The organism is uncultured Nostoc sp. (assembly GCF_964245575.1).
Classification (GTDB): Bacteria; Cyanobacteriota; Cyanobacteriia; order Cyanobacteriales; family Nostocaceae; genus Nostoc.
The window spans coordinates 1-55064 of record NZ_CAXTNP010000013.1 but is presented as its reverse complement, the minus strand read 5'-3'; the positions used below and the strand labels follow the sequence as shown (position 1 = coordinate 55064).

At 41.8% G+C, this 55064-nt stretch carries 59 protein-coding genes, 1 tRNA gene, 1 pseudogene and 1 riboswitch; of the genes and pseudogenes, 21 read left to right on the top strand and 40 right to left on the bottom strand.

The features are described from left to right. Positions 1-49: 49 nt before the first annotated feature. Positions 50-244 (bottom strand): heavy-metal-associated domain-containing protein, encoded by a 195-nt coding sequence (locus tag ACFFAP_RS03750; protein ID WP_375509960.1) that lies wholly within the window; start codon positions 242-244, stop codon positions 50-52. A gap of 389 nt (positions 245-633) precedes the next feature. On the opposite strand from ACFFAP_RS03750, the gene ACFFAP_RS03745 reads away from it, so the two are divergent. Next, a complete protein-coding gene (locus ACFFAP_RS03745) occupies positions 634-2073 on the top strand; it encodes an RtcB family protein (protein ID WP_375509959.1) in 1440 nt (479 codons plus the stop codon). Between the two features lie 683 nt (positions 2074-2756). Here ACFFAP_RS03745 and ACFFAP_RS03740 read toward each other — a convergent pair. The 5 genes and pseudogenes from ACFFAP_RS03740 to ACFFAP_RS03720 form a co-directional block, all read right to left on the bottom strand. Continuing rightward, positions 2757-3881 carry a response regulator gene (locus tag ACFFAP_RS03740; protein ID WP_375509958.1) on the bottom strand — a complete coding sequence of 375 codons (1125 nt, stop codon included), beginning with the start codon at positions 3879-3881 and terminating at the stop codon, positions 2757-2759. Positions 3882-3917: 36 nt separating this feature from the next. Then, positions 3918-5252: a hybrid sensor histidine kinase/response regulator gene (locus ACFFAP_RS03735; protein WP_375509957.1), complete on the bottom strand. Its 1335-nt coding sequence runs from the start codon at positions 5250-5252 to the stop codon at positions 3918-3920. Positions 5253-5400: 148 nt separating this feature from the next. Continuing rightward, positions 5401-5496 (bottom strand): annotated as a pseudogene (locus tag ACFFAP_RS03730) (response regulator); the annotation flags it as partial. Between the two features lie 219 nt (positions 5497-5715). After that, positions 5716-5883, bottom strand: a complete 168-nt coding sequence (locus ACFFAP_RS03725) for a hypothetical protein (RefSeq protein WP_375509956.1) — start codon at positions 5881-5883, stop codon at positions 5716-5718. A 99-nt stretch (positions 5884-5982) separates the two neighbouring features. Continuing rightward, positions 5983-6402 carry a hypothetical protein gene (locus tag ACFFAP_RS03720; protein WP_375509955.1) on the bottom strand — a complete coding sequence of 140 codons (420 nt, stop codon included), beginning with the start codon at positions 6400-6402 and terminating at the stop codon, positions 5983-5985. 308 nt (positions 6403-6710) lie between these two features. Here ACFFAP_RS03720 and ACFFAP_RS03715 point away from each other — a divergent pair, with 308 nt between their 5' ends. Beyond that, the gene (locus tag ACFFAP_RS03715; protein WP_334993553.1) at positions 6711-7436 is read left to right on the top strand and encodes a response regulator transcription factor; all 726 of its coding nucleotides are present in this window, start codon (positions 6711-6713) and stop codon (positions 7434-7436) included. A 177-nt stretch (positions 7437-7613) separates the two neighbouring features. On the opposite strand, the gene ACFFAP_RS03710 is transcribed toward ACFFAP_RS03715, so the two are convergent. Then, positions 7614-8975 (bottom strand): lipid-A-disaccharide synthase-related protein, encoded by a 1362-nt coding sequence (locus ACFFAP_RS03710; RefSeq protein ID WP_375509954.1) that lies wholly within the window; start codon positions 8973-8975, stop codon positions 7614-7616. A 139-nt stretch (positions 8976-9114) separates the two neighbouring features. Between ACFFAP_RS03710 and ACFFAP_RS03705 the strand changes: the two genes are divergently transcribed. Continuing rightward, entirely contained in the window at positions 9115-11214 is a 2100-nt protein-coding gene (locus ACFFAP_RS03705) for a BamA/TamA family outer membrane protein (RefSeq protein WP_375509953.1), read from the top strand. 23 nt (positions 11215-11237) lie between these two features. Here ACFFAP_RS03705 and ACFFAP_RS03700 read toward each other — a convergent pair whose 3' ends face one another. Continuing rightward, positions 11238-11975, bottom strand: a complete 738-nt coding sequence (locus tag ACFFAP_RS03700; RefSeq protein WP_375509952.1) for a DUF3598 family protein — start codon at positions 11973-11975, stop codon at positions 11238-11240. Between the two features lie 510 nt (positions 11976-12485). Here ACFFAP_RS03700 and ACFFAP_RS03695 point away from each other — a divergent pair. After that, positions 12486-14111, top strand: coding sequence for a serine/threonine protein kinase (locus ACFFAP_RS03695; RefSeq protein WP_375509965.1), 1626 nt, complete (start codon positions 12486-12488; stop codon positions 14109-14111). A gap of 418 nt (positions 14112-14529) precedes the next feature. Here the strand turns inward: ACFFAP_RS03695 and ACFFAP_RS03690 are convergent, their stop codons facing one another. After that, a complete protein-coding gene (locus ACFFAP_RS03690) occupies positions 14530-15822 on the bottom strand; it encodes a CapA family protein (protein WP_375509951.1) in 1293 nt (430 codons plus the stop codon). A gap of 244 nt (positions 15823-16066) precedes the next feature. Further along, positions 16067-16151, bottom strand: a tRNA-Ser gene (locus tag ACFFAP_RS03685). A 239-nt stretch (positions 16152-16390) separates the two neighbouring features. Continuing rightward, a riboswitch (cobalamin riboswitch) is annotated at positions 16391-16534 on the top strand. Positions 16535-17066: 532 nt separating this feature from the next. Between ACFFAP_RS03685 and ACFFAP_RS03680 the strand changes: the two genes are divergently transcribed. The 4 genes from ACFFAP_RS03680 (at position 17067) to ACFFAP_RS03665 (ending at position 20889) form a co-directional block, all read left to right on the top strand. After that, positions 17067-17486 (top strand): DUF1636 domain-containing protein, encoded by a 420-nt coding sequence (locus ACFFAP_RS03680; protein WP_375509950.1) that lies wholly within the window; start codon positions 17067-17069, stop codon positions 17484-17486. Positions 17487-17496: 10 nt separating this feature from the next. Continuing rightward, positions 17497-18249 (top strand): hypothetical protein, encoded by a 753-nt coding sequence (locus ACFFAP_RS03675; RefSeq protein ID WP_375509949.1) that lies wholly within the window; start codon positions 17497-17499, stop codon positions 18247-18249. A 427-nt stretch (positions 18250-18676) separates the two neighbouring features. After that, entirely contained in the window at positions 18677-19699 is a 1023-nt protein-coding gene (locus ACFFAP_RS03670) for a serine hydrolase (protein WP_375509948.1), read from the top strand. 185 nt (positions 19700-19884) lie between these two features. Then, complete coding sequence (locus ACFFAP_RS03665) at positions 19885-20889, top strand: 2-hydroxyacid dehydrogenase (RefSeq protein WP_375509947.1); 1005 nt, start codon at positions 19885-19887, stop codon at positions 20887-20889. 43 nt (positions 20890-20932) lie between these two features. Here ACFFAP_RS03665 and ACFFAP_RS03660 read toward each other — a convergent pair whose 3' ends face one another. The 7 genes from ACFFAP_RS03660 to ACFFAP_RS03630 form a co-directional block, all read right to left on the bottom strand. Next, positions 20933-21187, bottom strand: a complete 255-nt coding sequence (locus tag ACFFAP_RS03660) for a hypothetical protein (protein ID WP_375509946.1) — start codon at positions 21185-21187, stop codon at positions 20933-20935. A 2-nt stretch (positions 21188-21189) separates the two neighbouring features. Beyond that, positions 21190-21375 (bottom strand): hypothetical protein, encoded by a 186-nt coding sequence (locus tag ACFFAP_RS03655; protein WP_196524939.1) that lies wholly within the window; start codon positions 21373-21375, stop codon positions 21190-21192. Continuing rightward, positions 21375-22118, bottom strand: a complete 744-nt coding sequence (locus ACFFAP_RS03650) for a M50 family metallopeptidase (protein ID WP_375509945.1) — start codon at positions 22116-22118, stop codon at positions 21375-21377. Before ACFFAP_RS03650 ends, ACFFAP_RS03655 begins: the two co-directional genes overlap by 1 nt. Positions 22119-22403: 285 nt before the next feature. Further along, on the bottom strand, positions 22404-23279 hold the full coding sequence (locus ACFFAP_RS03645) for an FHA domain-containing protein (protein WP_375509944.1): 876 nt from the start codon (positions 23277-23279) through the stop codon (positions 22404-22406). Positions 23280-23626: 347 nt separating this feature from the next. Further along, on the bottom strand, positions 23627-24349 hold the full coding sequence (gene pgl, locus ACFFAP_RS03640) for a 6-phosphogluconolactonase (RefSeq protein ID WP_375509943.1): 723 nt from the start codon (positions 24347-24349) through the stop codon (positions 23627-23629). Between the two features lie 410 nt (positions 24350-24759). Beyond that, the gene (gene rph, locus ACFFAP_RS03635; RefSeq protein WP_375509942.1) at positions 24760-25503 is read right to left on the bottom strand and encodes a ribonuclease PH; all 744 of its coding nucleotides are present in this window, start codon (positions 25501-25503) and stop codon (positions 24760-24762) included. 211 nt (positions 25504-25714) lie between these two features. Continuing rightward, the gene (locus tag ACFFAP_RS03630; RefSeq protein WP_375509941.1) at positions 25715-26338 is read right to left on the bottom strand and encodes an adenylate kinase family protein; all 624 of its coding nucleotides are present in this window, start codon (positions 26336-26338) and stop codon (positions 25715-25717) included. A gap of 343 nt (positions 26339-26681) precedes the next feature. Between ACFFAP_RS03630 and ACFFAP_RS03625 the strand changes: the two genes are divergently transcribed. Both ACFFAP_RS03625 and dcd read left to right on the top strand, forming a co-directional pair. Then, the gene (locus ACFFAP_RS03625) at positions 26682-27218 is read left to right on the top strand and encodes a P-loop NTPase family protein (RefSeq protein ID WP_375509940.1); all 537 of its coding nucleotides are present in this window, start codon (positions 26682-26684) and stop codon (positions 27216-27218) included. An 86-nt stretch (positions 27219-27304) separates the two neighbouring features. Next, positions 27305-27874: a dCTP deaminase gene (dcd, locus tag ACFFAP_RS03620; RefSeq protein ID WP_375509964.1), complete on the top strand. Its 570-nt coding sequence runs from the start codon at positions 27305-27307 to the stop codon at positions 27872-27874. Between the two features lie 23 nt (positions 27875-27897). Here dcd and ACFFAP_RS03615 read toward each other — a convergent pair whose 3' ends face one another. The 5 genes from ACFFAP_RS03615 to thyX form a co-directional block, all read right to left on the bottom strand. Beyond that, entirely contained in the window at positions 27898-28272 is a 375-nt protein-coding gene (locus tag ACFFAP_RS03615) for a hypothetical protein (RefSeq protein WP_375509939.1), read from the bottom strand. Positions 28273-28526: 254 nt separating this feature from the next. Further along, the gene (locus ACFFAP_RS03610; RefSeq protein ID WP_375509938.1) at positions 28527-28772 is read right to left on the bottom strand and encodes a hypothetical protein; all 246 of its coding nucleotides are present in this window, start codon (positions 28770-28772) and stop codon (positions 28527-28529) included. Beyond that, positions 28769-28894 carry a hypothetical protein gene (locus ACFFAP_RS03605; RefSeq protein WP_375509937.1) on the bottom strand — a complete coding sequence of 42 codons (126 nt, stop codon included), beginning with the start codon at positions 28892-28894 and terminating at the stop codon, positions 28769-28771. Before ACFFAP_RS03605 ends, ACFFAP_RS03610 begins: the two co-directional genes overlap by 4 nt. Next, entirely contained in the window at positions 28878-29129 is a 252-nt protein-coding gene (locus ACFFAP_RS03600) for a DUF433 domain-containing protein (protein ID WP_375509936.1), read from the bottom strand. Before ACFFAP_RS03600 ends, ACFFAP_RS03605 begins: the two co-directional genes overlap by 17 nt. A 162-nt stretch (positions 29130-29291) precedes the next feature. Beyond that, positions 29292-30014, bottom strand: coding sequence for an FAD-dependent thymidylate synthase (gene thyX, locus ACFFAP_RS03595; RefSeq protein ID WP_375509935.1), 723 nt, complete (start codon positions 30012-30014; stop codon positions 29292-29294). Between the two features lie 195 nt (positions 30015-30209). Between thyX and ACFFAP_RS03590 the strand changes: the two genes are divergently transcribed. Both ACFFAP_RS03590 and ACFFAP_RS03585 read left to right on the top strand, forming a co-directional pair. Further along, positions 30210-30425 carry a high light inducible protein gene (locus tag ACFFAP_RS03590; RefSeq protein ID WP_375509934.1) on the top strand — a complete coding sequence of 72 codons (216 nt, stop codon included), beginning with the start codon at positions 30210-30212 and terminating at the stop codon, positions 30423-30425. A 145-nt stretch (positions 30426-30570) separates the two neighbouring features. Continuing rightward, on the top strand, positions 30571-31152 hold the full coding sequence (locus ACFFAP_RS03585) for a thioredoxin family protein (RefSeq protein ID WP_375509933.1): 582 nt from the start codon (positions 30571-30573) through the stop codon (positions 31150-31152). A gap of 132 nt (positions 31153-31284) precedes the next feature. Here ACFFAP_RS03585 and ACFFAP_RS03580 read toward each other — a convergent pair whose 3' ends face one another. From ACFFAP_RS03580 to ACFFAP_RS03560, 5 genes are all read right to left on the bottom strand, one after another. After that, complete coding sequence (locus ACFFAP_RS03580) at positions 31285-31797, bottom strand: hypothetical protein (protein WP_375509932.1); 513 nt, start codon at positions 31795-31797, stop codon at positions 31285-31287. Positions 31798-32631: 834 nt separating this feature from the next. Beyond that, positions 32632-33600 carry a glutathione S-transferase family protein gene (locus ACFFAP_RS03575; RefSeq protein WP_375509931.1) on the bottom strand — a complete coding sequence of 323 codons (969 nt, stop codon included), beginning with the start codon at positions 33598-33600 and terminating at the stop codon, positions 32632-32634. Positions 33601-33655: 55 nt separating this feature from the next. After that, a complete protein-coding gene (gene gatC, locus ACFFAP_RS03570; RefSeq protein ID WP_109010682.1) occupies positions 33656-33946 on the bottom strand; it encodes an Asp-tRNA(Asn)/Glu-tRNA(Gln) amidotransferase subunit GatC in 291 nt (96 codons plus the stop codon). Positions 33947-34080: 134 nt separating this feature from the next. Beyond that, positions 34081-34602: a photosystem I assembly protein Ycf3 gene (locus tag ACFFAP_RS03565; RefSeq protein WP_375509930.1), complete on the bottom strand. Its 522-nt coding sequence runs from the start codon at positions 34600-34602 to the stop codon at positions 34081-34083. A gap of 90 nt (positions 34603-34692) precedes the next feature. After that, complete coding sequence (locus ACFFAP_RS03560) at positions 34693-35394, bottom strand: SOS response-associated peptidase (protein ID WP_375509929.1); 702 nt, start codon at positions 35392-35394, stop codon at positions 34693-34695. A gap of 196 nt (positions 35395-35590) precedes the next feature. On the opposite strand from ACFFAP_RS03560, the gene ACFFAP_RS03555 reads away from it, so the two are divergent. Then, the gene (locus ACFFAP_RS03555) at positions 35591-36202 is read left to right on the top strand and encodes a glutathione S-transferase family protein (protein WP_375509928.1); all 612 of its coding nucleotides are present in this window, start codon (positions 35591-35593) and stop codon (positions 36200-36202) included. A 382-nt stretch (positions 36203-36584) separates the two neighbouring features. Here the strand turns inward: ACFFAP_RS03555 and ACFFAP_RS03550 are convergent, their stop codons facing one another. The 6 genes from ACFFAP_RS03550 to ACFFAP_RS03525 all read right to left on the bottom strand — a co-directional run bounded on the left by ACFFAP_RS03550 (position 36585) and on the right by ACFFAP_RS03525 (position 39986). Beyond that, positions 36585-36812, bottom strand: coding sequence for a DUF167 domain-containing protein (locus ACFFAP_RS03550; RefSeq protein WP_375509927.1), 228 nt, complete (start codon positions 36810-36812; stop codon positions 36585-36587). Beyond that, positions 36790-37206, bottom strand: a complete 417-nt coding sequence (locus ACFFAP_RS03545) for a DUF2809 domain-containing protein (RefSeq protein ID WP_229500952.1) — start codon at positions 37204-37206, stop codon at positions 36790-36792. Before ACFFAP_RS03545 ends, ACFFAP_RS03550 begins: the two co-directional genes overlap by 23 nt. Before the next feature lie 442 nt (positions 37207-37648). Then, positions 37649-38200 carry a DUF2231 domain-containing protein gene (locus tag ACFFAP_RS03540; protein WP_375509926.1) on the bottom strand — a complete coding sequence of 184 codons (552 nt, stop codon included), beginning with the start codon at positions 38198-38200 and terminating at the stop codon, positions 37649-37651. A gap of 33 nt (positions 38201-38233) precedes the next feature. Further along, positions 38234-38974, bottom strand: coding sequence for a DUF2993 domain-containing protein (locus ACFFAP_RS03535; protein ID WP_375509925.1), 741 nt, complete (start codon positions 38972-38974; stop codon positions 38234-38236). A gap of 572 nt (positions 38975-39546) precedes the next feature. Continuing rightward, the gene (locus tag ACFFAP_RS03530) at positions 39547-39726 is read right to left on the bottom strand and encodes a Uma2 family endonuclease (protein ID WP_375509924.1); all 180 of its coding nucleotides are present in this window, start codon (positions 39724-39726) and stop codon (positions 39547-39549) included. Then, complete coding sequence (locus ACFFAP_RS03525) at positions 39648-39986, bottom strand: Uma2 family endonuclease (RefSeq protein WP_375509923.1); 339 nt, start codon at positions 39984-39986, stop codon at positions 39648-39650. Before ACFFAP_RS03525 ends, ACFFAP_RS03530 begins: the two co-directional genes overlap by 79 nt. 168 nt (positions 39987-40154) lie before the next feature. Here ACFFAP_RS03525 and ACFFAP_RS03520 point away from each other — a divergent pair, with 168 nt between their 5' ends. From ACFFAP_RS03520 to ACFFAP_RS03505, 4 genes are all read left to right on the top strand, one after another. Continuing rightward, positions 40155-40721 carry an HD domain-containing protein gene (locus ACFFAP_RS03520; RefSeq protein WP_375509963.1) on the top strand — a complete coding sequence of 189 codons (567 nt, stop codon included), beginning with the start codon at positions 40155-40157 and terminating at the stop codon, positions 40719-40721. A gap of 250 nt (positions 40722-40971) precedes the next feature. Continuing rightward, positions 40972-41502: a hypothetical protein gene (locus ACFFAP_RS03515; protein ID WP_375509922.1), complete on the top strand. Its 531-nt coding sequence runs from the start codon at positions 40972-40974 to the stop codon at positions 41500-41502. Positions 41503-41734: 232 nt separating this feature from the next. Then, a complete protein-coding gene (locus ACFFAP_RS03510) occupies positions 41735-42571 on the top strand; it encodes a CheR family methyltransferase (RefSeq protein ID WP_375509962.1) in 837 nt (278 codons plus the stop codon). 311 nt (positions 42572-42882) lie between these two features. After that, complete coding sequence (locus ACFFAP_RS03505) at positions 42883-43662, top strand: hypothetical protein (protein ID WP_375509921.1); 780 nt, start codon at positions 42883-42885, stop codon at positions 43660-43662. 150 nt (positions 43663-43812) lie between these two features. On the opposite strand, the gene ACFFAP_RS03500 is transcribed toward ACFFAP_RS03505, so the two are convergent. The 6 genes from ACFFAP_RS03500 to ACFFAP_RS03475 all read right to left on the bottom strand — a co-directional run bounded on the left by ACFFAP_RS03500 (position 43813) and on the right by ACFFAP_RS03475 (position 49697). Continuing rightward, entirely contained in the window at positions 43813-44736 is a 924-nt protein-coding gene (locus ACFFAP_RS03500) for an FTR1 family protein (RefSeq protein ID WP_375509920.1), read from the bottom strand. A gap of 309 nt (positions 44737-45045) precedes the next feature. After that, positions 45046-45648 carry a heme-copper oxidase subunit III gene (locus tag ACFFAP_RS03495; RefSeq protein ID WP_375509919.1) on the bottom strand — a complete coding sequence of 201 codons (603 nt, stop codon included), beginning with the start codon at positions 45646-45648 and terminating at the stop codon, positions 45046-45048. Positions 45649-45838: 190 nt separating this feature from the next. Beyond that, a complete protein-coding gene (ctaD, locus tag ACFFAP_RS03490; RefSeq protein ID WP_375509918.1) occupies positions 45839-47530 on the bottom strand; it encodes a cytochrome c oxidase subunit I in 1692 nt (563 codons plus the stop codon). Positions 47531-47544: 14 nt separating this feature from the next. Continuing rightward, the gene (locus tag ACFFAP_RS03485) at positions 47545-48459 is read right to left on the bottom strand and encodes a cytochrome c oxidase subunit II (RefSeq protein ID WP_375509961.1); all 915 of its coding nucleotides are present in this window, start codon (positions 48457-48459) and stop codon (positions 47545-47547) included. 123 nt (positions 48460-48582) lie between these two features. Then, positions 48583-49200: a DUF2231 domain-containing protein gene (locus ACFFAP_RS03480; protein WP_375509917.1), complete on the bottom strand. Its 618-nt coding sequence runs from the start codon at positions 49198-49200 to the stop codon at positions 48583-48585. Beyond that, the gene (locus ACFFAP_RS03475) at positions 49197-49697 is read right to left on the bottom strand and encodes a DUF2231 domain-containing protein (RefSeq protein ID WP_375509916.1); all 501 of its coding nucleotides are present in this window, start codon (positions 49695-49697) and stop codon (positions 49197-49199) included. The genes ACFFAP_RS03480 and ACFFAP_RS03475 overlap by 4 nt, the downstream gene beginning before the upstream one ends. Before the next feature lie 721 nt (positions 49698-50418). On the opposite strand from ACFFAP_RS03475, the gene ACFFAP_RS03470 reads away from it, so the two are divergent. Beyond that, positions 50419-50979: a chemotaxis protein CheB gene (locus ACFFAP_RS03470; protein ID WP_375509915.1), complete on the top strand. Its 561-nt coding sequence runs from the start codon at positions 50419-50421 to the stop codon at positions 50977-50979. Between the two features lie 16 nt (positions 50980-50995). Further along, complete coding sequence (locus ACFFAP_RS03465) at positions 50996-53041, top strand: response regulator (RefSeq protein WP_375509914.1); 2046 nt, start codon at positions 50996-50998, stop codon at positions 53039-53041. Between the two features lie 132 nt (positions 53042-53173). Here the strand turns inward: ACFFAP_RS03465 and ACFFAP_RS03460 are convergent, their stop codons facing one another. Continuing rightward, positions 53174-53545, bottom strand: a complete 372-nt coding sequence (locus ACFFAP_RS03460) for a DUF2237 family protein (RefSeq protein WP_375509913.1) — start codon at positions 53543-53545, stop codon at positions 53174-53176. A 359-nt stretch (positions 53546-53904) separates the two neighbouring features. Here ACFFAP_RS03460 and ACFFAP_RS03455 point away from each other — a divergent pair, with 359 nt between their 5' ends. Both ACFFAP_RS03455 and ACFFAP_RS03450 read left to right on the top strand, forming a co-directional pair. Beyond that, positions 53905-54207 (top strand): type II toxin-antitoxin system HigB family toxin, encoded by a 303-nt coding sequence (locus ACFFAP_RS03455; RefSeq protein ID WP_375509912.1) that lies wholly within the window; start codon positions 53905-53907, stop codon positions 54205-54207. Further along, positions 54188-54547, top strand: coding sequence for a type II toxin-antitoxin system HigA family antitoxin (locus tag ACFFAP_RS03450; RefSeq protein ID WP_375509911.1), 360 nt, complete (start codon positions 54188-54190; stop codon positions 54545-54547). The genes ACFFAP_RS03455 and ACFFAP_RS03450 overlap by 20 nt, the downstream gene beginning before the upstream one ends. Positions 54548-55064 lie beyond the last annotated feature (517 nt).

Here is a 55064-nt window from a genome sequence, read left to right as displayed (position 1 = left end):
CCCCTACCCCTCTGCCTGCCATCTGTAGCAATCTTCAAGAGAAACGCAATTAAGCAGCTGGATAGCCAGCAGCAGTTAACGCTTCCTTAATTGCTGTTTCTGATGCTTGAGTTTCTACACTGACAAGCTTGGTTGTTGGATCAGCCTGAACGTTAGCATTGGCATCAACTGCCTGAAGTGCTTTGGTGATGGTGCTTGCACAAGCAGAACAAGCCATGTTGGGAACTGTGAGTTGGAGAGTCATAGATTTACGGGATAGAGTGGAAAAGCTAGCCAAACCAAAGTGGATGACTGGGGGAAATCCTTCAACAGTCAGAAATAACTGGAAAGAGAGTCGCCTTGAATTTATCCTAGACTCTCTAGCCGGCTGGAGAGTCTAGAGAATTTTAAAAGTTTTTCGCTTAACTTTAAATTTCTTGACAAACGTAGTACAAAAACTGCTAAAAATACAAAATACTACAAACAACTTGTTTTCTGATGCAAGTGTGTGTTATCAAGGCTATATAACGTCTTGTTTTCCCCACAATTCTGGGAAAACGACCCTCCGCACCACTTGAGACGCGGCTGCTGAACCCAAGTCTCCTAATCTCTTCACAACAAAAGGTCTTTTTTAAGACTTTATTTGGAGTTTTCATGCAGCCAAAAAATTTGAAACGTCTCCTGCGTGCTTTAGAGCGGCAGGGTTTGGATGTAACTTATAACAATCGCACTTATTCAGTTCGTTTAGTAAATTCTCCTGATGCCCCTGTAGCAGAAGTGCTACTGCCAGAAGGCTTCCCCGTAGAAGCTAAGGCACTAAAGCAGTTAGCGAATTTGGCAAGCGTCCGCCACCCATCAGGTGGGTGCGTGTGCCGTGCCTGTGCTACGCCTGACTTTCACCCAGGTGATGCGGGTGTTGCCATTGGTTCAGTCGTAGAAACTGTAGGTCAAATTATCCCTGGCGCTGTCGGTTCTGACATCAATTGTGGAATGCGCTTGCATGTTGCTGATTTGACAATCGAGGAATTTCTGGCAAAGCGCGACCAATTCGTAGAACGGATGAAGGGGGATTACTTCTTCGGTACGCGTGATGTGACGATGACTGCTGACGCAATGCGATCGCTCTTTCAGTACGGAGTTCCCGGTTGGCTGGATGCCATGTTAGATCAGCCTACAGGGAGTGTAATCAAGTCTGATTTGCAACAACTTGCCCAAGAGAGCGAACGCATCTTCTTAGGTGGTTCAATGGATGGTGACTGGAAACTTGCACCTGAAGAATTAGTTCCCGATGCTGGACTAGTACGCGATGGCGGACTGGCAACTATTGGCGGCGGTAATCATTTTGTAGAAGTGCAACGAGTTGATAAAGTCGAAAATCGCCCACTTGCTCACGCCTGGGGAGTGCGCGAGGGACAGCTAGCTTTTATGATTCACTCTGGTTCTCGAAACGTGGGTAAGTATATTGGGGGAATGTGGCGAGATAAAGCTAAGGCGACTTGGGAAAAAGGTCTGAAGTACCCTGATTCTCATATATTTCCTCTCTCTACCCATTCTCACCCCGAACTCGTCGCCAGTTACCTGCAAGCTGAGGCCACTGCTGCTAACTATGCCTTTGTCAATCGCCTGCTGTTAGCGGAACTGCTACGTCTGCGTTTGCGAGAAGTATATAAAGATGTGGAAGCACCTCTAGTTTATGACTTGCCGCATAACATCACCTTGCCATTCGGTCAGGGATGGGTAACACGCAAGGGTGCAAGTCCAGCCCATGTAGGGCAACCAGTGATTATCCCTGGTTCAATGGGTGCTTATTCTTATCTGATGGTGGGTAGAGGCAATCCAGCATTTTGTAATTCTGCCTCACATGGGGCGGGAAGAATTCATTCTCGCTTCCACCTCAATCGCAGAGGTGCATCTCAAAATGAGGCTGAACTGGGATTAACTGGGGTAGACTGCATCACCCTGCGTGAAGAACGCCGAATTGAAGAAGCACCCTTTGCCTACAAACCGATTCAGTCTGTGATTGATGTGCAGGTTGAAGCAGAAATGGTGGACGTTGTGGCGCGATTGAGTCCAGTGTTGACGTTTAAGGCGTAGCCCCTAAATAAAAAGCCCCTGGTCAACAACCAGGGGTATCCATCTTTATTCCCTGATATTAGAATCGCATCTGTGGAGCCATTGTAAATCCATATTAATGCAATTACCGCATAGAATTGATGATTATTTTGCAATCAACTAGTTATACCAATTCACGAAAATCCTCATATATATAGATTTCTCGTAGGGGCATGGCATTGCCCATTGGTGTCAACTTAACGCGAAACGGGCGGTTATAAATTGCTTTTGGGTGCATCCCAGTTTTTATTATTTCATCGAATAATAAAATTTAATATGTTATTGCGTTCGCAATGACGGAAGATTGTTAGATTTTACAAAAGCGGTGTACTCGCGATGTTTTTTCCTCTTCATTCGATCAGAAAAAAAGTTTAGGTGAGTGCTAAACCTCTAGATATTTAGTACTTAGGCACAGTTCCTCAATTCATTTAAACTTACTTTTCTAGCAGTTCATCTTGCTATCGACTGTATCCAAATATCCTGAAGACTCATACATAATTACTTAATCAGTCATAATTAATAAAAGGCTTGGTTTAACCAAGCCTCTATATATACCAAGCATTTACTACACCAAGATTAATTTAGACTGACCTTTGCTTTAGTTCATCTTGCTATAGGCTGTATCTTGAAATTTAAAATCTAAAATCTAAAATTCGGTGAAGGAGTTAAGTGTTTTTAGGTAGTTGCACAGTGAACAAACTACCTTTACCGAGTTCAGAGGTGACTTTGATAGTTCCTGCGTGCGCTTCTATAATCCGGTGGGATAGATGTAGCCCTAAACCACTACCTGAGCGTTTATTTTTGCCTTGGCGAAATCGCTCGAAAATTGTTGCCTGATCTTCGGGCGCAATCCCATATCCTGTATCTTGGATCTCGATTGTTACCGAATCTGGATTTCCTGGATTAGGTGGTGTTTCAAAAATGCGGATTGTGATGCCTCCTGTATCTGTAAATTTGATGGCATTTGCGATCAGGTTGTTTATCACTCGCCGTAGTTCCAAGCGATCGCCCATAATAATACCCGCGTTTTTACCCAGTGGATCTAATTCACGGGTATCTATTTTCAGGGTCAACCCTTTTTCACTAGTTAGAGGACTTAGTTCGCTCACTACTTCTTGAGATATCTCACGTAAATCGCATTCTTCCCAGTTCAACGTTTTTTTACCTGCCTCAAAGCGATAGACTTCTAACAGGGTATTTACCATGTCCATCAAATTTTGGTTACTGCGAATCATAACTGCGATCGCCTGTTTCATTTCCGGCGAAATTTTGCAGAATGTTTCCATCTCAAACAAATTCAACATGCGATCGGAGGCTACTAGGGGAGTTCGCAAATCATGAGTCAAACGGGAAACAAAATCTTCCCGTTGGCGGGCCATTTTTTGCTGTTCATCCAGACTGTGCTTGAGACGCAACAGCGATCGCACCCTTGCCAATAGTTCATCAGTATCAAATGGTTTACGAATAAAATCGTCAGCACCAGCATCCAAACCTTCAACAACACTGGATTCGTGAAAAGCTGTAATCAGCAGAATTGGAATATAACTAATTGCTGGGTTATTCCGAATTCGACGTGTGACTTCATAACCATCTATCCCTGGCATCATCACATCTAACAGAATCAGATCGGGTGGAGATTCTTCAACTTGTCGCAAAGCCTTTATTCCATCTGAAACTAAATCAATTTCATACCCCTCACTTTCTAAAATTGCTTGAACCAAAATGAGATTATCTAGAGTATCGTCAACTGCGAGGATGCGATAAATTTTATTATTTTCAACTACAGACATAATTTATCAACTTTTATCAGTTTTTTTGATAGGAATTTATAGTTTAAATTTAGGATATCCTATTGGTGCTTGCCTAGCTTGAGAAGATGAATGATGCGGATTTTGAGCCGATGAAAAAACCTGGTTGCTATCTAACTGTAAAGGTGGAGCATCGACTCCTCCAGGTGGTAATGTGATTTGACGTGGCAATTCAATTTTAAACATTGAACCGCTCCCCAATTTGCTTTCAAGAAAGATTTTGCCGCCCATGATTCGCACCAGCGAATTTATAATTGCCAAACCCAGACCTGTACCTGGATATTTTCGAGTGAGACTTTGATCGACTTGCCGAAATGCTTCAAAAATACGTTTAAAATCTCTGGATGCTATGCCAATACCTGTATCCCGAACCATAATTGCTACTCGATTTGCAGGTAGTTCCTTAACTTCAACCCAAACTTCACCCGACTCTGTGAACTTAATGGCGTTGGAGAGCAGATTAATTAAAATTTGTTTGACACGAACTGGATCATTAAATACCGAAGTATTTTGCAAATTGGTTTGCACTAACAATGATAGATTTTTGGCCTCAGCTAGGGAACGCATTTCACTTACAGCGAGATTTATTACCTTTGAGACATCAAATATTTCCGCCTTTAAGTCTAATTGTCCTGCCTCCAGCTTGGAAAAGTCGAGAACTTCATTGACTAGCATCAGCAAATGCTTCCCATTATTCAAGATACGCTCAACCATATCTGCTTGCTGGTGCGTTAGTTGAGCGAATTTAGGACGCAGTAATATTTGCGAAAAGCCAATAATCGCATTCATCGGTGTTCTGAGTTCGTGAGACATAGTTGCTAAAAAATGTGATTTTAGCAGTGATGCCTCCGATAGCTTGAAGTTTTGCATTTGAAACTGTTGCTGTTGTCTCTCCAATTCTTGATTCTTACGAATAAGTTGTTCATGACTTTCTCTAAGCTGGTCTTTTGCCAAAGCTACCTGCATTTCAGCTCGATAAACCCGAATCGCACTCCGCAAAACTTGTGCCAAGTTTTCTGGGGATATCCTAGACTTAGAGAGATAGTCTGTAGCACCAGCTTTCAATAATTGGACAGCAGTTTGTTCATCTTCTTGACCAGTTAGGACTACTAAGGGAACTTTAATTTCCGAAGAACGTAGCTGTTGAATTAAAGTTAGTCCATACTGATCTTGTAAGCGATAGTCCAGGAAAACACAATCATAGGCAGTAGTGCTTAAAATAGAAAATGCATCATTGCCATTGCCTACTTCAGATAGTTCCATTTTAATACCTGCTTTAGTCAGGCCACAACGGACTACCATCCGGTCTACTTCATCATCATCTACAACCAAAATTTTCAGCGTATCTTCCATCGGTTTTTATTTTTGCCGCTAAACATAGGTTGATGTATAACGTTCCTTTTTTTCAGATTATCTAACTAAAAAATATAAGATTTTCGGACATCTAAAATCTGTAACTTTATTGACTAAGGTATTTCGCACAATATCCAATAATTGTTGAATTAATAATATTAACTTTCTTGAATGCCTGTTTGACATTCATTATATCAACTTCTTTATCCTCCACTAGTAGTATGTTAATCACTCTTTTGGGCATTTTCTTGGGTTAAATTCAGGCTGTTTTATTCTCAATCTGGTTAATTTACCAGAGGATTTAAATTAAACTCCTAGCAAATGACCAATAATTATAAAATAATTAGTAATTAACAAACCGAAAACTATTGACCTGAAGACAACAAACATAGCTGATATAAAGTAAAATAAAATACTTTACTAAGCTTAAAACAATTGTAATTGAGTCAAGAAGCGACCGTCGTCAGCCATTAGTCAGAGTTGTATACCATTGTTGTGTACCATAAGCTTGAGTACTTGTACTCATCAGATTGATTAAATCAGGTAAATAACACAATAACTCCTTATAGCGATTTCCCGTGTTAGTATTTTCATGGCGATCGCGGTCTTCCACTGTTCGGAAAAATACCAAAATTTTCTCGTGAAATTTAGGAAAAATACCAGATTATTGCAAGCCTTTTGGTATTAAAAAGATTACTTTTTGGCTTTGATTACTGAAGGGTTTAACTTGTTAGGCGTAAGTCCCCAACCATCTGGACGCACGAGTAATTACCCATTGTAGTTGTGCTTGAATTTCTTTTGAGATTGTCCACCATTGAGCCTGACTTTTCACATTATCTGGAAAAACTAACAAAAAACCTAACCCCTGAACAAGCTTCCCTATAAGGGTTGGGGTAGAATTCAAAGTCTTTCCCCTATCAGGAGAGAGGTCTTCCACATCCCGTGAAAATTCAGACCAACAAGCTTCCCCTAAAGGACAACGAATTATGCTGCTAGTAATTCCACCAAATTTTAACGCCGTCTGATTCCCTTCCATGAAAATGCCCATCAGCTGTATCAATCCGATGAATCCAAAGGTTTGGTTAAAAATCGCTCGAAACCATCGTTCACTTTTTCGTAAGGTAATTTTTACCTTTTGTAATTTGTCCATTTTTGTAAGCTTTATGCAAGATAATAGTAATTAACTAATGGAACATGGCAACTGAAAGCTGAACTTTTAGCAAAGGAGGAGCAATTTTGCATTAGTCTCAATATTTCATCCTTATTGTGTAAGTATCTATATATCTCCAGCTAGATTTATTCTCTATCTAAATGCTCACAAATAGGATATTTATTATTTCTATCGGTGGATGCAGAGGGATTTAAATATCATCTATCTTTGGTATGGGAAAATAAAAGATAGCACTTACAAAAAGTAATACTTTTAAAGATGCAAACAGTATAAGAGCGAGTATAGCAATGAATGAAATTAGCATTATTTTAATTGAAGATCATGACTTAACGCGAATGGGGCTACGAGCAGCATTACAGTCTCACAGCGCATTGAAAGTAATTGGCGAAGCAGCAAATGCTACCCAAGGACTAAAACTTTTGGAAACGGCAAAGCCAGATGTAGCTGTTGTAGATATCGGTTTGCCTGACATGGATGGCATTGAACTCACCCGGAAATTCAAACGCCACCAAGCTGAAACTGGGCAAACGACAACGAAGATTCTCATCCTGACAATGGATCATACAGAGGATGCAGTGCTTGCAGCCTTCGCGGCGGGTGCTGATTCTTATTACATGAAAGAAACAAGTATCAGTAAATTAACTGAGGCGATTCAAGCGACTCACGGCGGGAACTCTTGGATTGATCCGGCAATTGCCAATGTGGTATTGCGGAAGATGCGGCAGGGTATTCCTGGAGAGAGCCAAAGTTCTGACAAAACGCCTAAGACTGTAAAAATTGAGGCGTTGGCGTCAGAATACGAGCAAGTTTTGGAAACTTACCCCTTGACTCAACGGGAACTGGAAATCCTAGAGTTGATTGTAGCTGGGTGTAGCAATGGGCAAATTGCCGAAAAACTCTACATTACAGTTGGTACTGTGAAGACCCACGTTCGTAATATTCTAAATAAACTATGTGCTGATGACCGTACCCAAGCTGCTGTAAGGGCCTTACGTTCGGGATTGGTCGCGTGAGGGAGTAGGGATGAGGGAGCAGGGAAAGCAGGGGAAGCAGGGGAAGCAGGGGGAGAAAAACTATTGATTGTTGACTTTATGCCCAATACTTCGACTTACTTCGACTACGCTCAGTACAAGTCGCGGTTCCTGAGGGTAGTCGAAGGGCAGTACAAGTGCCCAATTCCCAATGCCCATTCAAAATCGTTCCTGTAAACATTCAGCAATGCGTAGTGCTGCTCCGGGTTTACCCATGCGTCGTATACCGTTTTCGGCAATAATTTGCAAAATATCAGGATCTTTGAATAGAGACTGTACAATTTTGGCAACTTCTGTTGGCTGCTCGGCTAAAATCAAGGATGAGCCTAAAAGACGACTTTGAGCTTCGGCAAAGGCAGGATTATATTGGGGCCCATTACCGGGAATCGCGATCGCAGGTTTTCCTAAACCGATAAACTGTTCTGTGGCTGTACCTGCCATAGCGATCGCTAAATCTCCCAAATGTAAGCAATCATTATAAGCTTTTTGTGTCAACAGTATATATGCATTTTTGTGTTTAAATGTCAATATATTTGGATCGGCAATTTTGATAGGACATGCTGATTCAATGCGCCAGCCTTGGGATTGCACACTTTGGGATAAAATATTAAAGTCTAAACCCGGAGCGATCGCACCTAAAAACACCACTGTGCCAGAAGTGTAAAATACCGAATTTCGCTCCTGGAAACTTGCTATCAACGCAGATACGGCAATCATAATTGTTTCCCAGTTGGTGTATGCCTCTGGCGGACGTGAACCAGGAAGAAGAGTCACCATTAAAGGTCGGACTGTCTCTTGTTGTTGGCTATCTTGACTATAAAATTGTTGGCGTGAAAAGGTCGGTTGCAGAGCATCCATCATGGGATTACCCAAATTAAAAGCTGGAATTGGCCATTGTTTTAATGTTTCCGTCGTCAGTGCATCTCTAGGAAACACCGCCTTACAACGGCGACGACTCATTAACCAACGTTCCCAAGGATGGTAAACTGAACCGGAAAAATTTTCCCAACGCGCATCTTTGGATTTTCGTGGTAATAATCCAGCTTCATCCCGCACATAATATTCAGATTTCGCCGTACCCACAAAAGCATAATTAGCGCCACTGAAAGTTGTAAACAATAAGGGGACAATATCTCCCACCGCTAAAATCGCTCTTTTATTACCTAATTTTTTTTGAGAACTCACCCAACGGCGGACAGCTTTAATCTGGCTGAGGGTAAGTTGCAATAAACCACCGCGTACATCCCGCGCTAATTGGCGCCCATCCATATAAATAAATCCGCCAGAAGGCATAGTGCGGACTGAACCGATTAACGGGATCTCCAACTGTTGGTAAGCACGTCCTTCACCCACCAGAGGTAAAGCAAATATCTCTGGTGGGTTTGATTGTCGTTGGAGTTCTTGCAAAATCCGAACTGCAATTACATCTTCTCCATGACCATTACTTAATACAAGTAAACGCAAACGAGAAGTTGCAACTTGGGAGTTAGAAGTTAGAGATAACCGAGATACATTACTCATAAGAAACAAAACATCAAAATTAACTGTCTATTCGGGTAAGAGGTATAAATAGGGAAATCGGCGAAGAAGCTGGAAGTTAGTATTATCCCTATTCGCTAGCGTCTCTACAACTAACTCCCAGTTAATTAGGTTAAATATTATGCGAGTTTCTGCTACTGCAATTTTTACTTTAGCTACTTTAGCTGCTGCTAATGTCACTCAGCAAGCAACGGCTGCACCTACTAAAACCGTTACTCCAACTGCAAAAGCTAGTAACTTGGTAGTGCCGATTATTGAAGACACTCCCGCACGGATAGAGACAATTGCTTCCCCAGAAACTATAGTTGCACAACAATTTTCTCAAAATCCCGTCGCCGTGCAAACAGGTGCAAACAAAAATTCTACAGTAGTCTTAAAGTCAGCAGACAAGGGTAATTCATCAGTAACACTCCCCCTCATCTCTCCATCCCCGTCATCCTCCTCATCTTCCCTCATCCCCTCATCCCCTAAAACTCCTGCTACTGAAAGCGATTTAGTAGTTACAGCTACAGATGTACAGGTGGTGGGAGCCAATCAAGAATTGCAGCAAATCATTCGCCAGGTAATTAAAACCCAAGCGGGTGGAGAAACCACTCAAAGCCAGCTACAAAAAGATGTAACAGCAATTTTGGATACAGGTTTATTTAGCAGTGTCAGTGTGAATAGCCGCAGCACATCGGCTGGATTGAATGTAGTTTATCAAGTGCAACCAGTGATTGTGCGATCGCTGCAACTATCTGGTGCTAAAGTACTTACTTACCAAGTAGCCCAACAACAGTTGCAATCTCAAATTGGAACCACCATCAGTCCTGCTGGACTCCAGCAAGCAGTAGCACAAATTAATAAGTGGTACGCCGACAATGGTTATAAGTTAGCACGGGTGTTATCAATTAAACCCAGTTCTCAAGGCATTCTCACTGTGAATGTCGCTGAAGGCTTGGTAGGTGATATCAAATTTCGCTTTGTTAACGATGAGGGTAAAAGCGTTGATAGCAAAGGCAATCCCGTGGGAGGACGCACCAAACCAGATTTCCTGCAACAACAACTTAAGCTAAAACCTGGTCAAATCTTCCAAGAAAATGTAGTTAAACAAGACATACAACAGCTATATCGTACTGGTTTATTTGAGACTGTCAATGTTGCCTTAGAAGGAGATGCAACAAAACTTGATTTAGTCTACCAACTCAAAGAAACTGGGGCGCGTGGTGTTAACTTGGGTGGTAGTTATAATGCTGATCAGGGATTAACAGGCACAATCAGCTATCAAGATCAGAATGTCGGTGGTATTAATGATACTTTAGGTGTGAATGTTGGTGTAAGTAGCCGAGACTTGCAGTTTAATAGCAAATTTATCAGTCCCTATCGGACAACTAACCCCGATCGCTTGGGGTACACTGTGAATGGTTTTCGTAGTCAGGAACTTTCGGAAACTTTTGACGACAAGATTAAGCTAGCTAACGGCGACAAAGTTCGAGAAGGTCAAATTGGCGGTGGTGTCAGCTTACAGCGACCAATCGACGACTGGAATACCTCATTAGGATTAAACTATACCCGAACTAGTATTCGCGATCGCCAAGGTAATATTACCCCAACCGACGCTCAAGGCAATCCCCTATCTGCGAGTGGAACTGGCGTTGATGACCTAACTACCGTATCCTTCACCGCCACCAAAGACCAACGAGATAATCCCCTCAATCCAACTCAAGGTTCCGTTCTGAGTTTGAGTACAGAACAATCTGTCCCCATCGGTCAAGGAAATATTTCCCTAAATCGCCTGAAAGGCAATTACAGCCAATATTTACCAGTGCAATTATTTAACACCAAACAGCCACAAGTATTTGCGGTGAATCTGCAAGCTGGTACCGTCATTGGTAATTTACCGCCCTACGAAAGCTTTAACTTGGGTGGTTCCAACTCAGTACGCGGTTACGATTCTGGAGATGTTGGGAGTGGTCGCAGTTATGTGTTAGCTTCTGCAGAATATCGTTTTCCCGTCTTACCAATAGTAGGGGGTGTATTATTTGCCGACTTCGCCTCAGACTTAGGCTCTGGTGATACTGTATTAGGAGATCCAGCAGGTGTGCGAGGCAAACCAGGTTATGGTTTTGGTTATGGGGCTGGAGTGCGATTAAATTCACCACTAGGCTTAATTCGGGCTGACTATGGCATTAATGACCAAGGAGAAAGCAAGGTGCATTTAGGCATAGGACAGCGATTTTAAGAGAATTTTTTCTCTACTTGCCATCAGCGATTGAATACTTCTAAGGTAAAGCTTGTAAACCCAGATATGTCGAAATGGCGAATACCTCGCAGCAATAAAGTAGGATTTACTAGCCATTCTGTCACCAGAAAAAACTCTGTTTCACTCTCTATATATTTTGGGATACTGATTGATACGCCATCTTTCAAACGCAAAGTAAGATAATTATTATTTAAATCTTCTAGTTGTATCCATGAAGTTGGAACTGCGGGTGATACTATACAGTCAGGTGTCATTTTTGTTATTATTCCTTGCCAACCAGTTAATTGATTTGCAAGAGGTAGAGGAGATTCATCGCCTCTACCTCCCAAGTGTTCAGAAATTATCAGAATATCTAAAGTACCATTTTCGTTGTATCTGGCAACTGCACTCCTACGCCTATCTTTATGCTTAAAACCAGTCTCAAAAAAGAACACTGAGCCAGATTTGACTTCTTGAGAACCCCATGAAAAACTATCGTTAAAATGAAGCGATCTTATCTGAGGTTTTTTATGTGGCCCATAGGTTTCTAATTTGTTTGTTCCATCAGCATAAGTAGAATAATTCTGATGATTCATTTCACTTCCGTCACTGCTTAAGTGAAAGCTTCTGACACATTGATGAGAGCGAATTAATTTGCCCTCTAAGTTATAAACGTTCCAAGTTCCATGCCAGTCTCCAATATGACTGCAAAAATTTTCCCAGTTTTGCAGTTGGGCATTTATTATGGTGTCTGAATTCATTGTTAGCTATTGTTTAGATTGTTATTTGCTATCAATAAAATTAATCATATAGGAATACTAAATGATACAGCGTTTTTTAATTTAATGGAATAGACCTTTTGAAAGTTAAATTATTTTAAGGTCGCATAGATGTGCGCCCCTACTATGGTCTATTCAACTGCAAATTGCTGTATATGAAAAATTTTAAGTAATCTAGGGTGGTTGCTCCTTAGGGTTGTAGCAAGTAACGTGTCAAGTCCTGCTTCCTCCCTAACATCACTGACGTGGAAGACAGCTTGAGTCTGTTTCCTACTTCAGGATTTCTTGACTCTCGCGTTATCCTATGAAAAAGATAAAACTGTTGTGATGTTGGGGAGGTTTTTCCCGTTTAGGGAATTCCAACAACTAAATCATCCCGTAAGATAGACAGGCAAAACTCTGCCCTCTAAGAAAATATGGGAAAATTTTTTGGAAATCTCTCAAGACTTAGGACTCGCTAGTTATCTGCTCACTCAGGAATCAGGACTCTTTATGTTAGCAGGCACAATTTTGCAGGATGGAAAATATACCCTAATTCAAGAAATAGGGCGGGGTGGCTTTGGCATTACCTTTAAAGCTACGCATCACTACTTGGGTCAGGAGGTGGTGATGAAAACCATTAATGAACGGCTGCGACAACATCCTGATTTTGCGAAATTCGAGCGCCAATTCCAAGATGAAGCCAGACGATTAGCTACGTGTATCCACCCAAATATAGTCCGAGTTAGCGATTTTTTTATCGAAGCTGGACTGCCTTACATGGTGATGGAATACATTCCTGGCGAAACCTTGGGAGACGCATTTGTATTACCAGGGATACCAATAGCAGAAGCCACAGCAATTCATTACATCCGGCAAATTGGGGCAGCCTTGCAGGTAGTGCATAACAATGGTTTGTTACATCGAGATGTCAAACCAGATAATATTATCCTTCGTGAAGCAACCCAGGAAGTAGTACTGATTGATTTTGGCATAGCCAGGGAATTTAATGGCAGTGTCAGGCAGACTCACACGGGTCTGGTTTCTGAGGGTTATTCTCCAATTGAACAGTATCTGACGCAAGCGCCACGCACACCCGCCACGGATGTTTATGGTTTAGCGGCAACCTTGTATTCACTGTTGACAGCCCAAGTTCCAATACCAGCATTATTGCGCGATCGCGAGCAAATGCCTTCCCCCCGCGAACTGCAACCACATTTAAGTGCTGCTGTCAACCAGGCAGTAATGCGCGGTATGGCAGTGGAGTCTCGTTTTCGACCAGCGACAGTTGCAGAGTGGTTACAACTGCTACCTAGAAACGGGGTGAATATGACATCGCAAGCCTTAACCACTTATGCAGTGCCAACTGTCAATTTATCTGCTCAACAGGCAGCAACTTTAATTGGGAATGGGAAAACTGCCCAGAACCGCATTCATAAACCATCTGCGTTGGCGCAGCCCAACCCAGGCATCGCCAAAGAAAATGTACTGGCAAAAAAGCTGGGGTCATCTAAAATATTCATAGGTATAGGTGTAGCCCTGGTTGCTGCTACAGCAGGTTTTGGCATCACTAACATCTTACCCAAATCTCAGCCGCAGCCAACTGCAAAGCCGCTTTTTGAACAGCCAACTCAAGAACCACCTGCGAAAGTTCCTAGCTTAGAGAGTCGTGAAGAGACTAACACCACCTCAAGAAGCGAATCAGCACCTGTTTATAATTCCAAGCAGCGTCGGCGTAATCGTCATTCTTCCCCAGAAGAAACACCCAGCAGCCCTACAAAAGAATCACAACGCGGCAATTCTGAGCAATCTGCACCTTCACTTAGCGTTTCCCCTACACCTTCGCTAGTCGAAAAACTACGGGCAATCCGTTCATCTCGTAGTGCTTCCCCCACACCACTATCAAAAAATAACTCACCCGCTTTTAATCAGAATTCTCCTTCTCCTCAACCAATAATTCCGTCAAATCCTGTAATTATACCAACAGCGCCACCGACAGAATCCAAACAGTCAGAATCCAAACATTCAGATCCTTCTGCTGTAATAGTACCAACACTGGACAAACAAAATTCACCGACTGATAGTCAACACCAAGACGATCATAAATTTCAGGAAAAGCTACAAGATGACAATAATTAGTCGATTTGTAATTATTTATTCAATCTAAAATCCAAAATTCACAATCTAAAATTGAACACCTCTTGGCAATACAAAAACGGCTTTTTATTTCTTGTTCACCTTCAGCTAAATTCCTTATACCATTTTGGATCTTCGCCTTCGGCTTCTCTCCAAGACAGAACGACTTCGGTCAGAAACCGTCGAACAATTTTAGATTTTTGATTGGAAATGCCTGATACCATTTCTTTGTGAAGCTGCACCAAATCTCTTAATTTATTATTTCTTGGCGTACTTGGCGTACTTGGCGGTTCGTTCTTTATTTATTGCACTATAGGGGCATCTTCATACAGACATTAGTTTGAGTGTATCTGGGTTTTCTCTATCCATATATCACAATGAGTTTTTAATTTGGTATTATTTACTCTTTTGACTTTTCACATTATTTGGAAAACCTCTCTAAAGTTATCTCCTTTGAGGAGAGAGACTTTGAATTTTTCGCCTTAGAGGTCAGGAAAGAGGTTAGGTTTTTAGTGGGCTTTTTCACATAATCTGAATTGTCAGATTTACTCTTCTGTACAACAACTTCCCCCTTATTATTAATCTTCACCGGATTTTGTGGAAAAGCTTGATTATTCAAAGAACGCATAAGTTTCACAGTGCGAAAATACCGATCAATTTGAGGGATTCCCTGCCCATTCATCCGCACTGGGATAATTTTACTTGATACCAAATTTCCCGCAGAGTTAAGTTTAACTTCTAAAATCATAGAATCACCCGTCTGGGCATTCGTAGATAAAGTTCGATATCCCAGAAAGTTTCCTAAAGAATAGGCGATGATTTTTCCCTTATAAATTTCCATCGCTCTCGGAACATGAGGCCCATGTCCTAGTACTAAGTCTGCTCCCGCATCAATCATGTTTCGAGCAAACTTGATCGAATTACCTCGGTTTTCTCCATAAAAAAACTCTGTCTGATTCTTAACGTGTAGTGCCCCCGTTCCTTCGGCTCCAGCGTGCATCGATACTATTACAATGTTAGCCTCGTTTTTCGCTTTGGCTATAAGTGCTTGGGCTGCTCCTAAATTATTGATGGAATTATACATTTCATAAGGAGAAAACCCGACCATTGCCACAGGGATATTGTTAGCTTTCAAATAAAGAATTTGATTTTTATGACCTAATGTTGCAATGCCCACAGCCTCAAGATTTTTCTTTGTATCTTTGAACCCTATCGGCCCGAAGTCCATTGCATGGTTATTCGCCATATTAAACACATTAAAACCAGCCTTAGCAAATAGCTGGGCATATCCAGGTGGGGAGCGAAAAGCAAAGACTTGTCCTCGACTAATATCTTTGGCAGTGTAGGGATAATTAGTTAAGCTACTTTCAAAGTTACCAAACAAGATATCAGATCCTTGCAACTGAGTTCTCAGTGATTTTGGTAATAATTGATCTCGAAACCGGGGTAATCTATAGTTAGGAAAGTTAGTGCCGGGAATAATATCTCCAACGGCTTTGATAGTAATAGTATCTGGAAAGGTTTGTTGTTCTATTGTTGATGGCGTAAGTTCAGGGATAGCTAATGGAAATTGCACAGGCTCGGTAGATGTAGTAGCAGCGTTTAATCGCTGTGATTGCCCAAGCCGGATAACGACTCCTATACTAATACCTATATATAAACAGACACTGATAAAACTAAATGAGAACACTCTCCCCATGTAGCGATTTGCCATCGTTCACTCCTCACACGATGGCATTAGTTTATCCCAAAAATCTGTGTCAACGGTGTATATTTTAATGTAGTTCGGGCAATATCTGACTAAGTAAGTACGAAAATATCATACCGTTTCATACAATGTTAGTTACATATATACTTAAAAGCGCACATTTGTGTGCCCTTACTTGCAAATACTCATATATACCATCTATGAAGCCAAACATCATCTGTTTGTCTAGTTCTTCGGCAATCATTTTAAACGGAGAGGGGGGGATTCGAACCCCCGTTGGGTTTCCCCAAAACGCATTTCGAGTGCGTCACCATGAACCGCTCGGACACCTCTCCAGCTATATCATTCACACATTTGAGTATTCAAATGCCGTGAATCAAGGGAAATCTTAGCATATTCCCTATATTATTATAACATTATCGCTTTATCTGCGTAACGGAAGCTTCGGGAACGCCCAAGCCTAAGACATTTCCCATCATCGTGGTTGCCGCAATTACCTAGCAAGTCAATGACATCTAGAGATGTATTTATATAGAGCCGTGATAAAAACTGTTTGAAGTATTGAACGGTGATATAGTTAGAAAAGTAACTCGGTTCTAGTAGAGATCAGCCACTAGAGGAAACGGGGAAAGTCCGGTGTAAATCCGGCGCTGTCCCGCAGCTGTGATGAGACTCATGTCTCAGAGTCAGAATGCCCGCCGAAGTTGACTTATAAGTTCTACACGTCTGCGAGGTACAGATGAACAAAAGTATAAATATTTATACCATTAGTCAGTCTCACTTTTTCAAAGATCCAGAGATTCGCTACAGATTATGGCTTGCTACGAGACGATAGACAGTTAATTTATAGTAGAAATTGCACCTCTAAGTGTAGCTATCGCTTATGCTAGTTTTTCTAGGCGTAAGTATCGGTACTACTAGTTAATTGTTGCTAATACAGCTATTTTCATGTAAATAGATCACGCTGTAGGGGCATAGTCAACTTAGAGCGGCTATACAAACAAAGCCCACCGACTTGGGCTAAAAGAAAATCAACACCCTAGCTTAAGCCCTTTGTTTTGAAACCTGCGGAGGCAAGTTTTGTCTGTGTAGACCGGGTTTTAACCGCCCTTTTAACCTTAAGTTGACTGTGCCCCCATAGCAGATGTGGTTCAGATAAATGAAAACGGCTGACTGCACATAGACCTTAGCCAAGGCTAAAGCTGGATGATATCTGCAATTCAAATTTACTTCTACACACTTCAAAATTAATGCTTGACAAACAACATACTCTATTTGTTTGCACGACTTGTGCCAGCGTGTGGCAAGACGGCAAACGAGTTGGTGAAAGTAGAGGCGAACAACTACTACAACAGCTTCAACAACTTACACAAGATTGGGAATTGCAAAATCATTTCCTCATTCAGGGAGTTGAATGTATGAGTGCTTGTAACCATTCTTGTGTGATTGCCTTTACAGCAGAGGGGAAATCAACCTATCTGTTTGGCGATTTACCAGTTGATGGCTGTGCATCTGCTGTACTGGAATGTGCAAGTCAATATTACACCAAGTCTGATGGTTTACTGCCTTGGTCAGAACGACCTGAACCTTTGAAAACGGGTATTTTAGCTAAGATTCCACCACTAAATAAGTGGGCAAAATTAAACATAAGTTGTTGTAAAGTTCTATAGGAGGAAGCAAATGCGACCGGAAAAGAGTGTCTGGCAAGGAAATTTTGGCTACTGGCAAAACAGCTTTATTCACACGAATCTGCTGGTAATAGGTTACACAGGATGGAAAGGATTTCAGTCATTTGGGCGCGGGTTTGTTGTTGAGGGATTAGCACCCGATGCACTCCAACAAGAGAAGTTTATCAAGAATACCAACGGACAAGTACCTTTCTACTTAACCAGATTTGAAGATTTTCATACCTCACACTCCTATGATTTAGTTCTGTTCAGTGAAAGCAGCCAATATATTGCTGTTGACGATTTGGCTGAGGGTGCAGCTCATTTATTAAGTAGTGCTGGCTACCTATTGCTTGCGGATATGATGCGCTCTGATGCTGGATATCGAGAGGGCATTTTTTCTAATTGTCACGTTGCTAGCGAGCTTCAGGCGGCATTGGAAAAGGCTGGATTCAAGTTAATTAAGACTGAGGACATTTCCACCCAAGTTGCACCAACGATTGACTTGTGTGTTGAGAACTTCCGAACTTTTGGGCTGACTACCGTCAAATATATTGCTGATGTTGTAGCGATAGCGAAGCGCTACGGCGAAACGCCGAACGCACTCCCACCATTAGACGCGATCGGTCGTTTAGCGTTCAAACGCTGGCTGGAAAAGCCGATTGTCGAGGGGTTAGCAGCACGTACCATTTTTGATAGCCATCTCTGTTATAAAATACAACTCTGGCAGTTATCTATTCATCAGGTTAACCAAAATGACCTCTGAAACAAACACCCAACCTGATGCAGGTAAGTCTTCTGTAGAAATTTTAGAACAGTTAGAAAATCCTCAATAGCCAATGACTATTAGTCATTTTGTAGTCTTCAGTTTCCACTTTTTAATTGCTTCCACTACGGGTGCTTTTTTTATCATAATAGCCATGTATAAATCATTGCTATAAAAATTAAAAACGCAATCACAATCTCTTCGTATTTGTATAATTACATAAATAGTTGATGTAAAATAAGCATATTTTCTATATCCTCCCTTGTACTTTTTTATCAAAATTATTATTTACAATATTCCAGAAAATCTCTTATTCATATCTCTTGACATCGGATATCTTAGTGATTAATATGTCAATCAATCCGGATTTGATTAACTTCTTCGGAAAATTTCTGTAAATAAATCCAACACATCCTCACAGCACTACATGAAACTACGCTGGTTCTTACTGAGCCTTATAAGTATTCTTTTACTATCGTCCCCAGTAAAAGCTAATCCCAATACGAATCAAGTTGGCAACACAAATGACTGGAGGGCAAATCAATCTGATTTACAACTACCAAAACTTAAATTTATTCCTCCGGTTCCTCTAAGCGATCCTGTAAACTCAATAAATACTTCTAAATTCACTGGTGTAGTTCCTCTAGGACGCGAGATATCAGAACTAAAAACTCCTATTAAAGCATTAATGGCTCGCTATAGATTCCTCATTCCCGGAATCTTTTTTATGGATTTACAAACAGGAGATTATTTTAGTGTTAATGGTGATAAAGCTTTTTCCGCCGCTAGCACAATTAAGTATCCGATTTTAATTGCATTGTTTCAAGAAGTAGATGCAGGGAAAATCAAACTAGGCGAAACTTTGGTGATGCGCCGGAAGGATGTCACTGGCGGTTCTGGAGATATGCAGTATCAACGAGTAGGAACTAAGCTTAGTCTCTTGCAAACTGCAACCAAGATGATGACTATTAGCGATAATACTGCTACAAATATGATTATCGACCGTTTAGGCGGTGCATCTAAATTAAATCAAAAGTTTCGCCGTTGGGGATTGCAAAGTACTGTAATTCACAATATGCTAGGAGACTTTAAAGGAACTAATAAAACTAGTCCAAAAGACTTGGTACGACTGTCAGCTTTGATGACAAACAATCAGTTAATTTCTAATATAAGTCAATCCCAAGTTTTAGGTATTATGATTCGTTGTCACAATAAAAGTTTGCTTCCATCTGGGTTAGGTTATGGTGCAAATATTGCCCATAAAACAGGTACTCTGCGGTTTGTACTAGGTGATGCGGGTATCATTGAAACGCCATCAGGTAAGCGTTATTTAGCAGGAATTTTCGTGCGAAGACCGAATAATGACATTAGAGCTAGGGATTTTATTCGTCAAGTTTCTCGGGTCATGTATGGCTACTTCGATCAGCCAAAAATCAGTAATCTACCTTAATTATTTATTGGTTATGAAGCATGATTAACACTTGATTTTCGAGTGAAAGGTCTAAGTTTAGTACTCACCGATAAAATTGAGAATGTTCAAAGATGCCGCAGCTAGGCTCGTCGTAGACATCGCTTCTGTAACTGCCAAGGTATTATGTAGTCGAACATTGTGCAGCATACAGTTTGAGGTTTTGCATGAAAGTAGCAGTCTTCAGTACAAAAGTCTATGATCGGAAGTTTTTGTCAGCTGCAAATTCTCCCACTGAACACGAGTTAGTGTTTTTTGAACCTCGTTTAAATTGCGATACAGCTATCCTCGCCGCCGGATTTCCGGCGGTTTGCGTATTTGTGCATGACCAAGTTGACGCGCCAACTTTAGAACTTCTCGCCTCACGGGGAACTCGGCTGGTTGTTCTCCGCTGTGCAGGGTTTAACAATGTAGACTTACAAGCCGCAGCAGACTTAGGAATTACCGTTGTACGTGTTCCCGCCTATTCACCCTACGGGGTAGCAGAACATGCTGTAGGATTGATTTTAAGCCTAAATCGCAAAATCCATCGGGCCTATAACCGTGTCCGAGAAGGCAATTTTTCCCTAGATGGACTGTTGGGATTTAATTTGCATGAGCGCACAGTGGGGATTGTCGGTACCGGCAAAATCGGTCTGATTTTAGGACAGATTATGAAGGGGTTTGGCTGTCACATACTCGCCTATGACGTTTATCGTAATCCAGAATTGGAGGCGCTAGGTGGAAAGTATGTTGAGCTACCTGAGCTATTTGCCAACTCGGATATTATCTCCCTACATTGCCCCCTGACTCCGGAAACGCATCACTTAATTAACGCTGAGGCTATAAAACAGATTAAGTCAGGCGTAATGCTAATTAATACTAGCCGAGGAGCGCTGATTGATACCCAAGCAGTGATTGAGGGATTGAAGTCTGGCAAGATTGGCTATCTCGGTGTGGATGTTTACGAACAAGAATCGGAATTGTTCTTTGAGGATTTGTCTGGTGCAATTATTCAAGATGATATTTTCCAACGTCTGACGACGTTCCCCAATGTACTCATTACCGGACATCAAGCCTTTTTTACAGCAGAAGCTCTCCACAATATTGCAGAAACAACTTTTGCTAATATTGCTGATGTTGAAAAGGGTCGTCCTTGTGCTAATGAAATTCGCGCCCAAGTGTCAGCTTAGGTAATGGTTGGCGATCGCAATGACTTTGGACTAAAATCACTAGTCAATCCTGATCATCAGGCAAATTCTCCATTTCCTCAATAATTAGCGTCTGAAAATCTTCGTCACAATGATTATGCAGATGAACCGCAGCAGCTAAAAGTTCTGCGAGAATTTCAGCTTGTTGGTTAGCAGTTAAATTAGCTAACTGTAACTGGTTAACTAAGGCTTGTACTTTCAGGCACTCTGTACCTAATTCAGCAATCAAGGTACTGAGGGTTGAATTTGTGACTGCAAGAGGGCGATCGCTAATCTGCATATTTATTGTCTCAATCTTTTACGCGCTTGTTGGATTGCCTTATCAAAAGCACGAATCTCTTTTTCCCAATGCTTAATTAAACCTTCGTCAGGAAAACTCTTCTCTGATTCGAGTCTAATCTTTTCTTGATGTTCAGTAATTCTTTGAGCTAAAGATTCAATTGCCTTTTGATGGTGCTTTTTACTCATTACTCCGAACGATAGGCAACGCGGAGACTTTGGACTAAAATCACCAGAGATGCGATCGCCATTAACCCGCCCCAAAACCAGTAAGGTAAAAGCAAATACCTCTGCATTTGCGCTGTATCAGAGAGTCCAAGGGGGCCAGCAGAACTACTAAATAGATAATCAAGTTGATGGTACGTACTTACACAAGCTTGTACACCCAGAAATTGAATGACAAACCCTTGTGCCCAGCGAGGTGCTTTCAGGGCGATACCCAAGATTATTAAACCCAGCAAGGGAATTGCCACCAATCCAAACCAGGAACGTACCCAAATTAATGTGGAAAATAGCAAAAAACTTCCTAATATTTTTAAACAGAGGGTTGCTGATCTAAAACTGCGGGAAGCTAGAATCAAACCTGCACCAGCAAGAGGCGGCCCCATTGGGCCTGCGGCTGCGACAATTGCCGGGCCAATTGGCCCCAATGACGACCGGATGCCATAAGTTGCAACACCAGAACCATTGGGAAAAATCTGTAACTTCTGAAACTGTCCCCCAAATAGGATTGCCATTAAGCCGTGACCCATTTCATGAAACCAAGTTGCCAGGATCGTAAATGGGTATAAGATATAATCCCCTCCTGGTACTTGCCACAGTAAAGCAGTTGTGATCGCTGCTGCAATTAGCCAGGTTAGCCCCATGCGTTCAACAACTGGCGGGGCTTCTCTGGTAAGCAAGGGTTCAAAATTTTTGCTTGGTTCTTTCATAGGTCACTCAATTTTGGATTTTAGATTTTAGATTTTCCCTTCAATCCAAAATCTAAACTTGGCAGTGGATTTTCATCCATCCTAATGTAATTATTCAGGTAATGGAGTTGCTGAACAATGCAACAATTCGCACCTCGAAGCGACGGCTGTAAACTATGGCGCTATCCAGAACAACATAGTTATCCGTCGCTTGTTTGATGCGGTTCATTTGTTTTTCCTCCAAAAGGAATGCCGGAGGATAGGCAGAAAATGCCTAGACTGATGTCACAATTGATGGAGAATCAGTTAAGCAAGTTGAAAGAGGAATGTCATTAAGTCTCCTTTACCCAAGCTGATGCGATCGCCTGGTCGCAAGCGATGACGATTCCCTGGTAAAAGCGGCGAATTATTAATGTAAGTGCCATTAGAACTTCCCACATCCTCTACATAATGAGCATCTCCCTCGACGCGAATATCTGCATGAATCCGCGAGACAATTTCTGAATTGGGAAATCCAGAAACATCTATATCTGGGGGAATCCGGTCATTGGGCTTGCCGATATGAATCACAGAGAGATTTTGCGGCAATTCAATTAACCGATCACTTTGAACGTGGATTAACCGCGCTGTAACCTGCTGCAATTGCGTTCTGGCAACAGTTGCAGTTGGTGCTGGTGCTTCTGGTTTTACTTCGGCTTGGGAGGCTGGCGCTGGTTCCAACGGTGGTGGAGTAGGAATACTTTGTCCAGAAACTACGGGTTGAGCTGCGATCGTTGGCGCTGGTTCTGGAGGGCTGCTTTCTGCCATCGGTATCTCTGGCGCAGCGACTGGGGGAGCTGCCACCTCTGTTGCTGGTAAAGATGAGATGGGGGGATGGGAGTTAGTAGAACCGCTTATTCCCAAAGCATCTGGTTGTAAAAGTTCTAACAGGGGATCGGGTGGATCTAACGGCGGAACTTCCACAGGAACATCGGGAGTAACTGTTGTAGCTACCGCAGTATGAACGTGTGGAACTCCTGCGGAGTGAAGGTTATAGCCACACTGACCGCAGAATGCAGCATCTGCCTGCACAGTTGCCCCACAACTGGGACAGTTAGTAGTCGCGGGTAAGGGTGTATAGCAAGCTTCACACTGGACAGCGCCATCAGGGTTGGGATGATTGCAATTAGGGCAGACGATCATCGATATTTAGCCTTTGTTCAAGATCATCATAGATATAGGTAGTAATCTGTCAAGTTTAAATTGATGGGTAAGCAAGTTCATAGTAAGGACTTTAGTCCTTATTTTTTAAGCACGCTTTGTGCTTACTACAAACTTTTCAAAACTAGCTTGACAAAGTAGTAGGACTGGCAAGCAGAGGGCGGCCCTAGCTTTAGATTTTAGCAATTACTGCTGATGGAACGATGAATTGGACACTCATTACACAGAGAAAGGGAACAGGGAGAGACAAATCAATTCAAAATTCAAAATTCAAACATTTTAGAACTTCTGCCTCCTCTGTCTCAATTCCCAATTCCCAATTCCCAAGTTTAATGTTGAAGTTCCAAACCTGCTGCCGCATCCAGCAGCCACCAAAGTTCTCCTTGGGGCCGAATTAAGCGGGATGGGTAAGTGAAGTCATCGGCTACAGGTGCAAAGACTTGCGCCAAAGCTGGTCGTTTATTAGCACCAGCAACCAGAAAAATCACGCTGCGAGCAGCGTTGATGAAGGGGTATGTGAAACTTATCCTGGGGTTTTCGTCTTTATTACCCACGGTAACTAGGCGATCGCGTACTTTGAGAGCCTCTGTGTGGGGAAACAAAGATGCGGTATGTGCATCATCACCCATTCCTAGTAATACTACATCCAATGAGGGAAACTCGACCCCAGAAGAATTGAAAAATTCTTTGAGATGTTGTTCATACTTAGCAGCAGCAAGTTCTGGATTGGCTGACAAGGTTGGTACGGGGTGAATGTTAGCTGCTGGGATATCAACATGATCTAGCCACGCCCGACGCGTCATCAGTTCATTGCTATCGGGGTGATCTGGTGGTACGTAACGCTCATCCCCCCAGAATATATGAATTTTATCCCAAGGCAGTTTTTGATTAGCGATCGCTTCGTATAACGGTTTAGGTGTACTGCCGCCAGATAAGGCGATAGTAAACCACCCTCGCTGCTCAATGGCAGTTTCTAACTTGGACAGAATTAATTCTAGCGCTCGTGCAACCAGCGCCGGCTGATCCGGTAGAACTTCAACGGTTTTGTTCATGGCTTCATCATCATATTGCTGGCTTCCAGCAATACAATACCGAACTTATTACAATCCTCCTTTTTAACTTTTGAAACATTTAACATCATGGATTAGGTAGGCTGGAAAAACGTAGATGCTCCTTATCACCTTCAACGGTAAGTTGTCAGTAGTGAGCCAATATGGTTCGGTTAATATGTTTTTCTCTCGAAGATCCCCCCAACCCCCGATAAATTGAGGGGCTTTTTCCCCTCTTTACCCCTTTTTTAAGGGGGTCGCCGCAGGCGGGGGGATCTTATCCGAACCGTATGGAATAGTCAGTCGTACTAACTACTTTCATGATTGTTTTTATTTACATCCAGTTACTTGATACTTTGTTGATTAACGGCACAGAGGATACATTTATTAATTCTTAATAAAAATTAATAAAACTAATTAATCATAAACAGCGCTTCCCAGTCAGCGATCGCTTGGCGTTGGGCAATTAACAATTCCTGAATTCCTTTTTGGGCGACATCTAGCAGTTGATTTAACTGAGTCCGGCTAAAGCTGCCTTCTTCGGCTGTTCCCTGGACTTCAATGATTCCCAAATGTTGATTCATCACCACGTTAAAATCTACTGTTGCAGCCACATCTTCGATATAATTAAGATCCAAAAATGGCTCTCCATCCAGTAATCCTACGGAAACGGCTGCTACCTGTCCACATAGAGGCGATCGCTCTAACACCCCCTCTTGCAATAATTTAGAAATCGCATGAGCCAACGCCACAAACGAGCCTGTAATGGCTGTTGTCCGAGTTCCAGCGTCTGCTTGCAACACATCAGCATCCACAGTCAGCGTGCGTTCTCCCAGTGCCTTAAAATCCACTGCTGCGCGTAAACTGCGGCCAATTAGACGTTGAATTTCTTGCGTCCGTCCAGATAATTTCAATAATTCTCTTTCTTGCCGTTTTTGGGTAGCAGATGGTAGCATTCGGTACTCAGCAGTTAACCAGCCTTTACCAGTTCCTTCAAGAAACTTGGGAACTCCCTTATTAACGCTAACGGTACAAAGGACTTGAGTATCACCGCATCTTGCGAGAACAGAACCGGGGGCAAAGCGGGTGAAATTGGGGTAGAAGCTAATCGGACGTAGTTCGTAGGGAATCCGACCGTCAGGACGCTGCCAAGCCATTGGAGTTGCCTTAAGATTTTACAATACTGCCTTAAGGTTACCTTAGTGTTGCAAATCATCTAATTGAGGGGCATTGGGCACTTGTACTGAGTTTACGGTGAGCGCAGTCGAACTGCGACTTGCCCTCTTGGTAGTCGAAGGGAGTCGAAGTATTGGGCATTAGCTTCTTCTCCCCCTGCCTCCCCTGCAAGAGTAGCCCCCTGCTTCTTTTCTAAGAAACTGAAAGCAGAGTCAAAATATTTTGCTGCACCATATCTGGTGACTGGTCGCCGTTGATGGTCAATAAGCGGCGACGACGGTCGTAATATTCTAGGATGGGAATGGTGTGATCGTAAAATAATTCTACACGGCGTTGCACGATTTCTGGTTGGTCATCTGGTAGCGATCGCCCCAAGGATCGGCTAACCATGACAGCTTGTGGGACTTGGAGATAAATAGCCCAATCTAGCTTTTGCTCTAAATTATCCAATAAAAAATCTAATTGTTCAGCTTGGAAGGCAGTACGGGGATAGCCCTCTAAGACCCAATCGCAGTTAATATCTGCTTGTCTGAGGCGAATTTGGAGCAATTCAACGATTATTTCATCTGGAACCAACTCCCCTTTTTCCACGTATGGCCGTGCGTGGTAACCTAGTTCACTCAAGCTAGTGTAAACCGAAACGGAAGTCCGGGGGTCAGCTTGCGACCATTGGAACTCCGGGAGGAACTTATCGCCAGATATCGCTTCCGGTAAAATCTCACCTGTAGAAATCATAGGAATATCAAAATATCTGCAAAGCCTTTGTGCTTGAGTGCTTTTACCCGATCCTGAACCTCCCAGAATCACCAATTTCACAACAATTTACTCCTCATCCTGTCAAATCCACTACTTGCTAAATCTGTTTTGCCTAAACAACCGATAAATCAAACATTTAGCGATTTTCAGACGTTATGCCTAGCTTTTTTAAATAATTGGAACTGTAACTCTAATGTTTTCATTTTTACAACTCCTTTCCGATAAAAGACGAAAATGTAAATCAACAGAACTCTTGACTTCAGCACAAACCTAGTGTTTGACTAAGAATGCAATTTGCCAAATCCACCATACCTGTGAAAACAGATAGATTATACAGGCAGATTTGTAATAACTACCGCCAGCACAAACCTTTAATTTATTGTAATTTTTTGAACTTTACCCTATGGTTGCTCAGCTAGAAACTCCAAGTATAAATTCACTCCTTACCTTACCATATCCAGTGGAAGGACTAGTGCAAGTTTTCACTAGCTCCCATCGCAACTTTTTTACGAGCGTTATGGCGCAAGCACTGAGGATAGCTGGACAAGGAACGCCAGTATTAATAGTGCAGTTCCTGAAAGGAGGTATTCGTCAAGGACAGGATCGACCTATACAACTGGGACAAAATTTAGATTGGATTCGTTGTGATTTGCCTCGTTGTATCGATACACCACATTTAGACGATACGGAAAATCAAGCCTTACAAAAGCTGTGGCAGTATACACAACAGGTAGTGTGTGATAGTAAGTATTCTCTCGTTGTCTTAGATGAGTTAAGTTTAGCGATTAACTTTGGTTTAATTCCTGAAACGGAAGTTTTAGCATTTTTGGCAAAACGCCCTCCCCACGTCGATATAATTCTCACAGGACCAGAGATGCCCAAATCTCTTCTCGATGTAGCAGATCAAATTACAGAAATCCGCCGGAGTTATCGACCTTAAACAAAATACTCAATTCAGGATATCCTAGTAATTCGGTTTGAATTAGCTGTGAAGTTGTGATTAAAAACGATATCTGGATTACTGAAATGGCTCAAAAGGGTCTAATTTCGCCCTTTGAGCCGAGCTTAATCCGAAAAGTGCAAAAAGATGAGTCTGTAGCGGTTCAGCCTGTAATTAGCTACGGTCTGTCTTCTTATGGCTACGATATACGCCTTTCCCCGGCTGAGTTCCGCATTTTTCGCCACATTCCCGGAACTGTAGTTGATCCCAAAAACTTTAATCCCCAGAATCTGGAGCCAACCGCACTACACACAGATGCCAATGGCAGTTACTTTATTTTACCTGCTCATAGTTATGGCTTAGGAGTCGCTTTAGAAAAACTGGAAGTTCCTAATAATATTACAGTCATTTGCATAGGTAAATCTACTTATGCAAGATGTGGTATAATAGCAAACTTAACTCCTGCGGAGGCTGCTTGGCGTGGACATTTAACTCTAGAGTTTTCTAATTCCTCTAGTGCCGACTGTCGCATCTACGCTAATGAAGGTGTGGTGCAATTACTCTTTTTAGAAGGCGAACCCTGCGCTATCAGTTACGAAGCACGTCAGGGTAAATATCAGGATCAGCTAGAAATTGTAACGTTGGCTCGTGTTTAGACTGAATGATATCTAAAAAAAGTTTACACAAAAATAGAACTTAAATCTATTTTTGCAAGTCCGAGTTGGTTGGCAATTTGGGCGTACTCATAAACTAAATAGTTGATATCAATAGTGAGAAGATCGTTTGATAGATAGTTTATTTCAGAAAGAGTAAAGCTTTTCTTAATCAAAGTTTTGGGAGGTAAACCAGGAAGTGAGAAAAAAAGATTTAGGTTGTAAAAATATCCGTTTAAAGAGTCAGAAACAAAACCTCCAAAAGAGTAGACGCTCCTACCTCCATTACCATAGCCTTCAAACTTATAATTATTGATTCCTAACTGATTACACCTCTTTAACAACTCAATCACTTCACTTGGCTTTGAAAGTAAAAACTTGTCCTCTACACTGATGTTCATAAAATTTTGCGATTTCATCAAATTTTGTATTGATTGTAGCTTAAAAAATTATAAAATTTTAAACTTTAATGACTCAATTTGCTTAAGGTGCTGATCTTGCCTTACTTAAACGCTGCTTTTCATACTATTGTGCGATCGCTCTAAATCCAGGCGAAAAATTGGAATTGCGCTCACAGGAAAGGGGGGATGCGGACATGATAAAATCACAGGGCTTTTTTTCTGATGAGGATTTCTACGAGTTTAATCTACTATCACTAGCCACCACTAAGATTGAAGGGTTGTACTTCTCCCTCATCGTTTATTAACGTTACAGAACTAGGCGCTAAAGATTCCAGCAATCCACTAACTTGAATTATCAACGGCACTAAATAGTCTGGACGCGTACTGTATGTATCCAACACCACAACTCGGAGTGTAATAAATCGAAAATTTTGCTGATATGGTAAGTTCTTATCTGATGTAATAAACACATCAAAAGGATGTCTATCAGCTAAAGTCAAATTTTCTTATCTTTGACACCACGCCAGCCCATATCTTCTACATTTTGCACTGAATGTCCTGCATTTTTGAACGGCTTCTTTAACTTCTTACTCAGGAGATTTTCATCAAGTAGAATGAGCATAAATAATTTGCTCCCGATTCAGCATTGCTTTTGCAATCACCTCCAAAACTTGTAACACTTGAGTTTGCAAATGTGGAAAATCTTCTAAGAATTCGGTTAAACCAGCTTCGCCTTCTAAATAGTCGAAAAAAGTCTGCAATGGAACTCGCGTTCCAACAAACACAAGAGTACCACTCATAATATCTGGATCAGAGGAAATAATTCGGCGATCGCATAGAACTTTTTGAATATCCATCGTCCTGCAAAAGTCTATATTTAGAGATAGTCTAAACCTTCATCACATTCTAGCTCTAAGGGAGGAGTTGGAGCGATCGCTCTCAATCCAACCCAAAATTCGGAACGCCAAAACGTATAGCCGTAAGGGGGTAACAGTATAAGGAGGCTCAGGTACCAATATCTAAGGTGCTAATCTTGCCTTACCTAGACGCTGCTTTTCATACCATTGTGCGATCGCAGGTGCCCAATCTTCAAAATGAGGCCACATCATTTCACACAATTTTTGAATTTCAAGTTGAGCATCTTTCTTATTTCTCAGGTCACAAAAATGCAAGAAAGACCTTAAATTGAAACTAACTACAAAATGCTGGCGATAATCAAAAGGCACTTTCCCTCTTGCATGTTCTTCAGACATCCCAGCCTCAAAATCAGCTTTATATCGTTTAGCTGCTTCTAGACACCATTGCAAATCTGCTGCTCTAGCTTCGGGTGAATAGTGGTATTTTTTGCCTTGTCTATCAGTGTAATAACCAACAGGACGTAGGTAAAAAACATCTTCTATGTCTTTTTTACCTTCTACTACATCAATAAATTGGTTGCCCGTGTATCTAAAAGATTGTACATCAAATGATACGCTCACGCGATGCGTACGGGCCTGCTGCATAACACTATGGGGAAAGTAGCCACAATTGAAAACAATCTGGGGATGCTCTAGAGGCCCATAGTGTCCCCTCTCACCAGCTAAAAGTCGCTTAACAATAACTTCGCCGCTTTGTGATTCCGAGGGCCAGGAGTCGCGCTCATCAAACACGAACCCATCAGTATAGTCTTGGTGCATCGCGGCATAAATCACCTGCTGCGGGTTTGGTGTTTTGGCAATAACCTCTACTCGAAATCGATGCATTAGCTTATGGGGAATGGATTTGTGACTGAAAGTGCCTACACACAAGGAGCAGAGCCTATTCGTTAAACATGGCTTTGAACTCGATTCATTATCATATCTCTGGCTTGGACTTCTAGTTGAGCAGATTCAGATACTTTACAAATATTAATACTTTTGTTACAGTTATTTACATAAAAAGAAGACAGGGAAAAATCCATGCGTACAAACACTGCTATAATTGACGACCAAGGCAAACTGAACAACTTTGCGATCGAGCCAAAGGTTTATATAGATGAGCAAGGCGCTCGCACAGGCTTCACTCCTTTTGCAGAAATGCTCAATGGTCGTTTAGCAATGATTGGTTTTGTCTCTCTGATAGCATTAGAAGTATTGACTGGACACGGCATTGTTGGTGTTTTGACAAGTCTATAAAAACTGATTCCTATAATGTAACTCTCAACAAATCTAAGAGACGGTAAATTTACCGTCTCTTAATTTATGGAAAACTTAGTGGTAGAGTGAAAATATACTGATAGCAAAAGCCTTTAGTTATCAGCGTAAAGTTATCAGGTAAATTATGGCTTTAACTGCTTCAACTATGTTGCCACTAGGCACAAAAGCACCAGATTTTGATCTACCGGAAGTGGTATCTGGAAAGGCAACTTCACTTTCCATCTTTGCAGATAAAAAAGCACTGTTGGTAATGTTCATTTGTCGGCATTGCCCATTTGTAAAGCACGTTCAACAAGAATTAGTGCAGTTAGGAAAAGATTATTTTACAAGTGATTTAGCGATCGTTGCCATCAGTGCTAACGATGCAAAAAATTACCCAGATGATGCGCCAGAGTCGTTACAAGCATTTGCAACAGAACAAGGGTTTAATTTTACCTTATGCTACGACGAAAGTCAGGAAACGGCAAAGGCTTACACAGCAGCTTGCACACCTGATTTTTTTGTATTTGATGACCAACGGCAACTTGTTTATCGGGGACAATTAGATGATAGCCGCCCCAGTAATGGTAAACCCGTAACAGGCGCAGATTTACGCGCAGCCATTGAAGCAGTGCTGGCGGGTAAACCTGTTACAAGCGAACAAAAGCCAAGTGTTGGTTGCAATATTAAATGGAAACCTGGAAACCAACCCAGTTATTTTGGTTGAAAGGGATTTGGAATAAGGAATAGGGCATCCCTTCGGCTTCGCTCAGGGCAAGTGGGCATGGGGCATTGAGTATTGGGAAAACTTTTCCCTACTCCCTACTCCCTACTCCCTACTCCCTACTCCCCATAACTATCAGTGTTTAATTTCCAAATTTAGTATGTAGCATCCTAGTTGGACTTTTTCTGCCCACAATTCATATTCCAGACGTAAATGTTCTGGCAAGGGATGTCCGTTGAGAATTAGGCTACTAGTAAAATTTCGTAAACGAATAGGATTGTTAGGTTGCAATGACTCATTTGGCAACCAATAGCGACTAATGCCATAAACGCCCCGTTCCCAAAAGTGACGGTAACTCACTTGAGCGTTACCTTGCATAGTCATGATAACCCGATAAGGGGAAATCTCCAGCCACAAAATTCTGGGACTGTTAGGGGCGTAAGCTTTGCTCTTACTTTGGGGAAGTCTATCCTCTGGACTTACGACACTCTCTACTTCACAGCTAATTAGGGGCGGTGCGGTCAGCAGCAAATGGAATCTATCAGTATCTTTTTGATACAATGTCGCGGCAGTTTCTACAACAGACCAAATTGGTAGGTCAGTGGAAAAAAGTGATAAGCACACGGGCTTGCGGTGATGGGTCAGCATGGGAGCGATAAGGGCTAAAAGCTATTGAACAAAGTGAAATGAACACTCTAGCTGTCTAATAGGTCAGGGTAAGAAACTAAATAGTAAACAGGCTTAATATTAATGAATCCGCTGATTTGTTAAGCTACACAAATCCCAATAGAAACTGGTAGAATGTCAGCTTAGACAGCAAAAACGGTACTTTCTCTAGAGAGAGCTAATTCGTAAGTAAAGCTTGTAAATATTCTAAGGCTATAGCCTCAAAACAGTGGGAGTCGTTTTAGATGTTAAGAAACCTTCTTGAGGAAGACTCGCCGTATATTTGAGTAAGTTTCATACAGCAAAAAGTAATAGGATGCTAGGCAGGAAGTCACTAGCAGCGATTTTGTTTGTTGCTGCTGAACTTCCAGTGTATTCCAAAGCCAGTGTATCCTAATGTCCCCTTCTGTTATAACCGTAGAAACTCACGAAGACCTTTGTCACAAGTTAATTATTCAACGGCCCCCTTTTGCCTACCTTTACAGGGTTACATCCGGATGGTTGGGGATCTTCACCATCGTCTAATGTTGGGCGCTCTAACCGAAGGTGAAACCGAAATTTTGTAACTTCTCTTAAAAGAAGAACCCCGCAGCACTGCTAGTTGTTTTCAAGCTCGACAAAAGGACTTTTCAAATATCCTCTAATCAAATACCCTCTAAACTTTATCGAATTACTGTAATTTCGAGTATTTGTACTGGAGCACGTATATTTTGCAAAAATTAACGCTTTGTAATTTTTTACCCCAGATGAATCGCACTAAGTTCTGGGCTGCATATAATACTCATGAAGCGATGACGCGACAAGCGAACAAAACAATCAAGCAAATATTTTATCCCGGTTATGGGGTGCATCAAAATCAATCAGTGGGCCTTTTGGGACGATGCGAGTTGGGTTAACTTGGGGATGGCTTCTATAATAATGCCGTTTGATGTGGTCAAGATTGCAAGTCTCTTTGACTCCCGGCAGTTGGTAAAGCTCTTTGAGATAATTCCACAGATTTGGATAATCTACAATTCTGCGTAAGTTGCATTTGAAATGCACATAATAAACTACATCGAAACGAAACAGAGTAGTGAACATACACCAGTCAGCCTCAGTAATTTGATTTTTGCAAAGATAGCGTTGATTTCCCAATACTTTTTCCCAGTAGTCGAGAGCGGTGAATAATTCCGTTACCGCTTCATCATAAGCCGACTGAGTGGTAGCAAATCCCGCCCGGTAGACACCGTTATTTATTGGTTGATAAATTGTATCAATCGTCTCGTCAATTACTTTTTGTAAATGTTCTGGATAAAAGTTGATATTTTGTTTGGCGAAAGCATTGAATTCTGTATCAAACATCCGAATGATTTCGCGTGATTCATTATTGACAATTGTCCCATTTTGGATATCCCATAAAACTGGAACTGTCACGCGGCCGCTATAGTTAGGGTCAGCCTTCAGATAAAGTTGCCAAAGATATTGAGTACCGTTGACTGTATCGGGAATGCACCCCGGTTCATCACCAAATTCCCAGCTATTTTGAGCAATTTCTGCTGCAACGACCGATAACCCAATGACATCTTGGAGTCCTTTCAATTGGCGGATAATGGCGGTGCGACACGCCCAAGGGCAAGCCCAAGAAATATACAGATGATAGCGCCCCGCTTCAGCTTTCAACCCACTAGAACCATCAGCTGTAATGTGGTTACGGAAAGTAGTTGATGGACGGATAAATTTACCTTCTGAGTCTTCTTGATCCCTTTGAGATATCCACTGACCATCCTTAAGAATCCCCAAACCCATAATTATCTCCTTGTTATTAGCCAACAGTCAAGAATCTAAAGCTTTTGACTTTTGACTATTCAGCGTTCAGGATTTTTGGAACTTTGAAAAATTCGCCTTCCTGTTCAGGCGCACTGTTGAGGATGCTTTCTCGGTCAGGATAGGGTTGCAATTTATCCTCTCGTGTGATGTTGCTGACATCAATTGCCCGCGTTGTCGGGGGCACATTGCTAACATCAAGTTCATCCAACTGTTGAATATAATCCAGAATACTTCCTAACTGGGTAGTGAATTGTTCCTCTTCTTCTGGAGTCAATTCTAAACGAGCAAGATTAGCTACTTTATGAACTTGTTCTTGGTCAATCATATTTTTTTAGTTAGGAGTTAGGAGAGACGCGATTAATCGCGTCTGTACAGGAGTTAGGAGAGACGCGATTAATCGCGTCTGTACAGGAGTCAGGAGTTAGGAGTGAATGATTCATAATTCCTAACTCATCACTTTTAGAAGAATACGTCAATTTGCGATCGCTTAGTGGTTTTCAGCCAGTTTTGGGCTTCGATGTAGTTATTGGGAGCCATGCGAATAGCCCGAATCCAATAGTCTGCTGCTTGGTCAAACAGTGCTTCGCCAGCCTCGTTATCTCCAGCTTCTTTCTCCTTTTCGCCTTGGTAGTGATAAATCACGGCGATGTTGTTCAAGGCTTGGGGCATACGTGGGTTTAACTCAATTGCCTGGTGATACAGTTCTAAAGCTTTATTGTGGTCACCGTTGCTGGCATAAATTAGCCCCATATTGTAGAGAATATAGCCGCGATCGCTGGTATCTTCCTCTAGTGTTAAAGCTTCTTCATAATATTCCAATGCTTCAGCATATTCCCCTTCTGCTTGGGCTGACATGCCATCTCGATAATAAACAAACGCTTCTTTAGCTTTTTTGTTGGTTGGCAGGATCTTCAGGATGATATCCGCCATCACTGTAAAGGATTTGTCAACAAAATTATCGTTCTTTTGTGTTCTTGGCATATTTGTCTCTGGGGATTGGGGATTGAGGACTGGGTATTAGGCATTGGAAAAACTTTTCCCTCATCATCTAATCCCCAGTCCACTCAATAGCTAATTTAACTGATTTGTGGGGGCATTCTTCTCACTGAGTGGGATGATGCACTCTGGACTATTATGCCGAGAGTTGTTTACCAAGGTGCTAACTGGATACGCAGTCATTGCTGGCGCTGAATAGGGACGCAATAGCTGCTGTAGGGTTTGGGGCGTTTGCACTTGGGAATCTAGCCATAAATCGTAATCTTCTGGCTCTAGAATCACTGGCATCCGCTCGTGGATAGGTTGGAGTAATTCGTTAGCTGCCGTTGTCAAAATTGTACAAGAGATTATTTCTTCGTTAGTAGGCGATCGCCATTTCTCCCACAAACCTGCAAAGCTGAAGGGTTGCCCGTCTTGAAGGCGAAAATAAAATGGCTGCTTTTTGCCTTGTTGCCGTTGCCACTCATAAAAGCCATCAGCTATAACTAAACAGCGTCGATGCTTAAAAGCCGAACGAAAAGCAGGTTTTTCGGCAACAGTTTCAGCCCTAGCATTAATCAGCTTTGCTCCCATCCCTGCATCTTTCGCCCATGACGGAATTAATCCCCAATGCAACTGCTTAAATTCACGCTTTTCGCTTTCAGGATTTTGTAACACCGTTGCCACCATCTGAGTAGGTGCAATGTTATATTCGGCTGTTAAATCCAGAACTGGCTCGATATGGAAAACTTGAGCTATAGCTTCTGCTGACTGATTTAGAGTAAATCTTCCACACATACTTTTATTCTCGCTCCTTGACTAAATTAAATATCTAAATCTAGAAATGAATAATGTTTTTTATTTTTTCAGATAATTTTCTTTAGTACCTCTAAGCTAAATCTTCAAAAAAATCATCCGGTTTTGGGAAAATATTTTGGTAAGATATTGTATTTTGAACCTCTACTTATCAACATATTCTTAACTGCATTTTAGCATGGAACTACTGCGTTTGTACGATTTCTTACCTTCTGGTAATGGTTATAAGACACGTCTTTTATTAACACAACTAGGTATGCCTTTTGAGAGGGTAGAGCTTAACATTTTGAAAGGCGAGACTCGAACACCAGAATTTTTAAGTAAAAATCCCAACGGGAAGATCCCTATTATTGAAATCGAGCCAGGAAAATACTTGGCAGAATCAAATGCCATATTGGTATATCTGAGTGAAGGTACAGAATTTTTACCCTATGACCGCTTTTTACGAGCGCAGGTGCTGCAATGGTTATGTTTTGAACAGTATAGCCATGAGCCTTTTATCGCTACATCAAGATTTTGGATTTCTATTTTAGGTAAAACTGAAGAATATAGTGAAGCTATAAGGCAAAAACGTGAACCAGGTTATGCAGCACTTAGCCTGATGGAAAAACACTTAACTTCTCACACTTTTCTTGTAGGAGATCGTTACACGATTGCTGATATCGCCTTGTTCGCGTACACTCATGTAGCTGATGAAGGTGGGTTCGATTTAACACAATTTTCTGCTATCCAAGCTTGGATAGAAAGAGTCAAAGCTCAACCAAGGTATATCAGTATTACACAAGCATAAAAAGTCGATTTTGCTTTTTTTGTGTCTCTCCTTTCTTGGCTCTGCTAGAGGATGTATTGGGTGGGGCATTGCCTCACATTCAGCAGGAGGCAGAGTCTTCCAATAAGGTATTACTAAGCAGCAACTAGTAGAGTACGGCGGAAATAAACATACCCTTCGGGTTCACCAGTCGCCTGCTTCGGGAAACCCTACCAAGAGCGCTGGTTCACCATTTCAAATGGCGCAAGAAGCTCGGAATAGAATTATGCGTGACTTTTGACCGTCGCTTCTCGAAATTAAAACTTTAAAATGTAAAATTAAAAATTGATAAAAATTCCTAAATTTTTAATTTTTAATTCTTAATTTTTAATTCCCCTAAGGGGCTGACTTCCGCCTTGTGGTACTAGATACCTGTATCAATTTCTATCAGCTTTTGCCGAGAGGACAAACCTGATTTTATTCTGATATCAGATTTGGCTACATCAAATTTCTTTGCTAGTAGTTTAATTAATTCTTCATTAGCCTTACCATCGACTGGGGGCGATTTTAAATACACAGTCAAACTACCATCAGGTTGTTCTTCAATTTTTTGCTGTTTTGAATTAGGTTTAACCTTGACTTTTTTTTGCATAGCCTATTTTCTGTAATTGTCGCAGCCACAACCAACCTAAAACACAACCCAATACATAATGAGGAAAATCCCACCAAACAAAGGTAGTACCAAGTAATAATTTACCTATCAAGGTGGCGCGAATTTCCTCTAATAGTGGCGGATGCCAAAGTTGCAAGAATTCTAGTATACAGGTGATGACAAAAACCCATATAGGAATTTGGATTATTGCCGCCCGACTTCTGAAAAACCAAAATGCGAAGAGACACCAAAATATTTCATAAAATATCGCTGCTCCGTAGTCATTAAACCACTGATGGGCAGGCCCAGTGTAGTACTTAAACAAAAAGCCCATCGGTACAACGATGAGCAGAGAAAGAATAATAAATATTGTTTGGTTACGATGTTGGAGCATTTTCTCAAAGCTAAAGACTAACGAAAATTTTAGCCTCTGCACTGCTCTTTCTTAATAATTCGTAATTTTGGATTTTAATGACGAATTATATCAAATCCGCTTGATTGCACACAGTTACCGCAGAAGCTAACCCATAAATTACAAGGGTTATGGCATATTTTTCCTATGTGCATTTACTCGGATTTGATGTTACTTCCAGACTTACGCATTGAAAACCTGAAACATGGTTCGCGAAGCGCACTCCCCCCTTAAAAAGCTACAGTGTACACAAGCCTTTGTTGAGGCCATTTACAGTTAAGTCTCATAGCCCCTGAGATACCTCACCCTGGTTTTACTACTTAAAACCTGTCCCTCTCCTTACTAAGGAGAGGGATGTCTGATAGTACAGGGTGAGGTTTTGGAGGACTTTTGAGCGATCTCTTGTGCGTAAGTCCTAACTTCGTTATGGATATCTTCTGCTACCAGCGCCCACTACACCGATTTTGTGGCGATAGGAGAGTTCAGCACCGAACCAGCCGGAAAGGCTAGTCAGCGTACCAACAACCAGCGAGATTAATAGTCCCCAAGGTACTATTCGGGACTCAGCGTCGCCCCAACGCAGGAGAAAGTTGACGAGTGATAAAACCAGGATAGAAACGTTAAGTATCAAATGCACCCAACCGGCGGTGCGCTTGCGAACTCGTTCAATTTTCACAAAATCGCTCAGACCGATCGCAGAAGCGAGTAAGCCTCCAGCTAATCCAAGTCCGATTAACCATAGCGAAGCCCTAGCCCAAAAGAAATCATGAGTTAACCAGTAGCCGATGTCACTTCCCAAGGCGGCGGCTAAAAAGGCGATAGGAAAGATTACACTCAGGGGATGTAGGGGATGTCCTGCGATCGCAACTGTGCTAGGTACGCCGCTATCAAGATACTCACTGTCGTTACTTTCAATAACTGGTGGAATATTGGGAAAAGGTGTTGAATTTGTTTGCGTTGTGTCTGTAGTTTCCATTATTAGTATCCTGAATTTATTAGCATCTTATTTTTAATCTGAAGGAATTTGTTCAACATAAGCTTCAGCTTGTAGGGTTAGTTTGCCTACTTCTACTTTTAGTTGGTTAACTTGCAGACTTATTCCTTCTAAATCAAAGTTACTCAAATTCAAAATTTCGCTAGTTTGATCTATTAAAGCTTTTGTCAAATCTGGTGAGATTTCCCCACTTTCGCCATACTCGACATTTTCCAAAGTAACAGTTTTTCCATTGGCGCTAATCCTGGGTACTGCGGAAAAAGCAACTTGCTGATTTTCACCTGTTTCTACTATTTTTATGGTGGCATTTAGTGCTACTTTACCATCACCTGGTAGTCGAAATTCTACATGTTGAGGCTCGATAGTCGTCAGTTGCCCGTTAACATTGATTTTTTGACTTTGCAGTTGCGATCGCACATATTCTGAGTTGAAGGCGCGATTGATATCAACCTCGGTTAATACAACCTGTGCATTGGCTTCAGTAGGTTTAGTCAGTTCAATTTTGCCGAAAGCTACACTCAGAGGATTAATGGCAACATTAGTCATTTGCATGTCAAATTCCTCCATGCGGAGGTCTTTCTGCATAACCATACCTTTACCTTCAATCGTGACCGAATCCACTTCTCCCTGAACCAGTTTCAGCGGATCGGTTTTGATATTTACATCTAAATTTTCTACTTCATCTAATTGGCTAGATAATCCCATTTCTGCCGCTTTATTGAGCGCTTGCTCTCCTAATCCAGGACTGTCTGCCATTATTAAATTAACTCCCGATTTAAATAGTATTTCCTTTAATTAATTTAAATAATTAACATCAGATTTTTATCTATCTGACGATGGAATATAGATTGAAATGCTGTCTATCTAAAAGGATAATTAAATTATTTATGATCGATAGTTTTGCTTTTCTACCCAAAGTTTTTAAAGAGTAGATGCAGAACGTCTTATTGTCAGATATCACTCAAAAGAAAGATTGAATATATAGTATTTAGTAGTTATATTGTTTATTTATGAACTTTCGCTAAAATCTATTTAATAAAAAAAATTCGCAACGTACTTTAGAATCGAATTTTTGTTTGGCGTGGCGCATCCTCATATCAAATGAGTATAAAGTGGGTAGGCGTAGCCAGCACTTTGACATACTTAGACTGCGTTCAGTACAAGAAGCTCAGTGACTACCGCAGGCATCGCTTTTACAATAATTTTTTCAAAGGTAGCATCAACCCAAGCACAACATCTTCACTGCTTAATATTGCCGTAGCGGGATATTGAGTAATTGAACCATCCCGGCAATAAACTCAAGCTTGTTGATTTTTACTATCAATTAACTATCCTAATTTAACACCATTACTAATATATTCTTCCATCTTAGCTTTAAGTTTTGCCAAGCTATCGTTTTTAGAACGAATTTCAATTACAAAGTCGGGTGCTAAGTTAATAAATTTGTCTTCTTGCTGATCCCAACCTTCTGGTAAGCGTCCTTTACCCACAAAAGCAGCATCAGGCATCGCACTACCGTATTTGCTAATTTAAAACCTGTACTTGAACTAAAAACTTCACCTAAATCCTGACTTTCTACCCAATTCAACAAATAGGCTCCTGCTTTTATTTCTCGATTACCAGAAATTCCCCTTGTTGGGGGTATAGTTTCTAACGTTCCATTAGGATTGCCTTCAAACCGCAGTTCTGGGTTTTGCAAACTCATCAGCATTAATTCTTCATCAGTGACAGTATACAAAGACTGCACCGTTATTTTTTCGCTGGTCATGATGATGCCGTAGCAAGCTTGATAAATATCTAAATTTTAAGCTGAGATTCAATTACTTCTGTACCCCTCTCCTGCTCTGCGTTCTCTGTGTCTGGAGCGGTTTGTTATAAAATTGACATTAACAGCAGTGCAATATCTGACTACAAGCTGTTTTATTCTTTCAAAACAATGCTCTCAGAACGCTTTACCACAGCTCTTACTTACGCCACCCAACTGCACGCCAAGCAAGTTCGTAAAGGTTCAGGTGTTCCTTACGTTGCCCATTTATTAGGTGTCGCCAGTATTGCCTTAGAATATGGGGCAAATGAAGATGAAGCGATCGCAGCTCTCTTACACGATGCGATCGAAGATCAAGGTGGCGCTGCAACACGAGAAGAAATTCGCCGTCGCTTTGGTGACAATGTAACAGCAATTGTAGATGGTTGTACTGACGCTGATACAACTCCAAAACCGCCTTGGCGACAGCGCAAGGAAGCATACATTGCTCATATTCCTACCGCTTCCCCATCAGTACTGCTCGTGTCATTAGCAGATAAACTTTACAATACCCAATCTATTCTCAAAGATTATCGCGTTTTGGGCGAATCACTTTGGGAACGTTTTCAGGGAGGTAAAGAAGGAACTCTTTGGTATTATCGGGCGCTTGTGGATGCCTTCAGAAAGACTGGAACCACTGTAATTATTGACGAATTAGAACGGCTTGTTGCACAAATTGACGTATTAGCATCTAAATAAAAATATGAAGATATGTTTTTCAAAACAGATGCTCCCATTGAATCTAGCAGGTTCTACTTCGTAGTTCTAGTTCAATTATTCAGAAGTGGATAAAAGTTTCATAGGAACTAGACAAATAGGCTTTTTACAGACACCATATAATCATGTGTCTCACGAAAAAGTTTTGGCTTTTAGGTTCTTTCTCTAGATAAAAAATCTTTCTTCCGGTAGACAGGTGTACTTACATTATTATGACTGCTATGTTACTAATATGACGATAGTAAGACGAAACCCCTTAAATACAACCGTAAGTCCTTCGGTAAATTCTCCAGAAACCTTGACAGAAAAAGTTATTGAAGCAGAGCGTATGCACGATGTTCTGCTTTTACTGCAAAACTTGATTAACAGTGAAGAAGCTACTGTGAAACTAATTCTGGATTGTCTCTATGATGTTGGCTCAGTCAATCTAATCAACCAAAAGCTTCGCCTGAAACCCTTAAATAAGGTGATGAAATTAATTGCGCGAATGTCCAAACCAGTTTTTAGAACTTTGGCTTTAAGTTGGTTTAAGAAAAACTGTCCTCAATTAATTACTAATTGGCTACATACGCAGGTAACTTTTGAAAGTATCAAAAAGAAACCCCAACAAGTAGCTGTTGAAGTTGCAGAACTTCAACCATATCCCATACCACAAAGAGAAAATCTGAGCCAAGAGATTAAAAATCTGCGCTATCAGGTGAGATGGCTAGTTGGGATTTCAATAATAGCGATCGCTGCTTTAGGAATAACAGTCATTCGGTGAAACCTAAACTCATAAGTAGCAACGTTATCAAATTTAATAGATCCAGCAAGCTATTTTCGGCGTAAAATTTATTTGGGTTATAAAAATCCTACCACTTAAAATGTAAATAATTTTTTCTCCATCAGGTGTTTTGGGAAATCTTCGTTTGGCTAACTCCAAGCATTTTAACTTGTTATATTGCCAGCACATTTAAATAACTAGAACTGGCTCAACATATATGCTGATTCCTACTATGACTTTACCCAAGCCTACCCTGGAGGATATAGAAATACATCTGCTTTTGGAAGGTGTGTATCAGTACTACGGTTATGACTTTCGCGATTATGCTCTTTCCTCACTCAAGCGCCGCATTCAGGGCTTCATGCAATTAGAGGGGTTAGCAAATGTTTCTGCATTGCAAGAACGGTTACTCCACAACCGTGCCTATTTGGAACGATTTTTGCTTGCTCTGACGGTGAATGTCACATCAATGTTTCGCGATCCCAGCTTTTATCACGCCTTCAGAAATCAAGTTATCCCCTTCTTGCAAACCTATCCGTTTATTCGCATTTGGCACGCTGGATGCTCGACTGGTGAAGAAGTCTACTCAATGGCAATTTTACTACAAGAAGAAGGACTTTACCACCGTTGCCGCATATATGCCACTGATACTAATGAGAAGGTATTACAAAGTGCTAAAAGTGGGATTTTCTCCATGAAACTGATGCAGGAATATACTCAACTTTATTTGAAAGCAGGCGGCAAGAAGTCTTTTTCAGAATATTATACAGCAGCTTATGATAGCGCTATATTTCGAGCATCTCTAAGAGAAAACGTTGTCTTTGCCCAGCATAATTTAGCAACTGATAGCTCTTTTAATGAGTTTAATGTTATCCTTTGTCGTAACGTCCTGATATATTTCAATCAGGTACTTCAAAAGCGGGTACACGAACTGTTTTATAATAGCCTTTGCACCTTTGGTGTTTTGGGTTTAGGAAGGCAAGAATCTATCAGCTTTACCCCTTATGAACAGTATTATGAAGAAATAGTCAAAGGTGAGAAAATATATAAGAAAATAGCTGGTGCTTAAAATATAGACTTGATTTAAGTGGATTTAACCGTAAACATAAAGAGAATATATAGCAAAGTGCTGAGTGCTGAGTAAAAACCCAGTCTTTTCAAACCTTTGAGCAATCAATACTGTCCTAACCTATGTGACTACGGCTATAACTAAAAGTGTATACTTAATTAGCACTAAGTATTTTGCAGAAAAAATATTATAAATAAAGTTACGATCGCTGTAAAAAGACAGTCTGTCAAACATTTTTAATTGTGTTCAGAAGATAGACTTAGCGATCGCTTAAGGTAAATTACACATTAAAGTCTTAAAGGAGATTGTCGATGCAACTTCTCGAATGTCCTCCTGTTGCAGTCATTGCTGGAGAAAATGCGGTTCACATTTCTCAACTACCTTCTACATGGCAAGACATTGCTAGAGAAAGCACGAGTGTAGGACTTTCCCATCCCCAAACCTATGTTGAGATGGCACAGTTGTTCTTATACAAATTAGAGCATGGTGATGTTGACTTATTTAGCGATCGCCCCCAACTAGCTCACTTGATACCGTCATTCTCCCAGCTATTTGCACAACTGGCGTGGGAAACCCTAGAATTTTTTGGACAAGACTTTCTCAAACACAGCTATCCAAACTTTGCAGAAATTCTCCGTGATCTGGAGTCAAAGGGGACAGAGTATGCTGATGAAGTAAAAGTCGCTCGCATTGGTATAGATTTATTCAACGAGTTTGGTTATGAACTACCTGCCAGCTTCTATCATGTGCATTTAGCACCAATTTACCGCGATCATGTTTTTGAAGAACGCGCCTTACGATTTGATCGGCGCGATATCGAACACAAACGTGCTTGGGATGCCATACTCCATTCAGGTAAGGTGTTTGCGATTCAGATGAAGGTGCAAAGTATTGCTTCTCAATACGGTTTTACTTATCAACACGGCTGTGGTTGTAACTCTCACCTATCTTCCATTGATGTATCTAGTGGGGCGTTTGAATATGAATTGAGTCTTGAAAAGCGCCAGCGATGGATTCGCAGTTTTATCTGGACTGCTTGGTATGAGTATGCTTTCTTTGCGATCGTGCCAAATACAAGTTATTTGGTTTAACGCCTCGCGCCCAGAAGTTTTGTGATTATCCAGACTTACTAAAGCAAGAGTTTCTGTAGCATCCAGCAGGGGAATTTGATTCCCCTGCATCAATAAATTACAACATTTCCCTCAGTCAAATCTTTCAGGTTCGGTGTTGAGAAATAGACGTTAATTGAGTTTGCTTGCTGGCTTTAATTGTGTTGGCTGGTCAAGACTGCGGAAGTAAAGACCGCCCACAATTGCCCAAAAGAGGAGATACCCCATAGCCTGCACTAGATACAGTTTTTGGGTATAGCCAAATAAGGTTTTCAGCAAAATACCAGGCAACTGGCGGTCAGGTAAGATGGTTGAGAGATCCCAAACCTGGGGCCCCAAAAGACAAGATGTATTTCCTTGTCCGCAAACGCCCAAGACTTCAGGGTTGATTTGGCTAAAAGCGATCGCAGCTGCATCCAGATGGCGCAGGGCAGAAATTACTAACCCAGAGACAATCAATAGCAGAAATACGCCCATCACCTGGAAAAATTGTTTCAAGTTAATCCGAACACTCCACTTAAAAAGTAGCATCCCGATTATGACCGCGATCGCTAGTCCTGCGATCGCCCCCAGGATGGGTGTCAAGCCTTCTTGAAATTTAGCGACGATAAACAAAGCCGTTTCTAGTCCTTCCCGAAACACGGCAATAAAAACTAAGCTGAAAATTGCCCAAGCTGCGCGGTTATCTTCACCCAAGGCAGTTTTGACGGAACCTTCAATCTCAGCTTTGAGAAATCGCGCTTGTCGTGTCATCCAAATTAGCATCCAACTGAGCATTGCGATCGCGATCGCGCCTAATCCCACCTCGAATAATTGCTTAAAGACAGGCGCATATAATTGCTCAGATGTCTGCAATCCCTGTAACCCTAGATGAATTAGCAAACCAACTACAAAACTCGCTATAATGCCACTCAAGATTCCTAAGTAAACCCAACGGTGCAACTTTTTTTGTTGAGCTTGCTGTAAACAGGCGAAGACGATTCCCACAACTAAAGCAGCTTCCACGCCTTCTCGCAGGGTAATGAAAAAGGTGGGTAATGCAGCACTCCAATTCATAGTAAATTAAATTGTTTCAATAGCAAATGTTTATTCTAAGTTGACTGTAACAGTTTCTTTACTTTTACCTTGAGCGGATTTTTCTTTGTGTGAGTGATGCTTTGATCCCACATTCTGCACCCTAAAGAGTCACACTACGAATTTTTTAGCTTTTGGAGTTTTGTCAATGGGCGATGGGCTACGCCCCGCCGTGGGTGATCGCAATCTTGATAGAAGAAAAAGTGAATGATGCATGGGGCATAGAAGTAATTAACAATGCCCCATACACCAAGCCAGATAAATTTTGGGGCTTTTCCTCCCCATCAATATTTACTGCCAAACATAGATCAGGACAAACAAAATAATCCAGATAACATCGACGAAGTGCCAAAACAACGAAGTTGCGTTGACGCCGTAGTGACCTGTATCGTAGTTGCCAGGGATGAAAGAACGTACCAAAATTATCAACTGCAACAGGATGCCGGTGAAAACGTGCAAACCGTGGAAGCCTGTTAGCAGATAGAATATCCCACCAAATACCCCTGAGGTGAAGCCAAACTCCAGGTGACTCCATTCAATCGCTTGTCCAGCCAAAAAGTAAGTTCCCATCGCCATTGTTGCCAAGAGAAACAGGCGAAATTTCACTAAGTCATGGCGTTGAAGGGCGCGTTCGGCTAAGTAAATCACAAAGCTACTGGCGACAAGAATTACTGTGTTGATTGTCGGATCTTTTACTTCTAGTCCTGAAACACCAGCCGGTAGCCAGTTAGGTGCTGTTGTTTTGTAGATGATATATCCGGCGAAAAAACTCAGGAAAATTACGCTTTCAGACAGTAGGAACACAATGAAGCCAAACATCTTGTTGCCTTCTTCGTCGTGGCTATGTTCTGCGCCTGTCTGATGCAACTCATTTGAATTGATATAACTGTCCATTGGTGGAATTCTCCTTTACCTTGCAGACTGCGATGTGTAATTGCCTCATTCCCTCGTTAAGAGCCTCTGGCTCTTAATGCCCACAGGAGGGCTGCCGCTTTTCTTACTCGCGGCAGTAGCCCAATGAAGAGGATTTCCAGGTAGTACCTGGAAACGGGATTTTAAAAGGGTTTTGGTTCCCAAATAAAAGTCAGTCTGCGCTTGTCAATGTTGAGTGACTGTTTTCGCGTAGATTAGCTGTCAACGGTTCAGATTTGCCGTAGCCGTAGGGTTCAGAGATGATGATCGGAATTTCTTCAAAGTTTTCTACTGGAGGCGGTGAAGAAACTAACCACTCTAATCCAATTGCCCGCCAAGGATTATCAGGTGCTTTCTCGCCTTGCATCCAAGAAATCACCATATTGAAAATGAAGGGCAAGGTGGACATTCCCAACAAAAATCCGCCCAGGCTAGCGATGACATTCCAGAATTGATACTCTGGGGCGTAGGAAGCAACTCGGCGTAACATCCCTTGCAATCCTAAGGGGTGCATGGGCAAAAAGTTGAGGTTAGTGCCGATGAAAGCTAACCAGAAGTGGATTTTACCCCAGCTTTCGGAGTACATCCGCCCAGTCATCTTGGGGAACCAGTGGTAGATGGCAGCATATAAGCCCATCGTCACGGTGCCGTAGAGAACATAGTGGAAGTGTCCCACCACAAAGTAGGTATTGTTAACGTGGACATCAACCGGCACGGAAGAAAGCATAATGCCTGTGATTCCGGCGAAAACAAACATGATCAACGCACCTAGAGCGAACAGCATCGGTGTGTGCAGTCGCAGTTTACCTCCCCAGATGGTCGCCACCCAAGCAAATACTTTAATGCCCGTAGGTACAGACACGCACATTGTTGTCATCATGAAAACCAACCGCATCCAGCCTGACGTACCGCTGACGTACATGTGGTGTACCCAAACAATACCGCTAACTAGTGCAATCAAGATGGATGAAACGGCAACTACTTTGTAACCAAATAGAGGTTTACGTGAATAAACCGGGAAGATTTCTGAGAAAATCGCAAATACAGGCAAAATAATCACGTAAACGGCGGGGTGGGAGTAGAACCAGAAGTAATGCTGGAACATAACTGGATTCCCACCCTTGGCTGGATCAAAAAAGCTAGTGCCAACTGTGAGGTCGAGTAGTAGCATCACTGCACCAGCTGTCAATGCAGGTAGTCCGAATAGTTGGATAATCTGGGCACTAAGCACTCCCCAGACAAACAAGGGCATCCGAAAAAAGCCCATTCCTGGGGCCCGCATCTTGACGATGGTGGTGACAAAGTTGACTGCCCCCATAATTGAGGATACGCCGGATATTGCCACCGCTAAGAGCCAGATAACTTGACCATTAATCAAGTTACCTGTGGGATTCTGGAGACTGACGGGCGGGTAAGACCACCAACCCGCTTGGGCTGGGCCACCAGGGACAAAGAAGCTACCCATCATCAAAATCCCGACTACTGGCACCATCCAAAAGGCAACGGCGTTGAGGCGGGGAAATGCCATATCTCGCGCCCCAATCATCAGTGGCACTAGATAGTTAGCAAAACCAACTAGTGAGGGAAATGTCCACAAAAACAGCATCACAGTGCCGTGCATGGTAAACATGCCGTTGTAGACTGTGCGATCGACTAAATCTGATTCGGGTGTTAGCAGTTCTCCCCGCATCACCATCGCAAAGATACCGCCGACGAGAAAGAAGAAGAAGGAGGTAACGAGATACTGGATACCAATTACCTTGTGGTCAGTACTAAAGCTGAAGTATTCTTTCCAATTACTTGGAAATTCGTGGTTAGGCTTCTCATTAGGGAAAAGAATGCCTTCAATAGGAACATTAGTCATGGGTTACTTTCCTTTCAACCAGGTGAATTGACTAGAGGAGGTGCAGCAGGTGGAACTGTGACCCAACCAGTTTGGACTGATTGATGGGATGTTTGAGCATACTCAGAAGCTGCCTGATTATTTGCTAGGGATGGCTTTTGGGTTGCAGCTTGTGCCAGCCACTGCTGATAATCTTCAGGAGATTCGACGATTACATTCGCCTGCATCGTCGCAAAGTATGTGCCGCTATATTGGGAATCGGTCAATCGATATTGACCAGGGCGGATAGGAGTAAATTCAAAGTCGAGCGCATGGTTGGGAATAATATCCTGCTTGAGGCGAAATGCAGGTATATAGAAGCCGTGGAGAACGTCTTGCGATCGCAGCGCTAAACGTACTCGGCGATCGCTCGGTAAATGCAATTCCGTACTAGTGACATCTGTCTCTGGGTAATGAAAAACCCACGCCCACTGTTTAGCTAGTACGTCAATTTTTTCTACAGGTTCAGCTAAAGCGTTAGCTGGTTCTGCATGAGCCGATTGCATTGCTAGCGGATTATGCAGGTGAACTAATTCCGATGGGCCTTGAATCCCCATTTGTTCGTAAACTTGGTAGCTGTAGCCTGCAATCCAAAACACCAAAAGAATTGGGATTGCTGTCCAGACAACTTCTAAGGTGACATTGCCATGAATTGGGGGGCCGTCGGTGAAGTCATCTTTGACTGCCCGATGGAAGATCACAGAATACATCAGAGTACTTGTTACTCCCAAGAAGATGAAGGCACCGAGGGTTACTAAGAAGCTAATCAAATCATCAATTAATTGGGATTCGGCTGCTGCTTGGGGGGGAAGCCAAAAGTAAGCCTGCTTCCCAATCCAGAGACTGGTAACAGTCACTGCGATCGCGCCTGTCAGCAGCGTCAAAATATTTAAAATCTTCTGGATTTTCATGGTCATTAGTCATTGGTCATTGGTCATTGGTCATTAGTCATTGGTCATTGGTCATTGGTCATTGGTCATTGGTCGATGGTTAGTAACTTTAAACAAATGACAATTGGACTTTGGACAAATGACTTATTTGAGTGTGGTGTTGAGGTCTTGGTGCGATCGCAGTAAACTATCTGCTGTATTGTGTATGCCAAATTCGGTAGCCATTTGCGCCCCTAGTGTCCCGTGAACGTACATAATCAACATGATTGCTATGCCTGCGAACAGATAAATCCATTGCACTTCTCTATCTGTCTGTTTATATGCTTGTTTGCCCCAAACGAAGCGCTGCCATCCTCTCCAGATGGTCATACCAACAATCAGCGCTAATAAGAACACACCACCCACACCATGCCAAAGCATAGTTTCCATTGCCTGCAATCCCCAGGCACTTTTCATATCAGCTGGTGGTGTTGCCAAAAGCATTTCGTAAAAGCCTGCTGTCACCGTGAAAAATGTAATGATGCTGGCAGCTAGCATGTTGTACCAGCCAACATCGAATAAGTTGTCACGTTCGACAGTAATTGCCAAAAATTTGAAGACCCATTTTTGGAAGGGGAACAGAACACCAACAATATCAAAGGTCATCCCAATGATGAACAAACCTATTGTCAGATGGACTAAGTTGGGATGAATGGGAATTGTGTAAGGTAATCCGTTTGCGCCTAGAGAGCCGCTCAATTGATCAATTAATTCTGAGTTCATCGCAACAGACCATCCTTTAATGCTTCCACAACTGGCACTGTATGCAATCCATATACCCAAACAAGCTCATCTCCGAGATATACTTGCAAGCCAACTATCAAAGTCAAAACTAATCCGGCTCCCAAATAATAAATCGGTACTTTTTGCGGGTTGCGGGCACGAATTACATAGCGCCAAGCTGTAATCGCCGTGATGATTCCCGAAAGCGACCAACCAATCAGCGTATGCAAATTCAGCACTGATTTAGCTAGGCTGTAAGGTTGTGCTAAACCCGCTTCAAACTGACCAAAAATGATCGCAACAAAGATGGCGATCGTGGCAACTAACATGTTCCACCAACTCACCTCAAAAAGACTGGATTTACCAGTGAAATAGCCAATTAAATCACAGAAAAACGAAAACAATACCATCGCAATTACGAAGTGGACAACAATGGGATGAATCGTATCTGGATAGGGTAAATTGTGGTCGTTCAAAGATGTAAAATACTCAAGCATTGTATTCTCCTGGACATATCTACTGCACTGTGGTCAATCAATTTTGGATTGCCAGTTTTGGATTTTAGATTTATTCCGTCCCTGACAAGATATAAACCAGAAGGCCTTAATCTAAAATCGCTAGTCAAACTTCAATGATTCATGGATACTCACTAACATCACTACAAGTATCCATCGATAATTGACCGGAATCTGTTCAATATGTGCGCGGTGCAATACGCTTAATTATGTCTTAGCTTTTTGTAGACAAATTTAGTAAACTTACCTTTATGGAACTACTTTGGTTGCAATTAATTTCCTCATGCCAATAGTCTGCAACAGCAATTTTTGATGTAGCTAAACCAAATCGCTGTCCTTTGTTGATTTGCTTTACCTATCCTTTAGCTTAAGTAAATTTTTATGAATTGTCAAAACAATAATAATAAAAGTTTTAAAAGTTAGTTTTTGAGCAAAAAAAAAATTCTATAATGTATCGATTCTGGCATTAATGAAGATTTTAAAAAGTCTATATATAATAATTTTCTGTAAAGTATTTCACAAAGATAAAACTTTTAATTGTAATGTAACTGACAAAATTATATAATCTTCAGTAGTTGGTATAGAAGCGAATCAAGGTAAGTTAGTAGCTGTGGTGGAACTGGAGAATGCTGAAAGGTTTTTATGAGCCATTAAGTCACACTAAGATTGAAACCCACATACTACAGATGTGAGGACTAAACAAGTGGCGTTTCAAATTGTGGTAATTGGTACTTCTTTGGGTGGATTATCAGCATTAAAAATTATCTTGGGTAATTTACCAGCAGACTTTCTAGTGCCGATCGCGATCGTGCAACACCGTCACAAGGAGTCTAACAACACACTCCAGGAGTTATTACAAGAATATACTTCGTTGCCGATTCGAGAAGTGGAAGACAAAGACGAAATACTACCAGGACATATCTACCTAGCTCCAGCCGATTATCACTTGCTAGTTGAACTAGACCACTTTGCTCTTTCGACTGATGAGCCTGTTTCCTATGCCAGACCATCTATTGATGTGCTGTTTGAGTCAGCAGCCGATGTCTACACCCAGCAAGTTATTGGTGTAATATTGACAGGGGCAAATCAAGATGGTATGCAAGGTCTTAAGAAAATAAAAGCGCGGGGAGGACTTACTATCGTACAGGAACCTGCCACAGCCCAGAGCGACGTTATGCCAGAAGCAGCAATTTCTGCTGTTGCAGTAGACTGGATTTTGACACTCTCAAACATTGCTTCCCAGTTGGTTAAGCTTTGTCATTAATCACGGAAATAAACCCATGCAGATGGAACCCAAAGTAAACATCCTCCTAGTGGATGATAAACTAGAAAATTTGCTAGCGCTAGAAGCAATCCTAGAAAAACTGGGAGAGAATCTGGTAAGAGCTACTTCTGGGGAAGAAGCTTTGAGGTGTCTGCTACATCAAGATTTTGCAGTGATTTTGCTGGATGTGCAAATGCCAGGGATGGATGGCTTTGAAACTGCTACCTTAATTCGGAATCGGGGACGATCGCGTCACACTCCAATTATCTTTCTCACCGCCTTTAGCACCAGCGACCAAATGCTGTTTAAAGGCTATGCCTTGGGTGCAGTTGATTATTTGCTCAAACCATTAGACCCCAATATCTTGACTTCTAAGGTCATAGTATTTGTAGAACTATTTAAGAAAACAGAAGCCGTCAAGCAACAAGCAGCGCAGCTGGTAGCTGTGAATGCGGAACTCAGACAAAGTGAAGAACGATTGCGATCGCTGAGTACCTGTTCACCCGTTGGCATTTTTGAAATTGATACTGAAGGCAGCTGTAGGTATACTAATCCCCGCTATCAGATAATTTGTGGTTTGAAAGCGGCAGAGAGTTTAGAAAAAAGATGGCTAGAATCTGTTCATCCAGAAGATAGAGAACGAGCAGTTGCCACTTGGTCTAACTACATTGGTGAAGGTCGTGACTACTCTGAAGAGTTTCGCTTTCAAACTGCTCATGGCATCGTCCGTTGGGTTCAAGTTCGCTCATCACCGATGCTTTCCGGTCAAGGAGAATTGCTGGGATATGTAGGCACTCTCGAAGATATTACTGAACGCAAACAAGCAGAAGAAGTCCGCGCTCAAGTGATTCGAGAACAGACAGCAAGACAAGAAGCAGAAGCAGCAAATCGGATGAAAGATGAGTTTCTCGCCGTTCTCTCCCATGAACTCCGCACACCCCTAACCTCAATGCTGGGCTGGTCAAAAATCCTCCGCTCTAAGAAACTTGACGAAAAAGCCACTTCCCGTGCCCTAGAGGCGATTGAACGCAACGCTATATCTCAGATGCAACTAATTGAGGATATCTTAGATGTATCGCGGATTATCCGTGGTCAGTTGCGGTTAAATGTATCTGCGGTGAATCTGCTCACAGTGATGGAGGCAGCCTTAGAGGCAGTGCGTCCCCTAGCAGAACCAAAAGATATTAAGTTAAATACTGTCCTAGATACTTCGGTAGGGTCAGTTTATGGCGATCCAGCCCGATTACAGCAAGTTGTCTGGAACCTACTAACTAATGCTATTAAGTTTACCCCTAAGGGTGGCAGGGTAGAAGTGAATCTGTCAGTAGTCTGTGGTGAAGAACAACAAACAACTCACAAATACGCCCAAATTGAAGTTATCGATACGGGCATTGGCATCAGTTCTGAGTTTTTGCCCAAAGTATTTGAGCGTTTCCGGCAAGCAGACAGCACCACGACGCGATCGCACAATGGACTAGGACTAGGACTAGCGATCGTCCGTCATCTAGTGGAACTGCACAAAGGTACAATCTCTGCCCAAAGTCCAGGTACAGGAGAAGGAGCAACCTTTACTGTGAAACTGCCACTGCTACAAGACAATAGGGCTAGCAGGGCGAGTAGAGAAGCCACAGGAGAAATTTCTTCCCCCGTAGCATCGACCCCCCTTGCTGGATTAAGAGTTTTAGTTGTAGATGATGAAGCAGATACCCGTAACTTTCTCAGTTTTATGTTTGAGGAGTATGGGGCTTTTGTCACTGCGGTAGCATCAGTTAATGAAGCGTTGGCAGTACTTGAACAAGCAAAACCAGATATCTTGATTAGCGACATCGGCATGTCAGAGCAAGATGGTTATACGCTGATTCGGAAACTGCGCTCTTTAGAACCAGAAAAAGGCGGGCGTATCCCAGCGATCGCTTTAACAGCATACACGCGAGAGGAAGACCGCTTAGAAGCGCTTTCAGCAGGGTTTCAGCAGCATTTATCTAAGCCAATTGACCCCACTAAATTGATTGCTATGGTTGCCAATGTATTAAAGCTACCTGTGGAAGTTCCAGTGGGTTGATTTTGAACTGGGGAATGGGGAAGAAGCAGGGGAGCAGGGGAGCAGGGGAGCAGGGAGCAGGGAGCAAGGGAGAAGAATTTTCCCCTCTGCAAGAGCAGCACCCCGCCCCTGGAGCCTCTTTTCAATGCCCAATCAAGACGAAGTTAGGGCATGTTTTTTCAATTCGTCTAGGGAAACCATTTCCAAAGCTCTAGCATGGGTTGCAGAGAGGATGACAGGTGGAGCAACGCCAGCATCGAGAGCTTCTTGCCAGCGAGAAGCACACAAACACCAGTGATCGCCAGGCTTCAGTCCAGGAAAATTAAAATCAGGAACAGGTGTGCTTAGATCGTTCCCGTGGGATTTGGTGAACTCCAGGAATTCTGATGTCATTTCGGCACATACGACGTGCGACCCGAAATCCTGACCACCTGTGCGACAAAAACCGTCGCGGTAAAACCCTGTTATGGGAGAAGTGCAGCAGGCTTCTAGGTTTCCACCGATTACGTTTTTAGCTTCTGTCATTGTTAATTCGTTGTACTTGATTTTTTCACTTTGATATAAGCCTATATTGACACTTCCCTAGTGAATTAAAATCGCTATCTCTTATTAATAAAGGAAATGCAGGGAATTCTAGAATCACTACTTATACATTGCTTTGAGTGGTAGAAGTGCGATCGCCTACGCCGGATACGCCATTGCACTTACTAAACATGGTAACAAGTATCTTTTTACCGAAAGTCTACCGCCATTAGTAATAAAGCGAAAAAGCCCAATCATTAAGCTCTTGACCCCAACTTAGCAAATTGCTAACCTGTAAGAATACCTAGCGAGCGGACACAACAAAATGCTTATGAGCTTTACGCTAAAAAAATTCATTTATTATGCACATAATTTCTACTACAGCACTGAAACTTTTTTATCAAAAGTATCCCGATGCTGAGTCTAGTTTACGTGGTTGGTACAAAGTTGCAAAATTAGCCAGGTGGCAGAATATAGTTGAAGTTTCCCAAGCTTTTAACTCTGCCGATCCAGTAGGTGAACTTACAGTTTTTAATATTCAAATAAACAAGTATCGCCTTATTATTTATATTGACTATCAAAGCCAAAAAATATTTATCCGTAACGTAATAACCTACACAGAGTACGATACCGACAAATGGAAAAATGACCCTTGGTTTAAATAAACGCCCTACCTACATTGAGCTACTGCAAGCATTTCCTCCTCGTCCTATCAAGACTGAGGAAGAGTTCTTTGCCACCCAAAAAATTATCGATTCTTTAATAGACAGCGCCCTGCTAACATCAGATGAAGAAGATTATCTTAATCTTTTAGGCATTCTAGTTTACGAGTATGAACAAACCCAGCAGCCTGTGCCTGATATTTATGGAGTAGACTTACTTCAGGTTTTGATAGAAGAAAATGGGCTACTTCAAAAATATTTATTACCTATTTTAAAAACAGAGTCTATTATATCGGCTATCTTGAAAAAGCGGCGTAAATTAACAACTAGACACATTGAATAACTGGCAGAATTTTTTCATATTTCACCTGCTGCTTTCTTACAAAATAGTCTTGAATAACTCGTTATTGAGTGTATAAGTGCAATCATTTAAATAGTTTTATGACTTAATTAGTTTTTGAGTTACAGAAAGATGCTTGTGAATAATAATTTTTTTTAGAGTTCCACAATTACTAAAGTGAAAATCCAATAAAAACCCCTGGTAGTTAGCCAGGGGTAATGCAAGTCAGTACTTTTCGCATGGAATGTATCCTACTTAAATACCATAGCAACCGTCTAATTTAGAGATATGCCATTTTGCCAAACAAAAAAAGCCCCCAGTGGTAAGCTGAGGGTTAATTTTTTTGGAATAGCGGTAATCTACAAAGTTATTGTTCCCAGATCAGTAAGCAATAGAATCAGAATTTCTACATATATTATTGTCATGTCATACAACAGAGAGCTTCGGCGTATCCTAACCTCGTTGCTTACCTTTAAATAAGTAAAGCTGATGAGTTATATCAGATTTACTGAAGTAATAA

What these genes read in the sequence shown, in the direction of transcription:
- ACFFAP_RS03750 (WP_375509960.1), bottom strand. Translation starts at nt 244, where the DNA reads ATGACTCTCCAACTCACAGTTCCCAACATGGCTTGTTCTGCTTGTGCA.
- ACFFAP_RS03745 (WP_375509959.1), top strand. Translation starts at nt 634, where the DNA reads ATGCAGCCAAAAAATTTGAAACGTCTCCTGCGTGCTTTAGAGCGGCAG.
- ACFFAP_RS03740 (WP_375509958.1), bottom strand. Translation starts at nt 3,881, where the DNA reads ATGTCTGTAGTTGAAAATAATAAAATTTATCGCATCCTCGCAGTTGAC.
- ACFFAP_RS03735 (WP_375509957.1), bottom strand. Translation starts at nt 5,252, where the DNA reads ATGGAAGATACGCTGAAAATTTTGGTTGTAGATGATGATGAAGTAGAC.
- ACFFAP_RS03720 (WP_375509955.1), bottom strand. Translation starts at nt 6,402, where the DNA reads ATGGACAAATTACAAAAGGTAAAAATTACCTTACGAAAAAGTGAACGA.
- ACFFAP_RS03715 (WP_334993553.1), top strand. Translation starts at nt 6,711, where the DNA reads ATGAATGAAATTAGCATTATTTTAATTGAAGATCATGACTTAACGCGA.
- ACFFAP_RS03710 (WP_375509954.1), bottom strand. Translation starts at nt 8,975, where the DNA reads ATGAGTAATGTATCTCGGTTATCTCTAACTTCTAACTCCCAAGTTGCA.
- ACFFAP_RS03705 (WP_375509953.1), top strand. Translation starts at nt 9,115, where the DNA reads ATGCGAGTTTCTGCTACTGCAATTTTTACTTTAGCTACTTTAGCTGCT.
- ACFFAP_RS03700 (WP_375509952.1), bottom strand. Translation starts at nt 11,975, where the DNA reads ATGAATTCAGACACCATAATAAATGCCCAACTGCAAAACTGGGAAAAT.
- ACFFAP_RS03695 (WP_375509965.1), top strand. Translation starts at nt 12,486, where the DNA reads ATGTTAGCAGGCACAATTTTGCAGGATGGAAAATATACCCTAATTCAA.
- ACFFAP_RS03690 (WP_375509951.1), bottom strand. Translation starts at nt 15,822, where the DNA reads ATGGCAAATCGCTACATGGGGAGAGTGTTCTCATTTAGTTTTATCAGT.
- ACFFAP_RS03680 (WP_375509950.1), top strand. Translation starts at nt 17,067, where the DNA reads ATGCTTGACAAACAACATACTCTATTTGTTTGCACGACTTGTGCCAGC.
- ACFFAP_RS03675 (WP_375509949.1), top strand. Translation starts at nt 17,497, where the DNA reads ATGCGACCGGAAAAGAGTGTCTGGCAAGGAAATTTTGGCTACTGGCAA.
- ACFFAP_RS03670 (WP_375509948.1), top strand. Translation starts at nt 18,677, where the DNA reads ATGAAACTACGCTGGTTCTTACTGAGCCTTATAAGTATTCTTTTACTA.
- ACFFAP_RS03665 (WP_375509947.1), top strand. Translation starts at nt 19,885, where the DNA reads ATGAAAGTAGCAGTCTTCAGTACAAAAGTCTATGATCGGAAGTTTTTG.
- ACFFAP_RS03660 (WP_375509946.1), bottom strand. Translation starts at nt 21,187, where the DNA reads ATGCAGATTAGCGATCGCCCTCTTGCAGTCACAAATTCAACCCTCAGT.
- ACFFAP_RS03655 (WP_196524939.1), bottom strand. Translation starts at nt 21,375, where the DNA reads ATGAGTAAAAAGCACCATCAAAAGGCAATTGAATCTTTAGCTCAAAGA.
- ACFFAP_RS03650 (WP_375509945.1), bottom strand. Translation starts at nt 22,118, where the DNA reads ATGAAAGAACCAAGCAAAAATTTTGAACCCTTGCTTACCAGAGAAGCC.
- ACFFAP_RS03645 (WP_375509944.1), bottom strand. Translation starts at nt 23,279, where the DNA reads ATGATCGTCTGCCCTAATTGCAATCATCCCAACCCTGATGGCGCTGTC.
- pgl (WP_375509943.1), bottom strand. Translation starts at nt 24,349, where the DNA reads ATGAACAAAACCGTTGAAGTTCTACCGGATCAGCCGGCGCTGGTTGCA.
- rph (WP_375509942.1), bottom strand. Translation starts at nt 25,503, where the DNA reads ATGGCTTGGCAGCGTCCTGACGGTCGGATTCCCTACGAACTACGTCCG.
- ACFFAP_RS03625 (WP_375509940.1), top strand. Translation starts at nt 26,682, where the DNA reads ATGGTTGCTCAGCTAGAAACTCCAAGTATAAATTCACTCCTTACCTTA.
- dcd (WP_375509964.1), top strand. Translation starts at nt 27,305, where the DNA reads ATGGCTCAAAAGGGTCTAATTTCGCCCTTTGAGCCGAGCTTAATCCGA.
- ACFFAP_RS03615 (WP_375509939.1), bottom strand. Translation starts at nt 28,272, where the DNA reads ATGAACATCAGTGTAGAGGACAAGTTTTTACTTTCAAAGCCAAGTGAA.
- ACFFAP_RS03605 (WP_375509937.1), bottom strand. Translation starts at nt 28,894, where the DNA reads ATGCTCATTCTACTTGATGAAAATCTCCTGAGTAAGAAGTTAAAGAAG.
- ACFFAP_RS03600 (WP_375509936.1), bottom strand. Translation starts at nt 29,129, where the DNA reads ATGGATATTCAAAAAGTTCTATGCGATCGCCGAATTATTTCCTCTGAT.
- thyX (WP_375509935.1), bottom strand. Translation starts at nt 30,014, where the DNA reads ATGCATCGATTTCGAGTAGAGGTTATTGCCAAAACACCAAACCCGCAG.
- ACFFAP_RS03590 (WP_375509934.1), top strand. Translation starts at nt 30,210, where the DNA reads ATGCGTACAAACACTGCTATAATTGACGACCAAGGCAAACTGAACAAC.
- ACFFAP_RS03585 (WP_375509933.1), top strand. Translation starts at nt 30,571, where the DNA reads ATGGCTTTAACTGCTTCAACTATGTTGCCACTAGGCACAAAAGCACCA.
- ACFFAP_RS03580 (WP_375509932.1), bottom strand. Translation starts at nt 31,797, where the DNA reads ATGCTGACCCATCACCGCAAGCCCGTGTGCTTATCACTTTTTTCCACT.
- ACFFAP_RS03575 (WP_375509931.1), bottom strand. Translation starts at nt 33,600, where the DNA reads ATGGGTTTGGGGATTCTTAAGGATGGTCAGTGGATATCTCAAAGGGAT.
- gatC (WP_109010682.1), bottom strand. Translation starts at nt 33,946, where the DNA reads ATGATTGACCAAGAACAAGTTCATAAAGTAGCTAATCTTGCTCGTTTA.
- ACFFAP_RS03565 (WP_375509930.1), bottom strand. Translation starts at nt 34,602, where the DNA reads ATGCCAAGAACACAAAAGAACGATAATTTTGTTGACAAATCCTTTACA.
- ACFFAP_RS03560 (WP_375509929.1), bottom strand. Translation starts at nt 35,394, where the DNA reads ATGTGTGGAAGATTTACTCTAAATCAGTCAGCAGAAGCTATAGCTCAA.
- ACFFAP_RS03555 (WP_375509928.1), top strand. Translation starts at nt 35,591, where the DNA reads ATGGAACTACTGCGTTTGTACGATTTCTTACCTTCTGGTAATGGTTAT.
- ACFFAP_RS03550 (WP_375509927.1), bottom strand. Translation starts at nt 36,812, where the DNA reads ATGCAAAAAAAAGTCAAGGTTAAACCTAATTCAAAACAGCAAAAAATT.
- ACFFAP_RS03545 (WP_229500952.1), bottom strand. Translation starts at nt 37,206, where the DNA reads ATGCTCCAACATCGTAACCAAACAATATTTATTATTCTTTCTCTGCTC.
- ACFFAP_RS03540 (WP_375509926.1), bottom strand. Translation starts at nt 38,200, where the DNA reads ATGGAAACTACAGACACAACGCAAACAAATTCAACACCTTTTCCCAAT.
- ACFFAP_RS03535 (WP_375509925.1), bottom strand. Translation starts at nt 38,974, where the DNA reads ATGGCAGACAGTCCTGGATTAGGAGAGCAAGCGCTCAATAAAGCGGCA.
- ACFFAP_RS03530 (WP_375509924.1), bottom strand. Translation starts at nt 39,726, where the DNA reads ATGCCTGATGCTGCTTTTGTGGGTAAAGGACGCTTACCAGAAGGTTGG.
- ACFFAP_RS03525 (WP_375509923.1), bottom strand. Translation starts at nt 39,986, where the DNA reads ATGACCAGCGAAAAAATAACGGTGCAGTCTTTGTATACTGTCACTGAT.
- ACFFAP_RS03520 (WP_375509963.1), top strand. Translation starts at nt 40,155, where the DNA reads ATGCTCTCAGAACGCTTTACCACAGCTCTTACTTACGCCACCCAACTG.
- ACFFAP_RS03515 (WP_375509922.1), top strand. Translation starts at nt 40,972, where the DNA reads ATGACGATAGTAAGACGAAACCCCTTAAATACAACCGTAAGTCCTTCG.
- ACFFAP_RS03510 (WP_375509962.1), top strand. Translation starts at nt 41,735, where the DNA reads ATGACTTTACCCAAGCCTACCCTGGAGGATATAGAAATACATCTGCTT.
- ACFFAP_RS03505 (WP_375509921.1), top strand. Translation starts at nt 42,883, where the DNA reads ATGCAACTTCTCGAATGTCCTCCTGTTGCAGTCATTGCTGGAGAAAAT.
- ACFFAP_RS03500 (WP_375509920.1), bottom strand. Translation starts at nt 44,736, where the DNA reads ATGAATTGGAGTGCTGCATTACCCACCTTTTTCATTACCCTGCGAGAA.
- ACFFAP_RS03495 (WP_375509919.1), bottom strand. Translation starts at nt 45,648, where the DNA reads ATGGACAGTTATATCAATTCAAATGAGTTGCATCAGACAGGCGCAGAA.
- ctaD (WP_375509918.1), bottom strand. Translation starts at nt 47,530, where the DNA reads ATGACTAATGTTCCTATTGAAGGCATTCTTTTCCCTAATGAGAAGCCT.
- ACFFAP_RS03485 (WP_375509961.1), bottom strand. Translation starts at nt 48,459, where the DNA reads ATGAAAATCCAGAAGATTTTAAATATTTTGACGCTGCTGACAGGCGCG.
- ACFFAP_RS03480 (WP_375509917.1), bottom strand. Translation starts at nt 49,200, where the DNA reads ATGAACTCAGAATTAATTGATCAATTGAGCGGCTCTCTAGGCGCAAAC.
- ACFFAP_RS03475 (WP_375509916.1), bottom strand. Translation starts at nt 49,697, where the DNA reads ATGCTTGAGTATTTTACATCTTTGAACGACCACAATTTACCCTATCCA.
- ACFFAP_RS03465 (WP_375509914.1), top strand. Translation starts at nt 50,996, where the DNA reads ATGCAGATGGAACCCAAAGTAAACATCCTCCTAGTGGATGATAAACTA.
- ACFFAP_RS03460 (WP_375509913.1), bottom strand. Translation starts at nt 53,545, where the DNA reads ATGACAGAAGCTAAAAACGTAATCGGTGGAAACCTAGAAGCCTGCTGC.
- ACFFAP_RS03455 (WP_375509912.1), top strand. Translation starts at nt 53,905, where the DNA reads ATGCACATAATTTCTACTACAGCACTGAAACTTTTTTATCAAAAGTAT.
- ACFFAP_RS03450 (WP_375509911.1), top strand. Translation starts at nt 54,188, where the DNA reads ATGACCCTTGGTTTAAATAAACGCCCTACCTACATTGAGCTACTGCAA.